Here is a 55,819-nt window from a genome sequence, read left to right as displayed (position 1 = left end):
TCCCTCGCCGCCGGACGCCTCACCGGCGCCGACCACCTCTGGGGCTACCCCTGCGTCCGGGTCGGCCGCGCCGCCACCCGTCGCCCCGGCTGGGCCGTCAAGCGGACCCTGGACGTCACCGCCGCCGCGACCGGACTGCTGCTGCTCGCCCCCGTGCTCGCCCTCTGCGCGCTCGCCGTCCGCTTCGACACCGGCCCCGGCGTCCTCTTCCGCCAGCAGCGCACCGGCCTCGACGGCCGGGTCTTCACCGTCCTCAAGTTCCGCACCCTGCGGCCCAGCAACGAGCACGAGTCCGCGACCCGCTGGAACATCTCCCAGGACCACCGGATGGGCGCCGTCGGCCGGCTGATGCGCCGCAGCTCCCTCGACGAACTCCCGCAGCTGTGGAACGTGCTCCGCGGCGACATGAGCCTCGTCGGTCCCCGCCCCGAACGCCCCTACTTCGTCATGCGGTTCAGCCAGGCCTACCCCGAGTACGCGGACCGCCACCGCGTCCCCGTCGGCCTCACCGGCCTCGCCCAGGTCAACGGCCTGCGCGGGGACACCTCGATCGAGGACCGGGCCCGCTTCGACAACCGCTACATCGAGAGCTGGAGCCTCTGGCAGGACGTCAAGATCCTGTGCCGCACCGCGGCCCTCATGCTCCACCCGGACGGGAGCTGAAAAACGCCGTGGCCCTGCCCCTCGCCGCACCACCGCACCCCGCCCGGCTGTTACGGCGTGCGGGCGGCGTCCTCCAGGAACGCCCCGGCCTGCTGGCCGCCGCCACCGTGCTGCTGGTCTGCGTCCCCACCGGGGAGAAGGACGTCGCCGCCGCCGTCCACATCACCGCCGCCGACCTCGCCTCCCTCGCCCTGGTCGCCCTCACCGCCGTCAACCTGCTGCGCGGCCGCACCCCGGCCCTCGGCCGCGCCGACGCCGTCCGCTTCGGCGCCATCGTCACCGCCGCCGCCGTCGCCACCGTCGGCTCCATCGACCCGTCGACCAGCCTCACCGGCTTCGTCCGCCTCACCCAGGTGTTCGTGCTCGTCCCCGCCGCCGTGCTCTGCTCCCTGCGCGACCGTACCGACCAGCGCCTCGTCCTCGGCTCCTTCGTCGCCGCCGCGCTGATCCAGGGCGTCGTCGGCGTCCACCAGTTCCTCACCGGCACCGGCGCCTCCTACACCGGCCGCCCGATCCGCGCCGTCGGCACCTTCGGCGCCCTCGACATCATGGCGATGTCCACCGTCGTCGCCTACGGCCTGCTCGCCGCCCTCGCCCTCGCCCTCGGCGAACGCGGACCCGACGGCGACCCCCGCCTGCGCCGGGCCATGTTCGCCGCCGCCGCCTTCCTCGCCCTCCCGCTCGCCGTCTCCTTCAGCCGCGGCAGCTGGATCGCCACCGCCGCGGCCGCCACCGTCCTGCTGCTGCGCGCCGACGCCAGACTCGCCGTCCGCGGCGCCCTGCTCGGCGCGGCCGCCGCCGTCGTCCTCGTCGGCGGACTCGGCCTCGGCGGCTCCGGCGTCACCGACCGGCTCAGCTCCATCGGCTCCGTCTCCGCCGCCCCCGACCAGTCGGTCTCCGACCGCTACGACCTGTGGGCCACCGCCGGCCGGATCTGGCAGGACCACCCCGTCACCGGCGCCGGCCCCAAAGCCTTCCAGCAACTGCGCGACAGCCACGCCCCGCTCCGGCTCTCCTCCGGCAGCGACGCCGCCGACGCCACCATCGGCTTCCAGCGCGAACCCCTGCTCTCCCCGCACAACATGTACTTCCTGGTCCTCAGCGAACAGGGCCTGATCGGCATCGTCGCCTACGGCCTGCTCTTCCTCGGCCTCCTGCTCGGCTGCCTGCGCCACGCCCGCGGCCGCGGCCCCGCCCTCGCCGCCCTCGCCCTGCTCACCTGGGTCCTGATCGACTTCCTCTACGCCGACATCGGCGGCACCACCACCGTGCTCACCTCGATCGTCCTCGGCCTCGCCGCCCGCGCCGCCCGACCCCCGGCGGGCACGCCATGACGACGGACCAACCGACGGTCGTGCCCACCACCCTGCCGGCCCCCCGACCCGCCCCGCCCGGACCGGGACCCGCCGCCGCCCCCCGCAGCCGCTTCCTCGCCAGGGCCTTCGGCGTCACCGCCGTCCTCAGCGCCGCCGGCTCCGCCCTCGGACTGCTGCGCGACCTCCTGCTCGCCCGCTACTTCGGCGCCAACCAGGGCACCGACGCCTTCCTGGTCGCCTGGACCGTCCCCGAGACCGCCGCACCCCTGCTGATCGAGGACGCCATGTCCTTCCTCATGGTGCCCGCCTTCGCCCTCGCCCTGGTCCTGCGCGAGGAACGCCCCGACGGCCCCGACCCGGTCCGCCAGGTCGTCCGCGCCACCCTGCCCTGGCTGCTGCTCGCCCTCACCACCCTCTCCCTCGGCGCCGCCCTCGGCGCCCCCCAACTCGTCGACCTGCTCGCCCCCGGCCTCGCCGACCCCCGGCTCGCCGTCACCTGCACCCGGATCACCGCGATCACCGTGCTGCCGTTCGGCGTCGCCGGCTACCTCGCCGCCGCCCTGCGCGCCCACCACCGCTTCACCGCCCCGGCCGGCATCTACGTCGCCTACAACCTCGGCATCCTGGTCGTCCTGCTCAGCTGCCACGCCCTGTGGGGCGTGCGCTCCGCCGCGATCGGCGTCGCCCTCGGCAGCCTCCTCATGGCCGGCCTGCTGATCGGCCCGTTCCTGCGCGCCCTGCGCACCGGCCCCGGCCGCGCCGCCCGCGCCCGCCGCTCCCGCAACGCCCTCGTCCTGATCCCGCTCGCCCTGCTCCCCGTCGGCGCGTTCACCCTCACCCGCCAGGCCCAGGTCTTCATCGAGCGCTACCTCGGCTCCGCACTGCCGCCCGGCACCATCTCCCACCTCAACTACGCCGCCAAGGTCTCCCAGCTCGCCATGACCGCCGGGATCCTGATCTGCACCGTCACCTTCCCGCTGGTCGCCCGCGCCCTCGCCGCCGGAGACCTCACCGCCGCCCGCGACCGGGTCGAGAAGGACCTCGGCCAGGCCGCCGCCGTCGTGCTGCTCGGCACCGCCTTCCTGATGGCCTGCGCCCCCTCCGTGGTCGCCCTGCTCTTCGAACGCGGCGCCTTCGGCCCCAAGGACACCTCCGCCACCGCCGCCGTGATCCGCGTCTACAGCTTCGGCCTGCTCGCCCAGGCACTGATCGGCGTCATGATCCGCCCCTACTTCTCGCTGCGCCCGGTGGTCCGCCGGGCCGGCGACCCCAGCCCCGACGACGGCGGCCGCCGACTGCTCGACTGGTACCCGGCCGCCGCGATGGCCCTCGGCCTCGTCGTCACCGTCACCGTCGGCCTGCTCGCCACCCCCCGCTTCGGCGCCCTCGGCCTGGCCGCCGGCAACGCCGCCGGCATCACCACCGCCGCCGCGCTGCTGCTCCGCGGCCTCGTCCTGCGCGGCATCCCGCTGCGCCTGCGGCGCGTCCTCGGCGGCCAGGCCCGGCTGCTCGCCGCCGCGGCGGGCGCCGCCGCCCTCGGCATGCCGGTGGCCGGCCTCGCCGCCGACCCGCTGCTCTCCACCGTCCTCGGCGGCCTCACCGTCGCGCTGGCCTTCGCCACCCTGGGCACCGTCCTCGGCGCCCACGAGGTGCGCGGCCCGGTCCGCGCCGCCGTCCGGGTCCTGGGACCGGTCCCCGACCCGTCACCTGTCGCCGATGAAGGGAACCCTCCTCATGGACGCTGAACGGGGAACCGTCCGGTCGGCCCCGCCGGGCGCACGCCGCCCGGCCGCGCCGACGGCCGACGGCCGACGCACCGAAGCGCCGCGCACCGAGACCCCGCGCGCCGACGCGCCGCGCACCGAAGCCCCGCGCGCCGACGCGCCGCGCGCCGACCCGCCGCACCCCGGCACCCGTCGACCACCGGCACGGCTGCCCAGGAGCCGGCGCCCGCTCGCCGACCCTCCCACCGCCGAGACCACCTCGCCGTGGATCCTGATGTACCACTCGGTGGCCGTCGAGAAGGAGGACCCCTACCGGCTCACGGTCAGCCCCGAACGCTTCGCCGAGCAGATCGCCTGGCTCCACCGGCGCGGCAAGCGCGGCGTCTCCGTCCGCGAACTGATGCGGGCCCGGGCCGCCGGACGGGCCGACCGGCTGGTCGGCCTGAGCTTCGACGACGGCTACGCCGACTTCGCCCGCCACGCCGTCCCTATCCTCCAGGCCTACGGCTTCACCGCCACCGCCTACGTCGTCGCCGACCTGCTCGGCCGCGCCAACGACTGGGACACCGAAGGCCCCCGCAAGACCCTGCTCACCGTGCAGGAGGTCACCGACCTCGCCGCCGCCGGCTGGGAGATCGGCTCGCACGGCCTCGGCCACCAGGCCCTGCCCGGACTGCCCGCCGACGTCCTGACCGCCCAGACCCGCGACAGCCGGCGCCTCCTGGAAGAGGTCGTCGGCGGCCCCGTCACCGGCTTCTGCTACCCCTACGGAGCCGTCGACCTGGCCGCCACCCTCGCCGTCCGCGACGCCGGCTACGACTACGCCTGCGCCATCGCGCACTCCCCGCTCACCGGCCGCTACGCGCTGCCCCGCTGCTACGTCGGCGACCGCGACGGCGCCTGGCGGCTGCGCGCCAAACGCGGCCGCCACCGCCTGCGCGACACCGTCACCGAACTCCGCCGCCAGCGCCTCGCCGCCCGCGCCGGACGCCTCCGGAGGGTGCCGTGAGGATCCTGCACATCGTCACCGGCCTCGCCTCCGGCGGCGCCGAACGCCAGCTCCACCTGCTGCTCCGCCACCTGCCGGCCCACCAGCAGTGCGAGGTCCTCGCGCTGACCAACCCCGGCACCGTGGCCGCCGCGCTGCGCGCCGACGGCGTCACCGTCCACCACCTCGGCATGCGCGGCAACCGCGACCTCGGCGCACTGCCCCGACTGGCCCGCCTGGTCCGGGCCGGCCGCTACGACGTGGTGCACACCCACCTCTACCGGGCCGGACTGTACGGACGGCTCGCCGCCCGGCTCGCCGGCGTCCGGGCCGTGGTCGCCACCGAGCACTCGCTGCACGCCGGAGTGATCGAGGGCCGCCCGGTCACCCGCGGCGTCAAGGGCCTCTACCTGGCCGCCGAACGCCTCGGCACCACCACCGTCGCGGTCTCCCGGCAGGTCGCCCAGACCCTGCACGCCTGGGGCGTGCCGCCGGCCAGGGTCGAACTGATCCCCAACGGCATCGACGCCGCCCGCTACCACCACCCGCCCGCCGACCGGGCCGGCACCCGCGCCCGGCTGCGCGCCGAACTCGGCCTCCCGCCGGACGCCTGGGTGATCGGCGGGATCGGCCGGCTCGTCCCCGGCAAGCGCTTCGCCGTCCTGCTGGAGGCACTCGCCGCCCTCGACGCCGCCGCCCGCCTGGTGCTGATCGGCGAAGGCCCCGAACGCGCCGCCCTGGAACGCCGGGCCGACGAACTCGGCGTCCGCGACCGCCTGGTGCTGACCGGCGAACGCGACGACGTCCCCGAACTGCTCACCGCACTCGACGTGCTCGCCGCCCCCTCCACCGAGGAGACCTTCGGCCTCGGCGTGCTGGAGGGGCTCGCGGCCGGCCTGCCGGTGCGCCACAGCGCCTGCCCGGCCCTGGACGAACTGCCGCCCAGCGCCGCCCCGCAGGCCCGCCGGATCCCCTCCGAGGCGGCCGCCTACACGGCCGCGCTGCGCGACCTGCGCCACCTCGACGACCTCGGCACCGACCCGCTGCCCAGGCCGCCCGCGGTCGGCCACTACGACATCGTCCGGGTCGCCGCCGACCTCGGTGCGCTCTACGACCGGCTGGCCCGGGCTTGAGCCGGCCGCACCCCCGCAGACACCGGGCCGCCGGCCGGGCGGCCCTCATACCCAAGGAGTCCCCATGAGCGAATCGCGCCGTAGCGCCCGTCGGCTCGTCGGCCGATGGTGGCCGATGGCCCTAGCGGTGCCGCTGGGCGCCGCCGCCGGCGCCGGGTACGCCGTCGTCGCCCACCCCTCGTACGCCGCCAACTCCTATGTGATCGTGGTGCCGGACGCCCAGGGCCAGGCCGCCACCGCGGTCAACTTCGCCCAGGCGTACGGGCGGCTGGCCGGCCAGCCGCAGGTGCTCGCGGCGGCCGCCGCCGAGACCGGGCACAGCCGCGGCGAGCTGGAGAGCCTGGTGCACGGCACCACCTCGCCGGACGCCCCGATGATCGAGATCACCGGCACCGGCGCCGAGCCCGGGGAGGCCGTCCGGGCGGCGGACGCGGTCGCCCGCTCGCTGGTGGCGTTCGCCAACAACAGCAGCAAGGAGACCGGCGTCCGCCTGGTCCCGCTGGCCGGCGCCGCCGAGCCCGACAAGCCGACCACGCCCTCCGGCAAGCTGGACGTCGCGGTGGGCGGCGCGGCCGGGGTGCTGATCGGCGCGCTGGTGATGATGACCCGCCGCCGGGGCACCGGGAGCGGCGCCGAGGAGGCGCCCGCCGCGACGGGGCCGGCGACCACCCCGCGCCCGCGCGCCGCCGAGCCGGAGCCCGACCCCGCCGACCCGGCCGGGCCGGCGAAGGCCGGGGCCGCGCAGGCCGGGGCGGTCGAGTCCGGGGCCGCGAAGGCGGGCTCCGCGAAGCCCGCGGCCGAGAAGGGCGACCCGGCGAAGCCCGAAGCCGCGAAGCCCGAAGCCGCGAGGTCCGCGACGGCGAAGGCCGGGCCCGCCGGGGCGAAGAGCGGCCCCCGGAGCGACACGCGGGCCGAGGCGTCGGCGGGGGGCGGCCGATGAGCACCGAGGCCGTCACCCCCACCGCCGGCCTCCCCGCCCAGGCCCGCTCGCCCCGCTGGACCACCGAACTGCGCCGCGAGGACGACACCCTCGACACCCTCGCCGAGGAGTGGGACGACCTGGCCGCCCGCTGCCGCACGGCCACCACCTTCCAGACCTCGGCCTGGCAGCGCTCCTGGTGGCGCCACTACGGCCGCCCCGGCGCCCTGGTGGTGCTGCTGGTGCGCCGCGAGGGACTGCTCGTCGGCGCGGGCGCGTTCCGCCGCCGCGGCGGCCCGCTCGGCGGACTGACCGGCCTCGGCGCCGGACTGGTCGACTTCACCGACATCCTGCTCGACGACGCCTGCGCCGACCGGGCCGCCGCCGAGTTCGCCGCCGCCCTCCCGCTCACCCGCCCCTGGCACAGCCTGGAGCTGCGCGAGGTCCACCCGGAGGCGGCCGTCCAGCGGGTCTTCGAGCAGTGGCGCGGCCGGCGCCACCGCTTCGCCGACTCGCTCTGCCAGTACCTGCCCGCCGTCCCGATGGAGCAGCTGCTCAAGCGGCTGCCGGGGAAGACCGCCCAGCGCAGCCGGGTCAAGCAGCGCAAGATCGCCGAATCCGGCGTCGAGGTGCGGTCGACCAGCCCGGAGGAGGTCCCGGAGGCGCTGGAGGCGCTGCTGCGGCTGCACTACGTCCAGTGGGAGGAGCGCGGGGTGACGCCGGAGCACCGCACCGAGCGCTTCTCCCGGCACCTCAGCGAGTCCACCGCGGCACTGGTCGCCTCCGGCGGCGCGGCCGTGCACCGGTTCTGGCTGGACGGCGAGCTGCTGGCGGTCAACCTGGTGCTGCTCTGCCCCGCCTACAGCGGCCTCTACCTGTACGGCGCGCACCCCAAGCTGCGGGAGCGGCTGGACATCGCCGGCCTGCTGTTCGGCGCCGCGCTGGACGAGACGCTGGCGGCGGGGATCCCGGTGATAAGCCTGCTGCGCGGCCAGGAGCCGTACAAGCAGCGCTGGCGCCCGGACCGACTGCCGAACCAGCGGCTGCTGTTCGGCCCGCGCGGTGCGGCCCCGGCGGCCGCCGCCCGGGGCGGCGCGGTCCGCGCCCGGCGGGCGACGGTGCACCTGCTCACCACCCGGATGCCGCGGCTCAAGGAGGCGCTGGCCGCCCGCCGCCGCAGCTGACCGCCCGCCCCGCCGCCACTACCACCAGGGCCACCAGTGCCACCCCGGCCGGGCGGTCGGCGCGGGGGAGGGCACCGCGGACGGTGACGCCGGAGCCGCCGGGGCGGTCGGACTCGCCGGGGCCGTCGGGGCCGCCGACGGCGACGGCTCGCCCGGCCCCCCGGGGCTCGGCGGCGCCGTCGGAGTGGCGGACGGCGAGGCCGGCGCGGTCGGCGCACCGGGCGGCGTCGGCTGCGCCGGGACACCCGGCGCCACCGGTACGACCGGTGCCGGCGGCGGCGTCGGCGCGGCCGGGGCCCCCTTGGAGCCCGTCATCAGCTGCTTGAACCGGGCACCGGCCCGCGGGTTCCGGTCGCACTGCCAGAACCCGTGCGGGCAGTAGTCGGTGACGGTCTGGTACGCGGTGTCGTGGGTGCGGATCCACTCCACCATCCGCTGCACGAACTCCGGGTTGTCCCCGTTCCGGAACAGCCCCCACTCCGGGTACGAGACCGGCTTGCCGCGCTTGGCCGCGAACTCCACCTGGTCCTGCAGCCCGTACGGCTCCCGCACGTAGTCGTCGAAGGTGCCGCCGGCCGGCTGGTCGTAGCTGTCCATGCCCAGGATGTCGACCACGTCGTCCCCCGGGTAGCACTTCGTCCACGGGATCGCGTCCAGCCCCCGGTTCGGCGTGAAGTCGAAACGGAAGCGCTGCCCCGGCACCGAGCGCATCACCGTGACGATCCGCCGCCAGTACGTCTTCCAGGCGGCCGGGTCGGGCTTGCAGCGGTGCGTGTAGGTGACGCCGTTCATCTCCCAGCCGAGGGTGAGCACGGTGTCCGCACCGCCGAGCGCGACCAGACGCCGGGCCAGCTTCAGGAAGTGCCGGTCGAAGTCGCCGCGCGCGCCCTGGGCCAGCAGCCGGGCCACCTCGCCGTCCGGCACGTTGGCCTCGTTCGGCACCAGCATCGGCACACCGAGGATCAGCATCCGCGACGGGTCCGCCAGCCGCCACTGCGACCACATGCCGAGCACCACCGGCTCGCCCTCGACGTCCGCCCAGCCGTTGCCCGCCAGATAGGTGTGCCCGACCTGGAGGTTCGCGTTGCCCAGCCACTGCGAGTACCGCCCGATCTGCGGGATGTACTTGTCCCAGGAGCCGACGAAGGCCCCGAACGGCGGCTCGTGCGGCGGCCGCTGGACCACCGGACGCGGCGCGGCCCCGCGCGGCGAGATCCCGTCCGAGGAGAGCGCGTGCCGCTCGGTCTGGCTCAGCGGCGTCCCGGCGGGAACGCCGGCCGTGGTGAGCAGCAGCAGGGTGGCGGCGGCCAGCGCCAGGCGGCCGAATCGCATGGTCTCTCCTCGGGCGGTTCCCCGGTCGGTGCCACGCGCGGGGCGGAGCAGGCTGGGCGGAGGCGGGCAGGGGCACGCACAGTGGTGTCCCGATTGCCGACAGTAGGGCCGCCCGGCCGGGGAAAAGCCGAATGTCACCCTAAAGTGGGCGATATTCGAACGCCGTCCGGCGGTGTGCCGTGTATCACCTCCGTAACAGTCCTGACCGCCCCGGAGGCCCTACCGCACGGCCCCGCCCGGGGCCCCGCCGGGCCCGACGGCGCAGGTCGCCGGGCGGGTGCCGGAGGGTACTGCTGGTCTTTGGGGGGGGCCCCCCCGCGCACCCAAAAAAGCCGGTCCCGTTCGGCGACCGGGTGGCCGCACGGAGCGCCGCCGACCCCAGCGCCGACGCCACCGCGACCCTCGACGCCGCCGACCTCGACCTGCGGGTCGGCCCCGGCCTGGAGGCCTACCACCGGGCCACCGGCGAGCACGCCTGGTCCTACCAGCGGGAGGGCGCCACCGCGCTCTACCTGTCGATGGCCGGCGAGAACGCCGTGGTCGTCTGGGACGACGGCCTGGTCACCTCGGTGCGCCCCGGCGACCAGCAGGTCCGCTGGCACCGCGCGGTACCCGGCCTCGCCGACTGGCTGCGCGGCGCGGGCGAGCCCGGCGCCGACAAGCGGACCGAGGAGCAGCGCAAGCAGCAGGCCACCGAGCGGGCCTCGGCCGCCCTGCGCACCGTCCAGCAGTCCACGCCCTGGGTGGCGGTGGTCACCCCCCAGCTCACCATGGGCTTCCGGGACGCCGACGGCGACCTGCGCTACAACTCCAAGCCCGCCGGCAACTGCGTCTACGACCCGGAGCGCACCGTCGCCACCGACTACGCGGTGCTGGTCCCGCGCAGCTGCGCCAACAGCACCGGGCAGCAGGTCTCCGGCGGCATCTCCGGCTACCGGCTGGACAGCACCGGCTGGCAGCTGAACTCCGGCCCCGGCGTCTCGATGAAGGCGCTGGACGGCCGCCGGGTGCTGATCTCCGACGGACCGATCGTCACCCCGCGGGTCTTCGACACCTGGGCCGCCGCCCCCGAGGCCGCCTGCGGCAGCGCGGCCGAGCCCTTCGCCGCCGTCCCCCCGGCCGGCGGCTGCACGGCGCCGGACGCGGACAGCCCGCAGGCCCGCTGAGGCGTCCCGTCCGGGCCCCCGGTGCCCCCGGCGGGCAGCTCTTACCGGGCCGCGCGCGCGGCCCGGTAGACTTGCCGCCATGGCTGTTCTCTCCGGGCACTAGCGGGTGCGCGGCACCGCCCCGGGCGGTCCGCCGAACCCCGTCGACGACGCCCCTTCCCGCCGCCCCGGCCCGAGCCCGTCCGGTCGCCCGCCCACGTCCCAGGAGTAGTGCCCAGCCATGATTTCCGTCAACGGCCTCGAACTGCGCGCCGGCGCCCGGATCCTGATCGAGTCCGCGAACTTCAAGGTCGCCGCCGGCGACCGGATCGGCCTGGTCGGGCGCAACGGCGCCGGCAAGACCACGCTGACCAAGGTGCTGGCCGGTGAGGGCATCCCCGCGGCCGGCAGCGTGATCCGCTCCGGCGAGGTCGGCTACCTGCCGCAGGACCCGCGCACCGGCGACCTCGACGTCCTCGCCAAGGACCGCATCCTCTCCGCCCGCGGCCTCGACACCGTGCTGAAGAAGATGCGCGAGAACGAGGACCGGATGGCGAACGGCAAGGGCGCCACCCAGGAGAACGCGATGAAGAAGTACGCGCGCCTGGAGACCGAGTTCCTCACCAAGGGCGGGTACGCCGCCGAGGCCGAGGCCGCGACCATCGCCGCCGCGCTGGGCCTGCCGGACCGCATCCTCAACCAGCCGCTGCACACCCTCTCCGGCGGCCAGCGCCGCCGCGTCGAGCTCGCCCGGATCCTGTTCTCCGACTCCGACGTGCTGCTCCTCGACGAGCCCACCAACCACCTCGACGCCGACTCGATCGTCTGGCTGCGGGACTTCCTGAAGACCTACAAGGGCGGCTTCATCGTCATCTCCCACGATGTCGAGCTGGTCGAGACGGTCGTCAACAAGGTCTTCTACCTGGACGCCAACCGCTCCGCGATCGACGTCTACAACATGGGCTGGAAGCAGTACCAGCAGCAGCGCGAGGACGACGAGAAGCGCCGCAAGCGCGAGCGGGCCAACGCCGAGAAGAAGGCCGCGACCCTCAACGCCCAGGCCGACAAGATGCGCGCCAAGGCCACCAAGACCGTCGCCGCGCAGAACATGGCCCGCCGCGCCGACAAGCTGCTCTCCGGCCTGGAGCAGGTCCGGATGAACGACAAGGTCGCCAAGCTGCGCTTCCCGGACCCGGCCCCGTGCGGCAAGACCCCGCTGACCGCCAGCGGGCTGTCCAAGTCCTACGGCTCGCTGGAGATCTTCACCGACGTCGACCTGGCCATCGACCGGGGCTCCCGGGTCGTCGTGCTGGGCTTCAACGGCGCCGGCAAGACCACCCTGCTGCGGATGCTCGCCGGGGTGGAGAAGCCGGACACCGGCGAGGTGATCCCGGGCCACGGCCTGAAGATCGGCTACTACGCCCAGGAGCACGAGACCCTGGACCCGGAGCGCACGGTGCTGGAGAACATGCGCTCCTCGGCCCCCGACACCGACCTGGTGCAGATCCGCAAGATCCTCGGCTCGTTCCTGTTCTCCGGCGACGACGTCGACAAGCCGGCCGGGGTGCTCTCCGGCGGCGAGAAGACTCGGCTCGCGCTGGCCTCGCTGGTGGTCTCCAGCGCCAATGTGCTGCTCCTCGACGAGCCGACCAACAACCTGGACCCGGCCAGCCGCGAGGAGATCCTCGGCGCGCTGCGCGAGTTCAGCGGCGCCGTCGTCCTGGTCACCCACGACGAGGGCGCGGTCGACGCGCTCCAGCCGGAGCGGATCATCCTGCTCCCCGACGGTGTCGAGGACCTCTGGAGCCCGGCCTACGCCGACCTGGTCTCGCTGGCCTGATTCCGCCACGTCAGGGCCCGGTCGTCCGTACGGACGACCGGGCCTTCGTGTTCCCGTCCGGCCGGCGGTAGACACCCCCTACATTTTCTGCGCGAGAAAAACTACTCCTTCCGGCGTGTCCGGGAATGAAGGGGTCGCGCATTCCGTTTGAGGAGCTTCCGTCAGCCCACCACTCGATCGTGGGCGGGCCCACGCTGCTGATCAGCCCATTCGCTCCGAACGGCGGTAGACCGACGGGGGCGTGCACTCAGCGTGAGCGCCCTTGTGCGCTCGGATCACCACCGCAGGACCGCCCATTCCAGACATGGACCTTGTCGAATGGGTGGCCAGGACGCGGTGGATGGGTGATCATGGGAATCTGACCGAGCAACGCTACGAGGAGGCACGGGTGGCCGAGACTCTGAAAAAGGGCAGCCGGGTAACCGGTGCCGCGCGTGAGAAGCTCGCGGCCGATCTCAAGAAGAAGTACGACTCCGGGGCGAGCATTCGTGCCCTCGCGGAGGAGACCGGTCGCTCGTACGGCTTCGTGCACCGAATGCTGAGCGAATCCGGGGTGATCCTCCGGGGCCGCGGCGGTGCCACGCGGGGCAAGAACAAAGCCGCAGCCGGGGCCGGTTCCTGACGCCCCGTCACTTCATCGGACGGATGACTCGGCGGCAGGGCGCCGACCGGGAAGGCGACCGTCGATCGCCCGCCCCCGGCCAGAGCGAACCGGCCGCCGATCGTCATGTCGCGGCCAGGCCGTGACCCGGTCACCGGTCGCCGCACGACGATCGTCGGTGGGCCCCTGCCGCTGCGCCGTCAGTTTTGTTACTCTCCGGTAGCCAAGCACCCTCGCCACCGGAGGTCCCCGCATGACCGCTCCCGCCACCGATCCGCAGACCCCGAGCCGGGAGCAGGACGGCGTTCGCCTGGAGCTCGACGGCGACCTCGCCGTCGTCACCCTCTGTCAGCCCGCGCGGCGCAACGCGCAGTCCCCCGCGATGTGGCGCGCCCTCGCCGCCTTCGGCCGCGAGCTGCCCGGGAACGTCCGGGTGGTACTGCTCCGCGCCGAGGGCGTCTCCTTCTCCGCCGGCCTGGACCGCGCGATGTTCAGCCCCGAGGGCATCCCCGGCGAGCCCAGCTTCCTCCAGCTGGCCGCCGCCGAGGACAAGGAGCTCGACGCGACCATCGCCGGGTACCAGGAGGCCTTCACCTGGTGGCGCCGCCCCGACCTGGTGACCCTCGCCGCCGTCCAGGGCCACGCCGTCGGCGCGGGCTTCCAGCTCGCCCTCGGCTGCGACCTGCGGGTGGTCGCCGAGGACGTCCAGTTCTCCATGAAGGAGACCTCGCTCGGCCTCGTCCCCGACCTCGGCGGCACCAAGCCGCTGACCGACCTGGTCGGCTACGCCCGGGCGCTGGAGATCTGCGCCACCGGCCGCTGGGTCGGCGCCGACGAGGCCACCTCGATCGGCCTGGCCAACCTCGCCGTCCCGGCCGCCGAGCTGGACGCCGCCGCGCGCGACCTCGCCGCCGCCCTGCTCGCCGCGCCGCGCAACGCCGTCATCGAGACCAAGGCCCTGCTCCAGGGCGCCGCCGCCCGCTCCTACGACGAGCAGCGCTCGGCCGAACGGGCGGCGCAGGCCCGCCGGCTCCGCGACCTGGCCGGCCTCGGCGACTGACCGGGGTGTTCCGGGTCCGGCCGCCCGGGTGACCGGGCGGCCGCGCGGCCGGACCGAGCAAGTGGGCAATCGGGCAATCGGGCGGCTGGGCGCCCGTGCGGGTGACCGGTGACTTTGCAAAGTGCGACTTTGCAAAGTCACCTCGGGGCCCGATCGGACTTTGCAAAGAGTCGCTCGAGGGGCCCGGGCCCGTGGGAACTCCCACGGGCCCGGGCTTTTTCGCGTTTCCGGCGGGTGGCCGACCTGCCGGGGGCGGGACTTTGCAAAGTCGCACTTTGCAAAGTCCCGCCGGATCCGGACGGGCCTGGCGAACGGCGACCGGAGAGGCCCGGCCCCGTGGGATGCCCCACGGGGCCGGGCTCTTCCGTGTCTCCGCCCATCTGCTCATCCGCTCATCCGCTCATCCGTCTGTCCGTCCGCAAGGTCCGCCCGTCCGGCTGCTCCGGGGGCGGGAACCGTGGCGAAATGCCAGAGTTGGAGCGATTTGCGATATAGCTGGAGCCGCACAACGGGAGATGAGCCATGCCTGACACTCCGACACCCGCCACCCTGCACAAGAACCCCTCGGCCGGTGCCGCCGCGTCCTCGACGGGCGCCGACGGCGCGACGTCGGTCGCCGAGCGCGGCCGCACCGCGCTGGCCGTCGGCGTGGTCGAGAAGATCGCCGGGATGGCCGCGCGCGAGGTCAGCGGCATCCACGCCCTCGGCTCCGGCCTCGCCCGCACCTTCGGGGCGATGCGGGACCGCGTCCCCGGCGGGCGCAGCAGCATCGGGCGCGGCATCAAGGCCGAGGTGGGGGAGAAGCAGACCGCCATCGACATCGCGCTGGTCGTCGAGTACGGCGTCGTCATCCCCGAACTCGCCCGCCAGGTGCGGGAGAACATCGTCGACGCGGTCGAGCGGATGACGGGTCTGGAGGTCGTCGAGGTGAACATCGCCGTCAACGACGTCCACCTGCCCGACGAGCCCGATGTCGTCGAGGAGGAAGAGGAGCCCCCCTCCTCCGGCCAGCGCCCCAAGCTGAAGTAGTGCCCGGCTGAAGTTGCCCCCGCGGAAGACGAGGTGGAACGCATGAACCTGGCCATCGTCGGCCTGGTGGTGGGAATGGCCCTGGGCTTCGCCGGATACTTCGGCGGGTTCGCGGCCTTCCTGCTGGTGGCCGCGCTGGGGGTGGTCGGATTCGTGGTCGGCCGTCTGCTGGAGGGCGACATCGAGCTCGGCGAGCTCGGCGACCTGCTGCGCAGTCGCGACCGGCGCCGCTGATGGCGGCCCTCGTCCCCGCGCCGACGCACGGGGAGCCCGGCACGCGTGGCCGGCTGCGGATCGCCGACCGGGTCTACGCCCGGATCGCCGCCAGGGCCGCCCGGGAGGCGCTCGCCGAGTCCTGGGAGGGCCGGACCGCCCGCGGCAGACCGCCCGCGGTCTCGGTGAACACCCCGTCCGCGCCGGGCGGCCCGGTCACCGTACGGGTCGCCGTCGACCTGCCCTTCCCCGCCGATCTCACCGCCCTGGCCCGCGCCGTCCGCGACCGGATCGTCTCCGACGTCCGCGCGCTGACCGCCACCCGGGTGGCCGAGGTCGTCGTGGTGGTCGAGCACCTGGTGCCGGAGGTGGCGGGATGAGCACCTGGCGGAGTGCCGGGGTGGGCCGACGCGAGGTCTGGGCCGCCGGCGGCGGCCGCTGCGGCGGCAGCACCGGACCGGGCTGGGGCCGGGGCCGGCCGGGGCACGGCGGCGGAGCGGCCTGCCACGGCGGCTGCTGGATGACCGGGCCCGCCGTGCGGCGGGCGGACCTCGTCGCGCGACGGCCCGGCCGTCAGGGCCCGGAGGGGCGGGCATGAGCGGAGGGGGCGGCGAGCCGTTGGCCGGGGACACCCCGGCGGACCCGGCCGCCGAACCGGCGCCGAAGGTGCCCCGACTGCGCGCGCCGCGCACCACGGCCGCCGTCGTGGTGGCCACCGTGCTGCTGATCCTGGCCGTGGCGCTGCTGTACGACGTGGTGGCCGTCCGGGCCGGGCAGCCGGCCCGGCAGTGGCGCACCGACCTCGCCGACGAACTGGCAGCCCGGCATCCGGACGATCTCGCGGTTCTGCTCGGCGCCGGGGCGGCGACGCTGCTCGGCGGCTGGCTGCTGTGGCTGGCGCTGGCCCCCGGCCTCGGCCGCTGGCTGCCGCTGCGCCCGCACGGGGACACCGCGGCGGCCATCGACCGGGCCGGGGTGGCCGCCCTGCTGGCCGACCGGGCGGCCGTGCTGCCGGGTGTCGAGCACCTCAAGGTGCGGATCAACCGGCGCCGGGTGCGGATCGCGCTGGTCGGGCCGGCCGATCCGGCCTCGGTGCAGCGGCAGCTGCGCGCGGAGCTCGCGGCGGTCACCCTGGCCGGGCCGCTGCGGCTGGACGTGCGGACGGCGGGCCGCGGACGGCGGGCCGGTGCCGCTCCGGTGTCGGAGGAGGAGTCGGTGCCGCAGGAGCAGCCGGTGCGGGAGGGCAGCGCGGCAAGAGGCAGTGCGGCAAAGGGCGGTGCGCCCGAGGGCACTGCGCCCGAGGGTCCGGCGCGGGGCGGTGGTGGCGAGTGAGCCGGACCGCGGTCAACCGGCTGCTGCTGGGGGTGGTGGGGGCGGTGCTGCTGGTGGCCGGGCTGCTGGTGCTGCTCGGCGGGCTCGATCTCTACCGGCGCCTCGGCCTGGACCCACCGTCCCGGTGGCCGCTCGCCTCGCCCGACCGGCCGGTGCTCGGCGTCCGCGCGCGCACCCGCTGGGAGGACCGGTCCTGGTGGTGGCCGGTGGTGATCGGGGGCCTCTCCCTGCTCGTCCTGGGCATCGGCTGGTGGCTGCTGGCGCAATTGCGCCGCAGCGGCCCGGCGACCGTCCTGCTGCCGACGCCGGGGGTGTCCGGGCTGCGGCTGCGGCTGCGGACCAGGGCCCTGGAGGAGGCGGTGGAGAGCGGCGCGGTCGTCCTGCCGGAGGTCGAGCGGGTGGGCGTCCGGCTGGTGCGCGGGCGGCGGCACCCCCGGCTGCGGGCGGCCGTGCGGATGACCCCGGGCGGTGATCCGGCCGCGCTCGCCGAGCACTTCGAGACCGGCCCGCGCACCGGGGCGCGGGCCAGTCTGGGGCTGCCGGAGCTGCCGGCGGAGCTGCGGATCCGGGTGGTCGCGGCCCGGCCGGAGGTCACCGGGCGTCAGCACCGGCGGAACAAGCGGCCGCGCGTGCTCTGACCGCCCGGGGACGTCCGCCGGGACATCCGCCGGGGACCGTCCGCCCGGCGGCGGCTCAGAGGCCGCGCAGGGCGCCGCCGTCGACCGGGACCATCACCCCGGTGAGGTAGGAGGCGGCGGGGGAGAGCAGGAACGCGGCGACCTTGCCGAACTCCTCCGGGGTGCCGTAGCGGCCGAGCGGGATCGCGGCGCTGTGGTGGGCGCGGGAGGCCTCCGGGTCGCCGCCGAGCGCGTCGAGCTCCCGGACCCGGTCGGTGTCGATCCGGGCCGGGAGCAGGCCCACCACCCGGATGCCGCGCGGCCCGAGCTCGTCGGCCAGCGACTTGGCGGCCATCGCCAGGCCCGGGCGCAGGCCGTTGGAGATGCCGAGGCCGGGAATGGGCTGGCGGACCGACCCGGAGAGCACGAAGCCGATCACCCCGCCCTCGCCCAGGGTCGCGGCGGCGGCGCGGGCGATCCGCAGGGCGCCGAGGAAGACCGACTCGAAGGCGTCCCGCCAGGCGTCCTCGGGGGCGGTGGCGACCGGTCCGGCCTGCGGTCCGCCGACGCTGATCAGGATGCCGTCGAGGCGGCCGAAGTGTTCGACGGCCGTGCTGACCAGCCGTTCGGCGGTGCCCGGGTCGGCGTTGTCGGCGACCAGTCCGTGCACCGCGTCCGGCCCGTCGCCGAGGGCGGCGAGCTCGGCCACGGCGGCGTCGACGGCGGCGGCGCCGCGACCGGTGACCAGCACCCGGGCGCCGTCGGCGGCGAGTTCGCGGGCGGTGGCCAGGCCCAGGCCCCGGGTCGCCCCGGTGACCACGTACACCTTGTGCTGCAGTCCAAGATCCATGGGGACATCCTGCCGGGTGGGCCCGGGCCGGAGGTAGCGGGCGCGGCGGGGTCGGCCACCGGCGCCCGCGCCGAGGCGGTCCGCCGACGCGGAGGCAGAGGCGGACGCGGACGCGGCCACTGGCGTTGACGTCGGCGTCAAGGTCTACCGTCGGTCCCGGCGGCGTTCGGACGGCTGCCGGAAGGGCAGGGTCCGGACATGCGGATCGGTGAACTGGCGAAGCGGGCGGGGACGACCACCCGGGCACTGCGGTACTACGAGCAGCTCGGGCTGCTCCCGGCCCGTCGGGCCGGCAACGGGTACCGCGCGTACGGGGAGGAGGACGTGCGGCTGCTCCGGCAGATCCGCACCCTCCAGGACTTCGGCTTCGGGCTGGAGGAGACCAGGCCGTTCGTCGAGTGCCTCCAGGCGGGGCATCCGCACGGCGACTCCTGCCCGGCCTCGCTGGAGGTCTACCGGAAGAAGCTGTCCGAGCTGGACGAGTGCATCGCCCGGCTGCAGGAGGTCCGCTCCCAGGTGTCCGAGCAGTTCGCCCGGGCGGAGCGGGAGCGCGACGCGCTGGCGGCCGGGGCCGCCGCGGAGCCGCCGCAGTGCGAGTGGGCCGCGTCCGCGGCCCCCGACCGGAACACAGGGGAGAGGTAGAGCATGATGCGGATCGCTGGAGTGACGGCGGTGACGGACGGGACCTTCGCCGCCGAGGTGCTGGCCGCCGAGGGGCCGGTGCTGGTGGACTTCACGGCGGACTGGTGCCCGCCGTGCCGCCAGATGGCGCCGGTCCTGGCGGACATCGCCCGGGAGGAGGCGCACCGGCTGACGGTGGTCAGTCTGGACGTGGACCACAATCCGGAGACCCAGGCGGCCTACGGGGTGCTGTCGATGCCGACGCTGATGGTGTTCCGCGGCGGCGAGCCGGTGAAGGCGGTGGTCGGCGCCCGGGCCAAGGCCCGGCTGCTGCGCGACCTGGAGGACGTGCTCTAGCAGCTGCGGGACAGGGACAGGGACAGGGACAGGCGCGGGCTCAGGCCGGGACGGGGACCGCCACGCCCTCGGCCTCGGCGGCCTCCTTGCGGCGGTCCTTGGCCTCGCGCCGGGCCATCACCACGAACCCGACCGGGATCAGCGCGGTGAACAGCCACCACTGGATCGCGTACGCCATGTGCGGCCCGATGTCGGAGTGGTTGGGCTCGGGCAGCAGCTCGGGCTGGTCCGCCGGGGCCGGCTGGGTGGCGGTGAGCTCCAGGTAGCCGCCGAGCAGGGCGGCGCCGGTGTCCTTGGCCTGCTGGGTGGAGCTGATCAGGTTGAACTGCCGGTCCGGCAGTCCGGCCCGGTCCTTGATGCTGCCGCCGGCGGCCTCGTCGGCGCGCAGCCGGCCGGTCAGGGTGACCTGGCCGGCCGGGGCGGCCGGCACGGCGGGGTACTCGATCGCGGAGTTGCCGGAGGCCACCCAGCCCCGGTTGACCAGCACGGTGCCCGCGCCGTCGGCGAGCACCAGCGGGGTGACCACGAAGTAGCCGATCTTGTCGCCGCTGGAGTCGGTCCGCTTGCGGACCACGAACTCGTGCGCCGGGTCGTACTGCCCGGTGGCCGTCACGGTCCGCCAGGTGAGGTCCTTGGGGACGGCGAAGCCGGGCGCCGCCGACAGGGTGTCGAACGGCACGGGCGGGTCGGTGAGGGACCGGGCGATCAGCTCGTTGCGGTCCACCCGCGCCTCGTGGCGGTGCAGCTGCCAGAACCCCAGCCGGACGGTCGTGGGGATCAGCAGCAGGGCGATCAGCAGGGTGATCAGCCAGCGCCGGGAGAGCAGAAAACGGTACACATGGGCACGGTACGCCCTGTTCACAACGGGCTCACGCACCGGGGTGCGGGGCGACCTCACGCAGCAGCTGGAGGAAGGCGTCCTCGCCGACGACGGGGGTGCCGAGCTCGCGGGCGCGGCGGGCCTTGCCGCTCCAGCTGCCCGGTTCGTTGGTCACCAGCAGGCTGGTGAGGCGGCTCACCGAGGTGGCGATGTGCAGGCCGGCCTCGACGGCGCGGTCCTCCAGCAGCTCCCGGTCGGTGGCGGTGTCGCCCGTGAAGGCCACCCGCATGCCCTGGACCAGCGGGCTGCCGTCCTCCCAGCGCCCCGGGTTGGGGTAGGGGCACGGCGGGCGCTTCTTGGCCTGGCGGTAGGCGGCGCCGGTCCAGGAGGCCCGGGAGGGGGAGGCGGGCGCGTCCTCGCCGAGGTCGGTGACGGCCACGCAGGACTGGAGCGGCAGCGGGACGCCCCCCGAGCGGGCCAGGTGCAGGCTGGGGCGGAAGGCCTCGGCGAGGACCCGGGCGTCGTCGAGGGCGTTGTGCGCCTGGCGCTGCTGGACGCCGAAGTACTCGGCGAGCGAGGAGAGCTTGCCGTTGGGCAGCGGCAGCCGCAGGTCGCGGGCGAGCACCATGGTGCACAGCCGGTGGTCGACCGGGGCGTGCAGGCCGGCCCGGGAGAACTCGCGGGAGATCATGTTCCAGTCGAAGAGCGCGTTGTGGGCGACCAGGACCCGGCCGCGCAGCCGTTCGGCGAACTCGCCGGCGATCTCCGGGAAGGTGGGGGCGTCGGCCAGCTGGTCGCCGGTGAGGCCGTGGATCCAGACCGGGCCGGGGTCGCGCTGGGGGTTGACCAGGGTGTACCAGTGGTCGGTGACCTCGCCCTCCTCGTCCAGCTGGTAGACGCCCGCCGAGATGACGCGGTCCGTGCGGCCGAGGCCGGTGGTCTCGACGTCCACCACCGCGAAGCCGGCGGCGGGCGCGGCGGACCGCTGTGCCGGGAGGGGGGCGGTCCGCGGAGCTGCGCCGGGGGTCTCGGGCTGGATCGCGTACATGGTGCAACAGAATACGGCCCGTCGGCGGTCGCGGAGGGCGCTCCGGGCAGGTCGGCCCCGGTCCGCCGCGGTCCGGAATGTTGCCCGGGACCGGCCGGAATAGAGTGGGCGGTGCAGTCGTCGTACATCTGGTCGATTGTTTTCCGGTCGTCCGCGCCACCCCTGCGGACACCTCTGCGAAGGACGAACCCTCATGCGCGCCACCGTCATCCACGGCCCCAATGACATCCGGATCGAGCAGGTGCCGGACCCGGTCGTCCAGCAGCCGACCGACGTCGTGGTGCGGGTGGTGAACGCCTGCATCTGCGGCAGCGACCTGTGGGCGTACCGCGGCGTCGCCTCGCGGGTGGCCGGGCAGCGGATCGGGCACGAGTTCCTCGGTGTGGTCGAGGAGGCCGGCGCCGAGGTCCGCGACTTCCGCCCGGGCGACCTGGTGGTGGCGCCGTTCGTCTGGTCGGACGGCACGTGCGACTTCTGCCGCGAGGGCCTGCAGACCTCCTGCCCGCACGGCGGCTTCTGGGGCGAGGTCGGCTCGGACGGCGGGCAGGGCGAGGCGGTGCGCGTCCCGTTCGCGGACGGCACCCTGGTGAAGCTGCCCAAGGAGGCGCTGGGCGACGAGAAGCTGCTGCCGGGCCTGCTGGCGCTGTCGGACGTGATGGCGACCGGTCACCACGCGGCGGTCTCGGCGCGGGTCCGGGAGGGCTCCACGGTGGCGGTGGTCGGGGACGGCGCGGTCGGCCTGTGCGGGGTGCTGGCCGCGCACCGGCTGGGCGCCGGGCGGATCATCGCGCTGGGCCGGCACACCGCCCGGACCGACCTGGCCCGCCGGTTCGGCGCGACCGACGTGGTCGCCGAGCGCGACGAGGCGGCGATCGAGGCGGTGCGGGAGCTGACCGGCGGGCAGGGCGCGCACGCCGTGCTGGAGGCGGTCGGCACCGAGGAGTCGATGCGCACCGCCGTGTCGATCGCCCGGGACGGCGGCGCGGTCGGTTACGTGGGTGTGCCGCACGGCGGCAGCGCGGGCGTGGACATCGGTCAGATGTTCGGCCGAAACGTTTCGCTCAACGGCGGCGTCGCGCCGGCCCGGGCCTACATCCCCGAGCTGCTCCCGGACGTGCTGTCCGGCGCCATCGAGCCGGGTCTGGTCTTCGACCGCACGGTCGACCTCGACGGCGTTCCGGACGGCTACCGGGCGATGACCGACCGCTCCGCGCTGAAGGTGCGGATCGCGTTCTGATCCCGGGCCCTCCGCGGGGGGCCTGTCGCGAAGAGGTCCTGACGGGAGGTCGGGGCGGCACCGAATGGCCGGTGCCGCCCCTTTCGTTTGCCCGGATACGGTGGTTTTCGGCCAATCGATTAGTGCAGAGGGGTGAACGTCTGGCTGGTCACGGTCAAACCCTTTCGGCTTACGCGCCACCCTCCTAGCATTGCGCGGCGCGCATCCGGACTGTGACGCCGCTCACGTCCGATCGTTCCACTGGTGCGACCACTACGCCGAACGAGTGAGGAGTCAGAGTGGAATCGCCGCCGATCGACACCACCGCCACCGAAACCCAACTCATTGAGGAGAGCGCGGAGTTCCGCGGCCTCCGGTCATCGTTCCGGAGCTTCGCGTTTCCGGTCACCATCGGTTTCGTGCTCTGGTACCTGCTCTACGTCCTGCTCTCCAGCTACGCCCCCGGCCTGATGGGCACCAAGGTCGTCGGGCACATCAATGTCGCCCTCGTCCTCGGACTGCTCCAGTTCGTCACCACCTTCGCCATCGCGGCCTGGTACGCGCGTTACGCCGCCCGGAGGCTGGACCCGCCCGCGGCCGCCATCCGTGAGGCGCGCGGCGCCGTCGTCCACGCCCCCCGGGAGGCCGCCGAATGAACCTGCTCGCCACATCCGCCACCGACCACCGCGGCCTCACGATGACCCTGTTCGGGATCTTCGTGCTCGCCACCCTCGGCATCACCGTCTGGGCCGGCCGCCAGACCAAGGACGCCGCCGACTTCTACGCCGGCGGCCGGGGCTTCTCCGGCTTCCAGAACGGCCTCGCCATCTCCGGCGACTACATGTCCGCGGCCTCGTTCCTCGGCATCGCCGGAGCCATCGCGCTGTTCGGCTACGACGGCTTCCTGTACTCGATCGGCTTCCTGGTCGCCTGGCTGGTCGCCCTGCTGCTGGTCGCCGAGCCGCTGCGCAACTCCGGCCGCTACACCATGGCCGACGTACTGGCCTTCCGGATGCGCCAGCGCCCGGTGCGCACCGCCGCCGGCATCTCCACCATCGTGGTGTCGATCTTCTACCTGCTCGCCCAGATGGTCGGCGCCGGCTCCCTGGTCGCCCTGCTCCTCGGGGTCAGCGGCGACGGCGCCAAGCGCTGGACCATCGTCGCGGTGGGCGCGCTGATGGTCCTCTACGTCGCCATAGGGGGCATGAAGGGCACCACCTGGGTGCAGATCGTCAAGGCCGTGCTGCTGATCGCCGGTACCGCGCTGATGACCTTCCTGGTGCTGGCCAAGTACCACTTCAACGTCTCCAGCCTGCTCGGCGCCGCCGCCGACGCCAGCGGCAAGGCCAACGCCTTCCTGGAGCCCGGGCTGAAGTACGGGGCCACCGGCACCAGCAAGCTCGACTTCCTCAGCCTCGGCCTCGCGCTGGTGCTGGGCACCGCCGGGCTGCCGCACATCCTGGTCCGCTTCTACACCGTGCCCACCGCCAAGGCGGCCCGGAAGTCCGTGCTCTGGGCGATCGGGATCATCGGCGGCTTCTACCTGATGACCCTGGCGCTCGGCTTCGGCGCCGCCGCACTGGTCGGCCCGAAGACCATCAAGGCCTCCAACGCGGCGGGCAACACCGCGGCCCCGCTGCTCGCCGAGAACCTGGGCGGCGGCGCGGGCACCACCGGCGGCGCCGTGCTGCTCGCGGTGATCTCCGCGGTCGCCTTCGCCACCATCCTCGCCGTGGTCGCCGGGCTCACCCTCGCCTCCTCGGCCTCCTTCGCCCACGACCTCTACGCCAACGTCATCCGGCGCGGCAAGGTCTCCGAGCGCCAGGAGGTGTACGTGGCCAAGTGGGCCGCCGCCGGCATCGGCGCGGTGGCGATCGCGCTCAGCCTGTTCGCCGACAAGCTCAACACCGCCGCCCTGGTCGCCCTGGCCTTCGCGGTCGCCGCCTCGGCGAACCTGCCCACCCTGCTCTACTCGCTCTTCTGGAAGCGCTTCAACACGGTCGGCGCGGTCAGCTCCGTCTACGCCGGACTGGTCACCTCGGTGGTGCTGGTGCTCTTCTCGCCGGTGGTCTCGGGCGGGAAGAACTCGCTCTTCCCGCACTCCGACTTCCACTGGTTCCCGCTGGAGAACCCCGGCCTGGTCTCGATCCCGGTCGGCTTCCTCGCGGGCTGGATCGGCACCGTGCTCTCGCGTGAGGAGGCCGACCCGGCGAAGTACGCTGAACTGGAGGTCCGCTCGCTGACCGGGCTGGGCGCCCACTGACGGACAGGCGACGATTAAGCTGGCCCGGCCCCGTCGTGACGGTGGCCGGGCCGGCCGCTCACCAGGCGGCACCTCACTCGGGAAGGGACCGCCGTGCTGCTCGACACCTTCGGCCGCCGCGCCGTCGACCTCCGGGTCTCCCTCACCGACCGGTGCAACCTGCGCTGCACCTACTGCATGCCGGAGCAGGGCCTCCAGTGGCTGGCCAAGCCCGACCTGCTCACCGACGAGGAGATCGTCCGGCTGGTGACGGTCGCGGTGCGCGACCTCGGCGTCCAGGAGGTCCGCTTCACCGGCGGCGAGCCGCTGCTGCGCCCCGGACTGGTCGGCATCGTCCAGGCCTGCGCCGCCCTCGACCCGCGCCCAGAGCTCTCCCTCACCACCAACGGCATCGGCCTCGCCCGCACCGCGGCGGCGCTGCGCGAGGCGGGCCTGGACCGGGTCAACGTCTCGCTCGACACCCTCGACCCGGACACCTTCCACACCCTCACCCGGCGCCACCGCCACCAGGACGTCCTGGACGGCCTGGCCGCCGCCGAGGCCGCCGGGCTCACCCCGGTCAAGCTCAACGCGGTGCTGATGCGCGGGGTCAACGAGGACGAGGCGCCCGCGCTGCTCGCCTGGTGCCTGGAGCGCGGCTACGAGCTGCGGTTCATCGAGCAGATGCCGCTGGACGCCCAGCACGGCTGGGACCGCTCCTCGATGATCACCGCCGAGGAGATCCTGGAGCGGCTGTCCGCCCGCTTCGACCTCACCCCCGAGCCCTCCGCGACCCGGGGCGCGGCTCCCGCCGAACGCTGGCTGGTGGACGGCGGGCCGGGCCGGGTCGGGGTGATCGCCTCGGTGACCCGCCCGTTCTGCCGCGCCTGCGACCGCACCCGGCTCACCGCCGACGGCCAGGTCCGCGACTGCCTCTTCGCCACCGGCGAGACCGATCTGCGCACCGCGCTGCGCTCCGGCGCCGACGACGCCGAACTGGCCGCCCGCTGGCGCACGGCGATGTGGGGCAAGAAGGCCGGCGCCGGGATCGACAGCCCGGAGTTCCACCAGCCCGACCGCCCGATGTCGGCGATCGGCGGCTAGCGTGCGGCGGAGGCTCAGCCCGCGTCGGGGGTCCACCCGGCGAAGGGGAGGACCTCCTTGAGGAAGCCGCGGACGCCCAGGAACTGGGAGAGGTGCTCGCGGTGCTCGTCGCAGGCGAGCCAGGTCTTGCGGCGGTCCGGGGTGTGCAGCTTGGGGTTGTTCCAGACCAGGACCCAGACGGCGTCCGCGCGGCAGCCCTTGGCGGAGCAGATCGGGGTCTGCGGCTGGGGGGCGTCGGGGAGCAGCATCGGAGTCGTCCTCGGGGCGGTCGGCGGCGGATCGGCAGCGGATCGGCGCGTGATCGCCGGGCGATCCGTGGGCGATCGGCGGGGGATGGTCACCGCCAGTCTGTCACGCTCCGGAGCCGTTCCTCGGGGCGGAGGACCGGAGGAGGGCGGGGGAGCCGGTCCGGGAGAACACATGGCGACGCCGGGCAGCCACGGGGGGAGCCGCCCGGCGTCGGTCCGTCGCTCCGACGGGGGATGCGGAGCGCGTACGCAGTATGTCACGGTAGGGACCGGGTATGGGGAGGTCTTGCATGATTAATCTGAGCTTCTTTTGAGCTTTCCGCTCAGGCAAACGAGGGAAAGTCGGGCAAAGCGGGCGCTCAGTTCCGGGACTGTGAAGGATCGGTGGGCACACGGCCCGCCCCATCAGTACCGTGAGTCACATTCGCCCCGCCGCCACCGGTGCCCCCTGGGCCCAGCATCAGCGGCGTCTCCGGCGGCACGTCGAAGGTGGACGGCAGCCCCGGCGCGCGCTCCCGGCCCGCGTTGGCGACCAGCACCGCGAAGTACGGCAGCAGCACCCCGCCCGCCAGCGCCACGAGCGCCAGCCACCGCTGCACGTCCCACAGCACCACCGCGAGCAGCACGCAGACCGTCCGCAGCAGCATCGACGCCACGTAGCGGCGCTGGCGGCCCCGGACGTCCTCGGTGAGGCTGCTGCGGGCCCCCGTGATCCGGTGGACCTGTCCGGCCCCGGTGCTCTTGCCCATGTCCCTACCGCCCTCGTCCACGCTCCCGCGCGCCTCGCCGCACGGCCACCTCACGGTACGCCCGGAGGGGTCCGGCGACGAGACCGGGTCGGCGGACACGCCTCAAAGACGCCGGGAGAGGTACTCCGGCGGGACCTCGTCCGTCAGCCAGACCCCGTTGGCGCTCACCCGGAACTCGTGGCCCGCGGCGGCCATCGCGGCCGCGTCCACCAGCAGCACCACCGGGCGGCCGTGCCGGGAGCCCACCCGGGTCGCGGTCTCGGAGTCCGCGGACAGGTGGACGTCCTGCCGGGCCATCGGGCGCAGCCCCTCCCGGAGGATCGCGTCCAGGCTCCGGGTCGCGGTGCCGTGGAACAGCACCGGCGGGGGCTCGGTGGCGGCCAGACCGAGGTCGACCGCCACCGTGTGCCCCTGGCTGGCCCGGATCGAGAGGCCGTCCGGCGAGTAGGCGAAGCGGCGCTTGTTGTTGGTCGCCACCACGTGGTCCAGCTCGGCCCTGGTCAGCCGGGTGCCCCTGGCCGCCAGCGCGGCCAGCAGGACGTCCACCCGCACCCAGCCGGCCGGGTCCAGGGCGACCCCGACCCGCTCCGGCTCGTGCCGCAGGATCCGCGACAGCATCTTGCTCGTCCTGACCGTGCGCTTCTCGTCCATCCCCATCGATCCCCCCCAACGGCCGCCCGGCTACGAGGCCTGGCTGACCGAACTCATGTTGAATCCCGTGACCCGGACCGGCGGCATCGCCGTCCGGGTGAACCAGTCGCTCCACTCGCGCGGCAGGCAGCGCTCGGTCCGGCCCACCTCGGTGATCCGGCCGAGCAGGTCCACCGGCGACTCGTTGAAGCGGAAGTTGTTGACCGCCCCGACCACCTCGCCGTTCTCCACCAGGTAGACGCCGTCCCGGGTCAGACCGGTCAGCAGCAGCGTCGCCGGGTCCACCTCGCGGATGTACCAGAGGCAGGTGAGCAGCAGGCCGCGCTCGGTGCCGGCGATCATCTCCTCCAGGGTCGGCGCGGACTCCTGCCCGGCCGCCTCCAGGACGAGGTTGTCGACCGCGGGGCGCGCCGGCAGGCCGCCCAGCGCGGCCGAGTGACGGCTGGTGACCAGCGAGGCCAGCTCGCCGTCGCGGATCCAGTCGGTGGCGGTCAGCGGCAGGCCGTTGTCGAACACCGAGGACTCGTCCTCGCTGGCGTGCGTGAGGACGAACGGCGCGCACTCCAGGCCCGGTTCGGCCGGGTCGGAGCGCAGCGTCAGCGGCAGCGCGGCCAGCTTGTCGCCGATCCGGGTGCCTCCGCCGGGCCGGGAGAACACCGTCCGGCCCTCGACGGCGTCCCGGCCGCCGGACGACCAGTTGAGGTGGATCATCAGGTCGGCGACGGCCGACGGCGGCAGCAGCGTCTCGTACCGGCCGGCCGGCAGGTCGATCCGCCGGGCACCCCAGCCGAGCCGCCGGGTCGCCTCGGCGTGCAGCGCCGTGACGTCCACGTCGGCGAAGTCCCGGGTGGCGGCGCCGACCCAGGCCGAGTCGGACAGGTCGGCGGCCTTGGCGTTCAGCTCGACCATGCCGGTCGGCTGGTCGTGCCGCAGCCGCAGGCCGGTGGAGGTGCCCAGGTAGCTGGTGACCAGCTCGTGCCGGGCGAAGCCGTACAGCAGCTCGCCCCGCCCGGCGGCCTCGGCGAAGGCCCGGCCGAGGGCGGGCGCGAACTGCGCGAACACCTCGATCGAGGTCTCCGCCGGTGGCGCGGTGAAGTCCGGCGAGGGCGTCTGCTCGGCGGCGGTGACCAGCGGCCGGGCGTCCTCGGCCGGCCCGGCGGCGCGGGCGGCCTCCTCGGCGGCCAGGACCAGCGCGGCCACCTCCTCCGGGACGACGGCCTCGCGGGAGACCGCGCCGGAGGCGGTGCCCTCGGCGCCGTCCACCGTGGCGATCACGGTGAGCCGCCGGCCCCGGGTGACGCCGTTGGTGGTGAGGGCGTTGCCGGCCCAGCGCAGATTGGCGGTCGACTCCTCGTCGGCGATCACCACGCAGCCGTCGGCGCGGGAGAGGCCGAGCGCGAGCTCGACGAGTTCGTGGGGCTGCGTCGCGGCCATCAGTGACCCGCCTCCTGCTGGGTGTTGAGCACATTGACGTTCCGGAACAGCGCCGACGGGCAGCCGTGGCTGACGGCGGCGACCTGGCCGGGCTGCGCCTTGCCGCAGTTGAAGGCGCCGCCCAGCACATAGGTCTGCGGGCCGCCGACGGCCGTCATCGAGCCCCAGAAGTCGGTGGTGGTCGCCTGGTAGGCGAAGTCCTTGACCTGGCCCGCGAGTTCGCCGTTGCGGATGGCGTAGGCGCGCTGGCCGGTGAACTGGAAGTTGTACCGCTGCATGTCGATCGACCAGGAGCGGTCACCGACGATGTACAGGCCGTTCTCGACGTCCGCGAACAGGCCCTCGGTGGACGGGCCGTCGGCGGCGGGCTGCAGCGAGACGTTCGCCATCCGCTGCACCGGCACGTGCGCGGGGGAGTCGGCGAAGGCGCAGCCGTTGGAGCGTCCGAGGCCCTTGAGCGCGGCCATCGCCCGGTCGAGCTGGTAGCCGACCAGCACCCCGTCCTTGACCAGGTCCCAGGACTGCGCGGCCACCCCCTCGTCGTCGTAGCCGACGGTGGACAGGCCGTGCTCGGCGGTGCGGTCGCCGGTGACGTGCATCAGCTCGGAGCCGTACCGCAGCGAGCCGAGCTTGTCGAAGGTGGCGAAGGAGGTGCCGGCGTAGGCGGCCTCGTAGCCGAGCGCGCGGTCCAGTTCGGTGGCGTGGCCGATCGACTCGTGGATGGTCAGCCACAGGTTGGACGGGTCGATCACCAGGTCGTAGCGGCCCGCCTCGACGCTCGGCGCCCGCATCTTCTCGGCCAGCAGGACGGGCAGCTCGGCGAGTTCGGCCTCCCAGTCCCAGCCGGTGCCGGTGAGGTACTCGAAGCCGCGGCCGACCGGCGGCGCGAGGGTGCGCATCGACTCGAAGGCACCGGTGCGCCCGTCCACCGAGGTGGCCTCCAGCTCCGGGTGCAGCCGGATCCGCTGCTGGGTGGTGACGGTGCCGGCGGTGTCCGCGTAGAACTTGTTCTCCTGCACGGTCAGCAGGGTCGCCTGCACGTGCGAGACGCCCTCGGCGGCCAGCAGCCGCGAGCTCCACCCGGCGAGCAGCGCCGTCTTCTCGGCGTCCGGCACCTCGAAGGGGTTCACGTCGTACGCGGACACCCAGGTGACGTCCGGGTGCACCGGCTCCGCGGCCAGTTCCACCCGCTCCTTCGAGCCCGCCGCGCGGCTGATCCCGCCGGACAGCCGGGCCACCGCGACGGCCTGCTCGGCCACCCGCGCCGCCGCGTCCGGGGTGAGGTCCACCCCGGCGGCGAAGCCCCAGGCGCCGTCCAGCAGCACCCGGACGGCGAAGCCGAGCTGGACGCTGTCGGAGGTGCCGGCCGGGCGGGCGTCGCGCAGCCGCCAGGAGGCGCTGCGCACCCGCTCCAGGCGGAAGTCGGCGTGGTCGACGCCGAGTTCACGGGCCCGGGTGAGGGCGGCGTCGGCCAGGGCGCGCAGCGGCAGGCCGAGGAAGAGCGGGTCGACGGTGCGCGGGGCGGCGCCGCCGGGGGCCGGGGGCGTGCTGGTCGGGGGCAGCGGAGGCAATCGGGCTCCCTGGTCGGGGGGACGGTGGTGCAGGACCCCCGGGTGAACGGGGGTACCCGCACGGCATCATGGCCCGTCGCAGGGGTTTCGGCCAGCGCATTCCTTCCGGCGTGGCCCGCAGTGCGGCCCCGCGGGCGCGGGCCCGGCGCGCCCCGGTCCCGTCCGGCTCAGGCGACGCCCTCCCACCAGCCGTCCGGCTCCGGCGGGTTGTCGATGTCGACCCGCTCGCCCGGGCGCGGCACCGCCAGCGGCACGCCGTGCTCCTTGGCCGCCACCAGCAGCCGCTCGATCGGCTCGGCCCACGGGTGCAGGCCCAGGTTGAAGGTGCACCAGTGCACCGGGACCAGCAGCCCGGCGTCCAGCTCGCGGTGCGCGAGGACGGCGTCCTCCGGCGTCATGTGGATGTCGGCCCACGCCGGGTCGTACGCGCCGACCTGCACCAGCGCGGCGTCGAACGGGCCGTGCTGGGCGCCGATCCGCGCATAGCCCTCGAAGTAGCCGGAGTCACCGGTGTAGTAGACCCGGCGGTTCGGGCCGGCGATCACCCAGGAGCCCCACAGCGTGGTGTTGCGGGTCAGGCCCCGGCCGGAGAAGTGGTGGGCGGCGGTCAGGGTGACCGTGAGCTCGCCCAGCGTGCAGGTCTCGTTCCAGTCCAGCTCGATGATCCGGTGCTCGGGCACGCCCCAGCGGCGCAGGTGGGCGCCGATGCCGAGCGGCACCGCGAACGGCGCGGACTGGCTGCGCACCAGCCGCCGGACGGTCGCCATGTCCAGGTGGTCGTAGTGGTCGTGCGAGATCAGCACCGCGTCCACCTGCGGCAGCTCCTCCAGCTCCACCGGCACCGGGTGCAGCCGACGCGGGCCGACCTGCGCGGCGGGGGAGCACCGCTCGCTCCAGATCGGGTCGAGCAGCACCCGCGCGCCCTCGACCTCGACCAGCGCCGAGGCGTGCCCGTACCAGGTGACCGCCACGCCCTCGGCGGCCGGCCCGGCGCCCTCGGCGGGGCGGACGGTCGGCACCGGGTGGCTCGGCGTGCGGCCGTCGCGCTGGAACAGCGCCCGGCGCACCGTCTCCACGTCGATGCCCGCCTGGGCGGTCGGCCGGGCCAGCTCGGAGGGCGCGTTGTGGAAGACGCCGTCGCGGTACTGCGGGGAGTTGCGCAGCCGCTCCTCCCGCTCGCCGTCCGGCCGCCGGCCGAACGCCGCCGGCAGGTCGCGCAGCGCCCAGGCGACCGCTCCCGCGCCGGCCGCCAGTGCGGCCAGGGCCGCCAGTCGTCCGCGCCGGTGGGTCGTCCCGGCCTGTGCCTCGCTCATTCCGCGCTCCGCATCGTCGTCGCCGGGGCCCGTGTCCGGCCGTGGGGCCCGGGTCGGCCCCGGTGCGGCGGCCCCGGCTCGTGCCGCACCAGGGGGCACAACGGGCGTGCCCCGCCGCCGGGTTCCCGGACGTGCGGCTCAGTGGACACGACAATACGGCCCCGCCACGTGGGGGAACGGCGGGAATTCCGCCCCGGGCCGGATTGTCGGATACCGACAGTTCCACCGGTGCTGCGCTGTGGGAGCCCGATTCGTCGCCGCGCCGGGCCGACCGATAGCGTCGCACCGCGTACATCGTTTCGACGTGCGCGGACATCATCACGGAGTGGTACGCGGACACACGGCGTGCGCACACAACGGAGAGAGGTGGATCGTTGAGCCGCTCGGTTCTCGTCACCGGAGGCAACCGGGGCATCGGCCTCGCGATCGCCCTGGCCTTCGCCGAGGCGGGCGACAAGGTCGCCATCACCAGCCGCTCGGGTGAGGTCCCCGAGGCACTGGCCAAGTACGACGTGCTCGCGGTGCGCTGCGACATCACCGACAGTGCCCAGGTCGACGCCGCGCTGACCGAGATCGAGGCCGCGCACGGCGGCGCGGTCGAGGTGCTGGTCGCCAACGCCGGCATCACCAACGACACCCTGCTGCTGCGGATGTCCGAGGAGGCCTTCACCTCCGTCCTGGACACCAACCTCACCGGCACCTTCCGGGTCGTGAAGCGCGCGTCCAAGCTGATGATGCGCGCCCGCAAGGGCCGGATCGTGCTGATCTCCTCGGTCGTCGGCCTCTCCGGCTCGCCGGGCCAGGCCAACTACGCCGCGTCCAAGGCCGGCCTGGTCGGCTTCGCCCGTTCGCTGGCGCGCGAGCTGGGCCCGCGCAACATCACCGTCAACGTGGTCGCCCCCGGCTTCGTGGACACCGACATGACCGCGGTGCTCACCGACGAGCGCCGCGCGGAGATCGTCGCCGGCGTGCCCCTGGGCCGCTACGCGGCGCCCGCCGAGGTCGCTTCCACCGTGCGGTTCCTCGGTTCGGACGAGGCCGCGTACATCACCGGAGCCGTCATTCCCGTGGACGGCGGATTGGGCATGGGTCACTGAGTCATGAGCGGAATCCTTGAGGGAAAGCGCATTCTGATCACGGGTGTGCTGATGGAGTCCTCCATCGCCTTCCACACCGCCAAGCTGGCCCAGGAGCAGGGTGCCGAGATCATCCTCACCGCCTTCCCGCGGCCGAGCCTGACCGAGCGCATCGCCAAGAAGCTGCCGAACCCGGTCAAGGTGCTGGAGCTCGACGTCTCCAGCCCTGAGCAGCTGGCCGGCATCGCCGACCAGGTGCGCGAGCACCTGCCGACCCTGGACGGCATCGTCCACTCGATCGGCTTCGCCCCGCAGGACGCCCTGGGCGGCAACTTCCTGAACACGCCGTGGGAGTCCGTGGCCACCGCCATGCACGTCTCGGCGTACTCGCTGAAGTCGCTCACCACGGCGCTGCTGCCGCTGATGCAGGACGGCGGCGCGGTCGTCGGCCTCACCTTCGACGCCCAGTACGCCTGGCCGCAGTACGACTGGATGGGCCCGGCCAAGGCCGCCCTGGAGTCGACCAACCGCTACCTGGCGCGCTACCTGGGCGAGCGGAACATCCGCTGCAACCTGGTCTCGGCGGGCCCGATCGGCTCGATGGCCGCCAAGTCCATCCCGGGCTTCGGCGACCTGGCCGCCACCTGGGAGGACCGCTCCCCGCTGAAGTGGGACCTGAGCGACCCGGAGCCGGCCGGCCGCGGCGTCGTCGCCCTGCTGTCGGACTGGTTCCCGAAGACCACCGGCGAGATCGTCCACGTCGACGGCGGCCTGCACGCCATCGGCGCCTGACGCCTCCGGTAGGTACGAACGCCGCTGCCCGGCACCCCTCTTCTCGTGGGAGGGGTGCCGGGCAGCGGCGTTTCGGTGTTACTTGGGGGCGACCGGCTCGCAGCCGCGCTGCGCGGCCACGGCGTTCGCCCAGGAGGCGAACAGCGGAGTGCTGAAGGCGCTGGGTTCGGGGGCGACGAGGTCGGACCGTCCGGACAGGTGGAGGAAGAGGTCGTCCTTTCCGCACTGCGCGTGGACCGCGCGGTCCGTGCCCGCACCTCGCCAACCGGTCGGCAGCGGGGTGTCCAGACTCTTCCTGGTGGCGACGAAGGTCGGATAGCGGGTGTCGGTGGTGACGGTGAAGCGGAGCGCGGGTTCGGACATGATCTGGCTGTAGACCCAGCAGGACTGGAGCGGCGCGGCCGGATCGCTGACCCGCTGGGCCAGCTCCGGCAGGTTCCGGCCGGTCCCGACGCCCGGCAGGCCGCAGAGCTGCCCGTCGGTCGCGGGCGTGACGGCCGGGCCGGGGGCGGTGAGGTGCATGTCCGGCACGTCGGCGGAGCCGCAGCCGGACGACTTGGCCAGGGCCGCGCCGAAGTCCGCGGCGAGCCGGGCGAGGGCGGCGCGAGCCTCCTGGTCGGGAGTCTCCTTGGACGGGTCGTCCTGCCACATGAGCTCGTGCTTGCCGCGATGGCGCACGTCCGCGGCGAGGATGTCGGCGTCCCGGTCCGGGAAATCCTCCGTGCTGCCAGTGGTGGCCCTCCGGCAGCCCGCCGGGAGCACCAGCCAGCCGGTGTCGTTGGCGAAGGCACCGAGCGGCCCCCGGTCCGGCTGGGACATCGCGGGATCGACAAAGCTGCGCTTGTCGGCACGTTCGACACCGTGGCTCTGGAGGGTGAGGTCGGCGCCGCCCCTTACCTGGATCACGCAACGGCCTGCCGGCTCGGCGAGGTCCTTCGGCAGGCGGCTCTGCACGACCTCGATCCTGCCGTCGCCCAGGACCTGCTGGACGTCCTTCGCGGCGACGGCGCCGTCGCAGAGGCGGTCCGGCAGGAACAGGTTGGTGTACTGCCACGTCGCGAAGCCGCCCGCGCCGAGGGCGAGGACCAGCACGCCCACGACGACGGCCCAGGTCCGTCGGGAGATGGTCACTTCTGGCCGTTCCGTCCGAGGGCGCTCATGGCGTTCGCATGACCGGTGGTGTGGCCGGTGCCCAGTTCCTGCGAGACCACGCTGGTCGTCTTCGGGTCCGCGTGGTGCGCGTCGCCCCAGCCTGCGGCCATGGCCTTGCCCTGGGTGAGCGCGGCGTAGTGGGCATCGGCCGACTTGGAGTTGCCCGCGTTCTGGGCGTCCTCCTTGATGTGGTCGCTCCACTCGGAGATGCCGAGATCGACGAGGCCGCCCGCGATGTCACCGACCTCCGGGATGAACCCGGTCACGCTGCCGTTCACCGTGGAGGCGAACTCGCCCGTCTTCTCGGCCCACTCCATCCGGTCGTCCTTCTCGTCCAGGATGACGGAGGTCCGGATCGCGTCGTAGGCACCGAGTGCCGTGCCGACCTGCCGAGCCGGGATGTCCCGGTCCTCCGGGGCGTGCTGAGGATCGGGCGGGAGGACGGCCAGGGCGTCGGCGGCTTTGGCCCGCTCGGCGGCGTACAGCGTGGCGTAGGCCTCCGGGTCGTCGGCGACGCCGCGCATCACCCGGACGAGGTGGTCGGAGCTTCCGCCGAGGTGGCCCTCGCCGTTCTTCTCCCAGGCGCCGTTGTGCTGAACGTTGCTGACGTCCTCGCTCAGGATCAGGTGCGTGTCGTCCACGTAGTCCGACAGCGCGTTGGCGATCGGCATCTTGAGATCGTCGTGGATCTCGCTGCCCTTGCCCCCGCCGTCCAGGGCGTCGATGGCGCCCTGCATCACCCGGGCCTGGGCCGGGGTGTGGGGGCCGCCGTTGTGGCTTCCCTCGCCGGGGACGTCGCCGGTGGCGGCGGCTTCCAGGGCGGCGGCCAGGCCGTCCTGGTGGGTGCCCTTGTCGTTCATCGGCGGACCGAAGAGGGTGTTGGTGTACGTGGTGGGCCACTCGCGGTCGCGCAGCAGGTACTTGAGGCGGTCCTCGGCGCCGGGCGACTTCGGGTCCAGGAACATGGTGGCGGCGTCCGGGTTCTGGCCCATCAGCTTGAGCACGCCGTCCACGGGGTCGTACACCAGGTCCGGGCGCGGGCCGTTGAACTGGTGCGCGGACCAGCGGTTCTTGTCGGCGCGCTCGGCGGCGAGGACGTCGGTGCCGAGGTCGTTCAGGAACTCCTTGCCGTACCCGGCGTTGCCGTGCTGGAGCAGGGTGGCGAGGGTCTGGTAGCCGTAGATCGGTTCGGTCTTGCCGCCGAAGTGGCGGGCGTTGATGTTCTTGACGCCGGCTTCCTGGAGGCCCTTGCGGAAGTCCTGGTAGAACTTCGTGTTCGGGTCCCTGGTGGCGCCGGCGATGGTGTTGGCGAGGTTGGTCTGGAGCTCGCCGTACTCGCCCTTGAGCTTGCCGTCGCGGTCGTTGAGCCGGAGCTCCAGCTCGTCGGCGAGCAGCAGGGTGCCCTCGGGGCCGAGCGTGTTGAGCAGCGTCTGGCCGTAGACGGGGCTGCCGGAGTTGGCCTTCATCAGGTTGTTGAGCTCGGCGAGCTCCTCCGGGCTGAGGGTCTTGCCGTCCTTGAGCCGGGCCGCGAGTTCGGCGGCGCGCCGGCCGTCGGCCTCGTCGCCGCCGCCGACCGCCTGGCCGTTGAACTGGTCGAGCGGGTCGCCGACCTTGGCGGCGCGGCGCAGTTGGAGGGCGGCCCGCTGGTCGGCGGCGGTCGCCTCCTCCAGGAAGATCGTGATCTTCCGCGACCACTGGCCGGCGGCCTCGTGCCGGGACTGCTGGTAGTCCGGGTCGTGGTGGTAGTAGTCGCGCTCCTCCTTGGAGAGGGCGCCGACGTCGAACAGGACGTTTCCGGTGCCGGTCACCTTCATGCCGTCGGCCTGGGCGTCGGCGACGGTCTGCTTGAGCTTCTTCTGCGCCGACTCGAAGTCGCCCTGGGCGTCCTTGATGATCGAGGCGACGGCCTTGGCCTCGGTCTGCGCGTCGACGCTCTGCTGCCGGGTCATGCTGATGTGCAGGTTGGCCGCGGAGGCGGTCGAGCCGAACCACAGGTTCTGGCCGCCGGTGACCGGGAGCACCTCGGTCTCCAGCCGCTGCTGGACGCCCTGGTACTTGCGGGCCATCTCGGTCCAGTCGGCGACGGCCTTGGCCATCGCCGACGGGTCCGCCTTCATGACGTCCTCGAAACCGAGCAGGCTCATCCGCCCGCACCGTTCCCGGCGAACGGCGTGCCGTTCCCGCCGAACGACGAGGCGATGCCGTGCTCGACGTTCAGGTAGTTGGTGTGGGTCTGCCGCATCATCCCGGCCTCCTGGTTGAGGCGGCCGTTGAGCTGCGACACCTGCTCGTGCCACTCCTTGACCGCGCCGCGCAGGGCGGCGGCGGTGTCCCAGCCGCTCAGCTTGCCGGCGGCGGCCTCGGTCGACTCGTCGGCGGTCTTCCCGGCCGCGGTGCTGTCGGTCGCGATGCCGTCGAGCGCGGTGGCCGCCTTGTCCAGCGCGCCGGTCGACACCTTGGTGGGCCCCCCGCCCGGTCCCTGGCCCAGCTTCAGGTCCGGATCCGCCATCACTTCTCCCCGTTGTGGTCCACATCCGGCCGGAGACCGGCCGTTCGCGAATTTTCACGGGACGTTAGCACGCCAAAAGCGGGCTCCCGCAAGGCGCGTGCCCGCGTCGGTGCACCCGCGGGCGCCGGTGCGGGTGCTGGCGCGAGCGCCCGCGGGCCGCCCCCCGGTCAGCCCTCCCGGTCGCAGGCGCCGATGGCGCGGCCGGCCTCGTGCGAGGCGCGCTGGGCGTCGCGGGCGCGGATGGCGTCGATGATGTCGTCGTGGCCGAGGTAGCGCTCGGGGACGATCTCGGGGCCGACGTCGTGGCGCAGCAGGGCCCGGGTGACCTCGCCGAGGTCGGCGTAGAGGGCGGAGAGCACGTCGTTGTGGGCGGCGGCGACCACGGTCTGGTGGAAGGCGGCGTCGGCCTGGACGAAGTCCTCGGCGTTGCCGGAGTGCCAGGCGTCCTCGCGGCGGGCGAGGGCGGAGTCCATGAGGTCGAGGTCGCGGTCGGTGCGGCGGGCGGCGGCGAGGCCGGCGGCGGCGGTCTCCAGGGTGGTGCGCAGTTCGGCGACCTGGGCCCGGTCGGCGTCGGCGAAGCGGCGGTGCATGACGCCGGCGAGTTCGCTGGCGGCGAGGACGTAGGTGCCGGAGCCCTGGCGGATGTCGAGCAGTCCGTTGTGGGCGAGGGCGCGGACGGCTTCGCGGACGGTGTTGCGGGCCACGCCCAGCTGTTCGACCAGGGCGGCCTCGGTGGGGATGCGCGAGCCGACGGGCCACTCCCCGGAGGTGATCTGCGCGCGCAGTTGGGCGATCACCTGGTCGGACAGCGGGGTGCGCCTCGGCGAGGACAGCGCCACGGGGGACTCCTTGGGTCGGGTGGGTCGGGCCATCATGCCAATTCGAGGATGCGCTAATTCATCCCATCATTCTATGATGGCCCGCATGTCGTCCGCAGCAGACACCGCAGATCCCGTCACCGCTTCCACCCGGGTCGACCCCCGGGGTGCCGACCGGCCGCAGACCGAGCGGCCGGCCCCGCCCAGAAGTCGCCACCTCGGCTGGCTGTTCGCCCTCGCGATCGCCGCCGCCGCGTTCAACCTCCGCCCGGTGGTCACCAGCCTCGGGCCGCTGCTTGACCAGGTCCGCACCGACCTCGGGATGAGCCCGACCGTCGCCGGCCTGCTCACCGCCGTCCCCTCGCTCTGCTTCGCCCTGTTCGGCTTCGCCGCGCCCGGGCTGGCCCGGCGGCTCGGCCCGGTCGCGGTGGTCACCGCGGGCATGGGCGCGATCACCGCGGGCGTGCTGGCCCGCTCCTTCGCCGGCGGCACGGCGGTCTTCCTGCTGCTCACCGCGCTCGCGCTGGCCGGTGTGGCGGTCTCCAACGTGCTGATCCCGGTGGTCATCAAGCGGTACTTCCCGGAGAAGGTCGGGCCGATGATCGGCCTCTACTCGATGGCGCTCTCGGCGGGCACCGCGCTGGCCGCCGCCGTCACCGTCCCGCTGACCAAGGGGCTCGGCGGCGACTGGCGGCTCGGCCTCGGGGTCTGGGCCGGGCTCGGCGCCGTCGCCCTGCTGCTCTGGATCCCGGTGCTGGTGGGCCGGCGGCGGGACTCCGCCGGACCGGCGGCCGGCGCGGCGGACACCGTGCGGCTGCCGATCACCCGCAGCCGCACCGCCTGGGCGCTGGCGATCTTCTTCGGCTTCCAGGCCACCGGCGCGTACGTGGTGATGGGCTGGCTGCCGACGATCTTCCAGGACGCCGGGGTCTCCTCGGGCACCTCGGGCGTGCTGCTGGCGCTGACCATGGTGATCGGTGTGCCGGTCTCCTTCGTGCTGCCCAACCTGGCCGCCCGGCGCGGCGACCAGCGGCTCTTCGTGGTGGTCCTGGCGGCCTTCGGCATCGCCGGCTACACCGGGCTGGCGCTGGCCCCGGCCGGTGCGCCGTGGCTGTGGGCGGTCCTGGTGGGCCTGTCCAACTGCGCCTTCCCGCTGGTGCTGACCATGATCGGCCTGCGCGCCCGGACGGCCGGCGGGGTGGCCCAGCTGTCCGCCTTCGCCCAGGGCGTCGGCTACCTGATCTCGATCCCCGGCCCGATCCTGATCGGCCGGCTCTACCAGGCCACCGGCGAGTGGTACCTGCCGCTCGGCTTCCTGGCGGTGCTGCTGGTGCCGCAGATGCTGTTCGGCCTGCGGGCGGCCCGGGCCCGGCACATCGAGGACGAGGCGGTGGCGACGGCCTCCGGGGCCGTCGCGGCCTGACCGGTCCCGGTCGGGGGAGAACGGGTCCCGGTGGGGGACGGGCGTGTCCGGGGTGGGAGAATCCGGGCATGCCCGTTCTCGAACCGAACCCCACCGACGGCCACAAGAAGCTCGGCCAGCTCGCCGCGATCATCGTCGGCATCGTCGTCCTGCTGGTGATCGTCGCGATCGTCGCCCGGAACATCGGCTGACCCCGGGGGGACGCCCGGTGAACCCCGCATGATGGCACTCCCCGACGCCGGGGGTGGCGCCATCGGGCAGCATCGCGCCCGCGGCCGGCTTTTCTGCCAAGCTTGCTGGGTATGAGCGCCGACACGCCCCGCAGGATCATCGTTCTCCGCCATGCCAAGGCCGACTGGCCGGACGGCGTCGACGACCACGAGCGGCCGCTGGCCGACCGGGGCCGCCACCAGGCCCCGGAATCCGGCCGCTGGCTCGCCGATTCCGGCATCAACCCCGACTACGTGCTCTGCTCCACCGCGCTGCGCACCCGGGAGACCTGGAAGCTCGCCGCGCACGAGCTGCCGAAGCGGGTGCGGCGGACCGTCTACGAGGACCGGGTCTACGACGCCAGCCCCGGCGAGATCATCACCGTCCTCCAGGAGACCCCGGAGGAGTACGCGGACGTGGTCCTGGTGGGCCACAACCCGGGGGTGCTGGGCCTGACCCAGGTGCTGGCCGGCGACGAGGGCGACCGGGACGCGCTGGAGCGGCTGCGGCTGGGCGGCTTCCCGACCGCGGCCGTCGCGGTGCTCAGCTTTTCGGGCTCGTGGAAGGGCGTCGAGCCGGGTGTGGCGCAGTTGGTCTCGTACTTCACGCCGCAGGACTGAGCGGCGGCAGCGTACCGGACCGACGACGAGGGGCGCGAGGACCATGTCCGCGCGCCCCTCGGTGCGTCCGGTCGGTCCCGCGCGCCGGTTCCGCGCCGTCGGTCCCGCGCGCCGCTCCCGGGCCCGTCAGGCCCGGGCGCCGGCCTCCGGGTGGTCCAGGACGTCCACCACGTCGGCCGCCTCGACCTCCTCGCGGGTGATCCCGAGCAGGTACAGCACGGTGTCCAGGAACGGCACGTTCACCGCGGTGTCCGCCGCCTCCCGCACCACCGGCTTGGCGTTGAACGCCACGCCCAGCCCGGCCGCGTTCAGCATGTCCAGGTCGTTGGCGCCGTCGCCGATCGCCACCGTCTGCTCCAGCGGCACCTTGGCCTGCTCGGCGAACCGCTTCAGCCAGCGCGCCTTGCCCGCCCGGTCGACGATCTCGCCGACCACCCGGCCGGTGAACTTCCCGTCCACCACCTCCAGGGTGTTCGCCGCCGCGTAGTCCAGGCCCAGCTGCTCCACCAGGTGGTCGGTGACCTGGGTGAAACCGCCGGACACCACCGCGACCTGGAAGCCCAGCCGCTGCAGGGTGCGGATCAGGGTGCGGGCGCCCGGGGTGAACCGGACCTCCGCGCGCACCTTCTCGGTCACCGCGGCGTCCAGCCCGGCCAGCAGCGCCACCCGGGCGCGCAGCGACTCCGCGAAGTCCAGCTCGCCGCGCATCGCGGCGGCCGTCACCTCGGCGACCTCCTGCTCGCAGCCCGCGTGGGCGGCGAACAGCTCGATCACCTCGTCCTGGATCAGCGTCGAGTCGACGTCCATGACGATCAGCCGCTTGGCCCGCCGCTCCAGCCCGGCCGCCACCACCGCGACGTCCACCCGCTGGGTGGCCGCCTCCTGGGCCAGCTCGGCCCGCAGCCGGTCGGTGGCCACACCCGAGACGGCCAGCTCGACGGCGGTCACCGGGTACTTGGCGAGCCGGAAGACCCGGTCGATGTTGCCGTCCGCGGCCGTGATCCGCGCGGTGAGCGCGGCGACGGCGGAGGCGGTCAGCGGGTGGCCCAGCACGGTGACGTGGGAGCGGCCCTCGCGGCGCGGCCGGTTGTCGCCGATGCCGGAGATGATCTCGGCCTGGAGCTTCTGCTCCTCGGCCCAGCGGTGCACCACGGCCCGCAGGTCGCCCTCGGCGCCCCGTACGGCGGGGGCGGAGACCAGGGCGCACAGCGTTATCCGGCCACGGGTGACCACCTGCTCGATGTCGACGACCTCGACGCCGAACCCGGCCAGGGTGGCGAAGAGCCCGGCGGTGATGCCGGGGCGGTCCTTGCCGAACACCTTGACGAGCAGGGTGCGCCCGTCCTCGGTCCGGGGCTGCGGGGCGGGGAACGGCTCGGCGGCCAAGGGCGATGCGTTCATGGTGCGTCCCACGCTACCCGGAGCCGGACACCGCGACGGCACCCGTCCGGTTCGTGGACGAGCCCGCCGCCCGCGCCGGACGACGGGCCCGCCGTCCGGCCGGACCGGGCCGTACCAGGTCGTACAAGGGCGGTCCGCGAATCGTTGCCGCCTGGTCACAGTCCGCGGGGGCGGCTTTCACCCACGGCCGACGGGCTGGAATGATTCCCCCGTCAGATTCACGATCATTTCGCCCCACCTGGCCGGGGCGCACCATCGGGGGAACCGAGAGAGCGGGGCAGGCGAGAGTGCCGCAACTCGTCATCGAGATCAACGGACAGCAGCGGGTCCTGGAACCCGGGCGGTCCTACACCATCGGTCGCAATCCGCAGTCGGACTTCCAGTTCGACGACGCGCGGGTGTCCTGGCAGCACGCCACCATCTCCTTCAACGGGGCGGGTTGGCAGCTGGACGACCACGGCAGCACCAACGGCACCTACACGGGCGGTGCCCGCACCATGCAGGCCCAGCTGTTCCCGGGCGCCGTGGTCAACCTCGGCAACGCCGAGAACGGCCCCAGGCTCGCGTTCTCCGCGCCGGCCGCCGCCCAGCAGGCCGCCCAGCCGGCCTGGCACGAGGCCGCGACCAGCCGGAGCGCCGCCCCGCAGCAGCAGTGGCAGCCCCCGGCGGCGCAGCAGCCCTACCCGCCGCAGCAGCAGTGGCAGCCGGAGCCGCAGGTCCAGCCGCAGCCGCAGGCCCAGCCGCAGCACTTCCCGCAGCAGCAGGGCTTCCCGGGGCAGCACGCCCCGCAGGGGTTCCCGCAGCAGGCGCCCGCCCCGCACGACGGCGGCCCGCAGCCGACGGTCATCCGCAACCTGACCGCCGGCATGAACACCATGCGGATCGGTCGTGCGCTGGACAACGACATCGTCGTCTCCGACCTCCAGGTCTCCCGCCACCACGCCGAGCTGCGCCAGCTGCCCGACGGCCGGTACGAGATCGTCGACCTCGGCAGCCACAACGGCATCTTCCTCAACGGCCTGCGGGTCGAGCGCCAGCTGATCGGCCCGCAGGACCGGCTGACGGTCGGCCACTCCAGCTTCGTGCTGGTCGGCGACCAGCTGCAGGAGTTCGTCGACACCGGCGCCGTCTCCTTCTCCGCCCGCCACCTGACCGTCGAGGTCGACTTCAAGGGCGGCAAGAAGGTCCTGCTCAACGACGTCAGCTTCGGCGTCCCGGAGAAGTCCCTGGTCGCCGTCATCGGCCCGTCGGGCTCCGGCAAGTCGACCCTGCTGCGCGCCCTCACCGGCTACCGCCCGGCCGACCGCGGCGACGTCCTCTACGACGGCCGCAACCTCTACAAGCAGTTCGCCGAGCTGCGCTCGCGCATCGGCCTGGTGCCGCAGTCGGAGATCCTGCACAAGGAACTGACCGTCCGCACCGGCCTCAAGTACGCGGCCCGGCTGCGCTTCCCCGGCGACACCGAGCCGCGCGAGCGCGAGGCGCGGATCGACGAGGTGCTCTACGAGCTGCGGCTCGACAAGCGCGCGGACAACCGGATCACCGCCCTCTCCGGCGGCCAGCAGAAGCGTGTCTCGGTCGCGCTGGAGCTGCTCACCAAGCCCTCGCTGATCTTCCTGGACGAGCCCACCTCGGGCCTCGACCCGGGCATGGACCGCGAGGTCATGCAGATGCTGCGCGGCCTCGCCGACGACGGCCGCACGATCCTGGTCGTCACCCACTCGGTGGCCGAACTCGCGCTCTGCGACCGGCTGCTGGTGATGGCGCCGGGCGGTTCGGTGGCCTACTTCGGTCCGCCGGACGAGGCGCTGCACTTCTTCGGGTACGAGACCTGGGCCGATGTCTTCCAGGCCTTCGAGAACTACCCGGACCACGACTGGGCCGGCCGCTACCGCAGCTCGGTGCACCACCAGCAGTACTCGGCGGACGTGGAGTCCGGCGCCGTGCAGTCCGCGCAGATCGTCCAGGAGGCGGTCCGCCCGCCGAAGCCGCAGAGCTGGGGCTCGCAGCTGTGGACGCTGATCCGCCGCTACGCCTCGGTGCTCGCCTCCGACCGGGGCTTCCTGGCGCTGTCGGTGCTGCTCCCGGCGGTGCTCGGCGCGGTCAGTGTGCTGATCCCCAACGAACCGGGGCTGGCGCCGAACCCCAAGTCGCAGCTCGGCCTCAACAGCGGCGCCGCGACGATCATGCTGATCCTGGCGATCGGCGCCTGTTTCTCCGGCGCGGCGAACTCGGTCCGCGAGCTGATCAAGGAACGGGCGATCTACGAACGGGAACGGGCCACCGGCCTGTCCCGGTCGGCGTACATGATGTCCAAGATCATCGTGCTGGGCTTCTTCAGCGTGATCCAGGGCGCGATCATCTCCGCGGTCGGCTTCCTGCCGCGCAAGCTGCCCGCGCACGGCCTGGTGATCAAGGACCTGCCGATCCTGGAGATGAGCTTCGGCCTGATCCTGCTGAGCTTCGCCTCGATGATGTTCGGCCTGGCGATCTCCGCACTGGTGAAGACCGCCGAGAAGACCATGCCGCTGCTGGTGATGTTCGCGATCATCCAGGTCGTCTTCACCGGCTGCCTGTTCCAGATCTTCTCCAAGCCCGGCCTGGAGCAGTTCGCCTGGCTGATGCCGGCCCGCTGGGGCACCGGCATGGTCGCCACCACGCTCGACCTGTCGCACCTGCTCGGACCCTGGAACAAGGACTTCCAGAACCCCGAGTACGACGCGCTCTGGGGCCACAACTCGGGCCAGTTCTGGTTCGACGCCGGCGTGCTGATCCTGATGTCCGTCCTCATCGGCGTCATCGTCACCCGCCTCCAGCGCCGTCACGAGCCCGAGGTCATGCAGAAGGGCTGACGCCCGGCACCGCCGCCAGCACGGGGGCGGCCCACCCCGACCGGGGCGGGCCGCCCCCGCGGCGTTCCCGGGCCCGCCCAGGGGCCCCGTCCGGCGCTCCGGAACGGCGAGGTCCGCAGGGCACGACCTAGGTCGCTGGACCTGCGTCCCGCCCGGCCGGGGACCGACGCGCGCGCCCCGCGGACGGCGGTAGGTTGGCGTCATGCCCACCGTGCCAAGCGACCACCGGCACGCCGGACTGCTGCCCGCCGACCGGATCCCGGTCGGCCCGCCGTCGGACGGCACCCTGCCCGCCTGCGAACCCTGCCTGGCCGGCATCGAGGCCGTCAGCCAGGCCCTGCTCGGGATGAGCCGCCACCTGGAGGTCCGCGAGGTCCTGCGCCGGATCACCGCCTCCGCCCGCCGGCTGCTCGGCGCCGAGTACGCCGCCCTCGGGGTCCCCGACGACCACGGCGGCTTCGCCCAGTTCGTCGTCGACGGCGTCACCGACGAGCAGTGGCGCGCGATCGGACCGCTGCCCCGCCAGCACGGCGTGCTCGCCGCGATGCTCCACGAGACCGGCCCGATCCGGCTCGACGACGTCCGCCGCGCCCCCGCCTTCGGCGGCTGGCCCGAGGCCCACCCCGAACTCGGCGCCTTCCTCGGCATGCCCATCGTCGACGCCGACCACGACGAGGACGGGGACGGCGACGAGGACGGACCCGAGGTGCTCGGCGTCATCTACCTCGCCAACAAGCGCGGCGGCGGCGGCTTCACCGACCACGACGAGGAACTGCTGCGGATACTGGCCGCGCACGCCGCGCTGGCCCTGACCAACGCCCGCCTCTACGAGCGCAGCCGCGAACTCACCCTGGCCGGCGAGCGCGCCCGGATCGCCCACGACCTGCACGACGCCGTCTCGCAGAAGCTGTTCTCGCTGCGCCTCACCGCCAAGGCCGCCGCCAAGCTCGTCGACCGCGACCCGGCCCGCGCCCGCGCCGAACTCGCCGAGGTGGCCCGGCTCGCCGCCGAGGCCGCCGACGAACTGCGCGCCGTCGTCGTCGAACTGCGCCCCGCCGCGCTGGAGGAGGACGGCCTGAGCGCCACCCTGGCCTCCCAGGTGCAGGTCCTCGACCGCGCCCACAACGCCGACATCGCCTTCGCCGCCGACCGCGTCCGCGCCCTCCCGCAGGCCCAGGAGGCCGCCCTGCTGCGGGTCGCCCAGGAGGCCCTGCACAACGCGCTGCGCCACTCCGGCGCCGGCCGCGTCACCGTCACCCTGGCCGGCACGCCCGAACGCGGCGCCGTGCTGCGGGTCAGCGACAACGGCCGGGGCTTCGACCCCGGGGCCGTCCGACGGGCCGGCCGCCACCTCGGCCTGGCCTCGATGCGCGACCGCGCCGCCGCCGTCGGCGGCCGGCTCACCCTGGACTCGTCCCCCGGAACGGGCACGATCGTCGAGATGGAGGTCCCCGGTGCCTGACACCCTGACCGCGATCCGCGTCCTGCTGGTCGACGACCACCAGGTCGTCCGCCGCGGCCTGCGCACCTTCCTGGAGGTGCAGGACGACATCGAGGTGGTCGGCGAGGCCGCCGACGGCGCCGAGGGCGTCGCCCGGGCCCGCGCGCTCGACCCCGACGTGGTCCTGATGGACCTCAAGATGCCCGGCGTCGACGGCATCGAGGCGCTGCGCACGCTCAAGGAGGAGGGCAGCCGGGCCCGGATCCTCATCGTCACCAGCTTCACCGAGCACCGCACCATGGTCCCCGCGCTGCGGGCCGGCGCCGCCGGGTACGTCTACAAGGACGTCGACCCGGAGGCACTGGCCGGCGCGATCCGCTCGGTCCACGCCGGCCATGTGCTGCTCCAGCCGGAGCTGGCCGAGGCACTGCTCGCCGACGACGGCCCGCGCCCGCCGCAGGGCCGCGGCGGCACCCTCACCGAGCGCGAGCGCGAGGTTCTCGGCCACATCTCCGACGGCCGCTCCAACCGGGAGATCGCGCGCAGCCTGCACCTGTCCGAGAAGACGGTGAAGACCCACGTCTCCAACATCCTGATGAAGCTGGACCTCGCCGACCGCACCCAGGCCGCGCTCTGGGCCGTCCGGCACGGCGAGACCCGTTAGGGCCTGGTCCGGACCCACGGCTCCCGCCGCCTACGGCTCCCGCTCGTCCACCAGCGCGTTGTACGCCGCCACCTGGGCCCGGCGGGCCGTGCGCCACAGCGGCGCCAGCGCCTCCTGCCGGGCCGCCATCTCGGAGGCGCTCACCGCCGCGCCGTGGCCGTCGGAGGCGATCGACAGCAGCGCCGCCACCTGCCGGGCCGACTCCAGCACCCGCACCGCGCGCGGCGGGTACCCGGGCGCCAGCAGCTCGGCGTGCCCGCGCCGCCGGTACGCCTCCAGCGCCCGCAGCGCCTCCGGACCGGCCCCGGCCACGTCCAGCCGGGTCAGCAGCACGGTGGCCCGGCGAAGCCCGTCCGCCAGCTCGAACTCGGCCTCGTGCAGCGAGGGCACGTCGGCCGGCGGCGCGTCGTTCACCTCGGCGCAGCGCCACAGCACGGTCGCCGACCGGTCCCCGGGCGGGCCGAACACCTCCACCTCGGGCACCAGCCCCAGCGGCACCCCGACCGCCAGCACGGCCTCCCCGGCCGCCAGCGCGCGGGCGTTGAACGGCGCCGGGCCGGTCAGGCCCAGCGGGTGCCCGGCCGAGGGCAGGGCCAGCCGCAGGCCCTTCACCCCGAGCACCCGCAGCCGTCCCAGCGCCCAGGTGAGCCCGTGCCGCTCGTCCGGGGCGTCCCCGGGCAGACCGGTCACCCGGTGGCTCTCGTCGGCCCCCAGGACCGCCGCGGCGGCGTTGTCGGGCGGCACCAGTCCGGCCAGCAGAGCGTTGCCCCAGGCGGCCAGCCGCCCCGAACGGGGCTCTTCGTACGGATTGTCGGCAGGTGTGGCGAGCATCCGGCCAGCCTACGGAATCGGCGGACACCCGGGTGGCGTAGGTTTGCCCATGCGCGTGCGGCGCACCCATTCCCGTGCCCACCGGCCGCCGGGACGGGACGCCGCTCGCACCGACGGCCGTATATCTGTTTTTGGGGAAGGCATAGGCATGAGCGACGTGCTGGAGCTGGTGGACGTTTCCGTGGTCCGGGAGGGGCGCGCGCTGGTCGACCAGGTCTCGTGGTCCATCTCCGAGGGCGAGCGCTGGGTCATCCTCGGCCCGAACGGCGCCGGCAAGACCACCCTGCTGCAGATCGCCTCCTCGTACCTGTTCCCGACCTCCGGCAAGGTCAGCGTCCTCGGCGAGAAGCTCGGCGAGATCGACGTCTTCGAGCTCCGCTCGCGGATCGGCCTGGCCGGCGCGGCCATGTTCGACAAGCTGCCCGCCGAGCAGACCGTGCTGCAGACGGTGCTCACCGCCGCGTACGGCATGACCGTCACCTGGCAGGAGTCCTACGAGCAGTTCGACGAGTCCCGCGCGCTCGCCCTGCTCGACCGCCTCGGCATGGCCGGCATGACCGACCGCCGCTTCGGCACCCTCTCCGAGGGCGAGCGCAAGCGCACCCTGATCGCCCGCGCCCTGATGACCGACCCCGAGCTGCTGCTGCTCGACGAGCCCGCCGCCGGGCTGGACCTCGGCGGCCGCGAGGACCTCGTCCGCCGCCTCGGCGCCCTGGCCCAGGACGAGTTCGCGCCGGCCATGGCGATGGTCACCCACCACGTCGAGGAGATCGCCCCCGGCTTCACCCACGTCCTGATGATCCGCCAGGGCAAGGTGCTCACCGCCGGACCGATCGACACCGAGCTCACCGCCCGCAACCTCTCCAAGTGCTTCGGCCTCCCGCTGACCCTGGAGCGCCACGGCGACCGCTGGTCCGCCCAGGGCCTGCCGCTCGGCTGAACCGCCCCGGTCGGCGCCGGTCGGCGCCGACCCGGGCGGGTCCTTCCGCGGCCCGACCGGGCCCCGGCCGGACGCCACTGAACTCCGCTGAACTCGGCCGAACCGGAACCGGTCGCACGTGCGACCGGTTTCCGCCCCTCCACCTGCGGGAACTGACCGCGTCATAGGCCCTTCCCTCCCTAGGATGGACACGTGGACAGCTGGATCTGGTGGCTCCTGGTCGCCGTCGGCCTCGGCATACCGTTGGTGATCACCACGATGCCGGAGCTCGCGATGTTCGCCGTCGGCGCGCTCTTCGCGGCCGGCGTCGCCGGTCTGGGCGCCGACGTGGTGTGGCAGGTGCTGACCTTCGTCGCGGTCTCGGTCGCGCAACTGGTCGTCGTCCGCCCGATCGCCTACCGGGCACTGCGGAAGGGCCCGCAGATCAGAATGGGCATCGAGGCGCTCAAGGGCGCCACCGCGGTCGTCGCGGAGAAAGTCGACGGGGAGGGCGGTCGGATCAAGCTCAACGGTGAGATCTGGTCGGCCCGCGCGCTCCACCCCGAGCAGGTGTACCAGCCGGGTGAGCAGGTCGACGTCGTCGAAATCCAGGGCGCGACCGCCCTGGTCGTCTAGGGGAGAGTCCGTGGAACCCGTCCTTATCGTCCTGGTCGTCCTGGTCGTGGTGGCCTTCATCGCGCTGATCAAGACGATTCAGGTCATCCCGCAGGCCAGCGCCGCGATCGTGGAGCGCTTCGGCCGCTACACCCGGACGCTCAACGCCGGCCTGAACATCGTGGTCCCGTTCATCGACCGGGTCCGCAACCGGATCGACCTGCGCGAGCAGGTCGTGCCGTTCCCGCCGCAGCCGGTGATCACCCAGGACAACCTGGTGGTCAACATCGACACGGTGATCTACTACCAGGTCACCGACGCGCGGGCGGCCACCTACGAGGTCGCCAGCTACATCCAGGCGATCGAGCAGCTCACCGTCACCACGCTGCGCAACATCATCGGCTCGATGGACCTCGAGTCGACCCTGACCTCGCGCGAGGTCATCAACGCCGGCCTGCGCGGCGTCCTGGACGAGGCCACCGGCAAGTGGGGCATCCGGGTCAACCGGGTCGAGCTGAAGGCCATCGAGCCGCCGACCTCGATCCAGGACTCGATGGAGAAGCAGATGCGCGCCGAGCGGGACAAGCGCGCCGCGATCCTCACCGCCGAGGGCAACCGGCAGTCCCAGATCCTGCGCGCCGAGGGCGAGAAGCAGGCCGAGGTCCTCAAGGCCGAGGGTGAGGCCCAGGCCGCCGTGCTCCGCGCCGACGGTGAGGCCGCCGCCATCCGGACCGTCTTCGAGGCGATCCACGAGGGCGACGCGGACCAGAAGCTGCTGGCCTACCAGTACCTGCAGACCCTGCCCGAGCTGGCCAAGGGCGACTCCAACAAGCTCTGGATCATCCCGAGCGAGGTCGGCGACGCGCTCAAGGGCCTGGGCGGCGCCTTCACCGGTCTGACCGGCGGCGCCAACGGCAGCGCGATGGCCGCCCCCACCGCGGCCCCGGCCGCCCCGCCCGCCGCCACCCAGGTGCCGATCGACCCGGCCGCCGGCCCGCGCCCGCTGGACACCGACACCAAGGGTTCCGCCCGCCCCCGGATCGACCCGCTCCGGGAGTACCGCAAGAACGACCCCGAGCAGTAACCCGCGCGTTCGTCCACCGAGGGCCCGCCTCCCGTACCGCACGGGGGCGGGCCTTCGGGTCTGTTCGCGCCCGGTGTGTCCTACGTCCCGAATCCTGGGCGAGGCTGGTACCGGCGCCCGTCCGTCCGGCATGATCACGGCGGCAGGACCCCAACGGGAGGTGGCTCATGACGGTCTGGGAGGCGATCGCCGTCCTGGTGGCGGGCGTCGGCGCGGGGATGATCAATGTGATCGTCGGCTCCGGCACCCTCATCACGTTCCCGGTGCTGCTCGCCGTCGGACTCCCGCCGGTCACCGCCAACGTCTCCAACTCCTTCGGCCTGGTGCCCGGTTCGGCCAGCGGCGTGCTCGGCTACCGGCGCGAGCTGGTCGGCCAGGGCGCGCGGCTCGCCCGCTTCGGCACCGCCTCCCTGCTCGGCGGCGTCCTCGGCGCCTACCTGCTGATCGAGCTGCCCAGCGCCGCCTTCGACGCGATCGTCCCGGTGCTGATCCTGCTCGCCCTGGTCCTCGTGGTGCTGCAGCCCCGGGTCGCCAGGGCGGTCGCGGCCCGCCGCCGCCCCGACGGCGACCCGCACGGCGGCCCGCTGCTGCTCGTCGGCATCTTCCTCACCGGCGTCTACGGCGGCTACTTCGGCGCGGCGCAGGGCGTGCTGCTGCTGGCCCTGATGGGCATGATGCTCCAGGAGGACCTGCAGCGGATCAACGGGGTGAAGAACGCCCTCGCGATGATCGTCAACGGGGTCGCGGCACTGTTCTTCCTCTTCACCTCGACCGTGAACTGGACCGCCGCCGGACTGATCGCGGTCGGCTCGCTGGTCGGCGGCATGGTCGGCGCCAAGGTGGGCCGCCGCCTCCCGCCGCAGGCGCTGCGCGCCGTCATCGTCGTCGTCGGCCTGGCGGCGATCGTCAAGCTGCTCGCCACCTGATCCGGAGGGACCCCGGCATGGCCCTGGAAATGCGCCCGATCTGCGAGCGCTGCGAGGTGTCGCTGACCCCGGACGGCCCGGCCTCTATATGTTCCTACGAGTGCACGTTCTGCGGGCCGTGCACCGAGGAGATGGCCGGCGCCTGCCCGAACTGCGGCGGCGAGCTGGTCGCCCGTCCCCGACGGACGGGCTGACGACCGACCGGCCCCCGGCGACAGGACAGGAGAGCCGATGAGCCGCGAACGGCTGACCGAGGACGCGATCACCGCCGGACTGGCAGGCCTGCCGCACTGGACCCGCGAGGGCGACAGCATCGTCCGGACCGCCGACGCCCCCGACTTCCCGGCCGGGATCCGGGTCGTGGCGGCGGTGGCCGAGACGGCCGAGGCGATGGACCACCACCCGGACATCGACATCCGCTGGCGCACCCTGCGCTTCGTCCTCTCCACCCACAGCGCGGGGGGTCTCACCGCCCTCGACCTCGACCTCGCCGCCCGGATCGACGCCGCGCTCGCCGCCGAGTCCGCCCGGTAGGTCGGAATCACGGTGCGGTCGGGCCCCGTCCGACCGCACCGGAACCGTCCGCTCCGCCCCGCTCCGGGGCCGTGAGATGCTGACTGCCGCATCGCAGGCGGTCGGGAGGGACGGAACGGATGGCTCAGGATCCCCTCGGCGACGGCCACCCGCAGCAGTGGTACCCGCAGCAGGCGTCCCAGGAGTGGCCCGCCGGACACCCGGAGCACCCGGAGCACCTGGAGCCCGCCGAGTACCCGGCGCAGCAGGCGTGGCCGGGGGAGTACGGGCAGCAGGCCTACGGAACGCAGGCCTACGGGCAACAGGGGTACGTGGAGCAGGGGTACGGACAGCAGGGCTACGCCGCCCACGACCCCCACACCCCCCAGGCCGGGTACGGCCACATCCCTCAGCAGCCCTGGCCCCACGGGGCCGTCGACGCACCGGACCAGCAGCAGTACGCGCCCTACGTCGTCGTCCCGCAGCAGCCGAGCGGCGGGGAGCTGTACGCCCCCGCCGGGGCCGAGTACTCCGCCGACGGCTATCTGCGACTGGAGCCGGAAGCCGAGCCGGAGCCCGTCACCGAACCCGAGCCGAGGCCGGAGCCGGAACCCGAGGCCGAGCGCGTGGCACCCTCCTCGCGGCGGGCGGACCGCACCGCGGGCCGGACCGGTCTCGCCGCCAGGGCCAGGGCCGCCGCGGACGCCGTCGTCTCCGCCGAGCACACCCCCGGCCGCCGGGCGCTGCTGGTGCGCACCGGCGCGGGCGTCGCCGCGCTCGGCGTCCTGGTCGCGGCCGGCCTCGTGGTCGGCCTGGAGGGCGGCGGCTCCGCCGACAACGCCGGCGGCGGCGAGCCGGGCTTCACCGTCGCGCACACCCGCACCTGGGCCGCCGGTGCCACCACCCCGACCGGCGGTGACGACACCCTGGTCGGCAGCTGGCTGCTGGCCGGCGCCGTGGTCCGCGCCGACGCCACCGGCGTTCGCGCCTACGACCTCACGGACGGCCGTCAGACCTGGTCGATGGAGCCGCCCGCCGCCGGCGCCGTGCCCTGCGGCCTCTCCCCGACCGTCAACCTGACCGGCCTCGGCGCCGCACTGTTCCGGCCCCGGGCCGACCCCAAGAGCCCGTGCTCCCTGGTCGCGGCCGTCGACAGCGGCACCGGCCGGACGGCCTGGACCAAGTCGCTCTCCGACGCCAAGGGCGCCTACGGCGCGAGCGTCGGGGTCACCGACGACAAGGTGATAGCGGTAGGCGACAGCCATGCCGTCGCCTGGGAGGCCACCGGCGGCAACGACCTCTGGCAGTACACCGGGCAGGGGAAGTTCTGCACCCTCTCCGGCGGGGCGTCCGGCGGCACCGTCCTGGTCGCCAGCTCCTGCGCCGACTCCACCCCCGTGGACCAGGCCGTCGCGCTGAACGCCGTCGACGGCAAGGTCACCTGGTCGCGCCCCCTGAACAACCGGCCGAAGACGGCGACGGTGCTCTCCGTGGAACCTCCGGTCGTCCTCACCACCGGCGAGAAGCCCGAGGACGACCGGGTCCTCGCCTGGGGCGCCAACGGCGACCCGGCCACCGAGATCCCGGTCGCCGGCTCCGGAGGGCGGCTCGACGTCGCCCACGGGATGTTCTCGGCCACTCCCGGGGCGTTCTTCCAGGACCGCACGATGATCACCACGGTCGCCCCGGCGAACGCCGCCGGCGGCTCCGTCGCGGTGGTCGGCTACGACCTCGACAGCGGCAAGCAGCGCTGGCGGACCACCGCGCGGGAGAAGGGCGCGGCCCGTGCGGTCGCGGTGGACCGCGGCGCGCTGGTGCTCGCGGTCGACGAGCGCCTCGACCAGCCGGCCCACCTCAGCCGCTTCGCCCTGGCCGACGGGCGCCAGACGGTCGGCGGCAACTTCCCGCCCGGCACCGGCTCGCTGCTGGTCTCCGGACGGGTGCTGCTCGGCGGCGGCCGGGTCGTCGCCGTCCCCGAGCACTCGACCAACTTCGGCACCGCGACCGGTTACCGGGCCCAGGAGTAGGGCCTGCCTGCGGCTTGCCCCTGCCCGGCCGCGCACCGACTTCCCCCCGTCGATGCGCGGCCGAGCCTCCCCCGGGTCCCCCCTGGTTCCCCTGGTCCCCCTGGTCCCTCTGGTCCGGATGCCGCCTCAGGCGGCGGCCGACGCGGCCGACGCGACCACCTGGGCCGGCAGCCAGGCGGCCAGCTCCCGGACGTCCGCGCCGCGCAGGCCCAGCGCCATCATCAGGGTGGCCTGCGGCGTCGGCACGAACGGCCGGCGGAGCAGCTTCATCCCCGCCTGCTCCGGCGTCCGGTCGGCCTTGCGCTGGTTGTCCTCGGAACAGGCGGCCACCGTGTTCATCCAGGTGTCCGTACCCCCGCGCGACCTGGGCTGCAGGTGGTCCACCGTGGTGGCCCGCCGCCCGCAGTAGGCGCACAGGTGCTGGTCCCGGACGAGCACCCCGCGGCGTGACCACGGAGCCTGTTGTCGGAACGGCACCCGGACGTATCGCTGGAGTCTGATCACCCGCGGCACCGGTACGGTCACCCCCGTCCCGCGCACGGTGCGCAGTGGGTGGGCCTGCTCGACCACGGCCTTGTCCTGGAGTACCAGGACCACGGCACGCTGGAGCGACACCGTCGTCAGCGGCTCGTAGCTTGCGTTCAGAACCAGCGTGCTGCGCACCTCGGCCACCCTTCCGCGGGCGTGCCACGGCGGCACGACCGTCTCCACACACGTCACTGCCGCCGCGCGGCGGTGGGACCACTCTGAAGGGGCACGGGGCCGTCGAACAACGGAATTTCCGGTGTCGCCGAGGGGCACGGCCGCGACGGGACGCACGGGAACCGGATCCGGCCGGAATCGGACCCTCCCGGATTCCGCCCCGCCCGGCGCGTCCATGCCAGTCCGGAGAAAACTCGTTGGCCGGGACCGCGTAGGCTCTACAAAGCTGGAGTCGTCCCGCACCCGGGCCCGGAAAGAACCGGGCCCGCACCGGGCGGGCGCCCGATCGAAGGAGAAGCGTGACCGTGACGGACATCGTCGACGAGCTGCGGTGGCGTGGGCTGATCGCCCTGTCCACCGACGAGGACGCACTGCGCAAGGCGTTCGCGGACGGCCCGGTCACGTTCTATTGCGGCTTCGACCCGACGGCGCCCAGCCTGCACCTCGGCAACCTGGTCCAGATCCTCACCATGCGCCGGATCCAGCAGGCGGGGAACCTCCCGCTCGGCCTGGTCGGCGGCGCCACCGGTCTGATCGGCGACCCGAAGCCCACCGCCGAGCGCGTGCTCAACGACCCCGAGACGGTGGCCGGCTGGGTCGAGCGCCTGCGCGGCCAGATCTCGCGGTTCCTCGACTTCGAGGGCCCGTACGCGGCGCGCATGGTCAACAACCTGGACTGGACCTCCGGGATGTCCGCGATCAGCCTGCTGCGCGACGTGGGCAAGTACTTCCGCGTCAACAACATGATCGCCAAGGAGGCCGTCGCCCGACGGCTGAACTCCGACGCGGGCATCAGCTACACCGAGTTCAGCTACCAGATCCTCCAGGGCATGGACTACCTGGAGCTGAACCGCCGCTACGGCTGCGCGCTGCAGACCGGCGGCAGCGACCAGTGGGGCAACCTCACGGCCGGCACGGACCTGATCCGCAAGGCCGACGGCAAGTCCGTGCACGCGCTGGCCACGCCGCTGATCGTCAAGGCGGACGGCACCAAGTTCGGCAAGACGGAGTCCGGCACGGTCTGGCTCGACCCCGAGCTGACCACCCCGTACGCCTTCTACCAGTTCTGGCTGAACGCGGACGACCGGGACGTTCCCAACTTCCTGCGGATCTTCAGCTTCCGCTCGCAGGCGGAGGTCGAGGAGCTGGAGCGCGAGACCACCGAGCGCCCGGCCGCCCGCCTCGCCCAGCGCGCGCTGGCCGAGGAACTGACCACCCTGGTGCACGGCGCCGAGCAGTACGAGCGCGCGGTCGCCGCGTCCAAGGCGCTGTTCGGCCAGGGCGACCTCGCCGATCTGGAGGCCCCGACCCTGGCGGCGGCACTGGCCGAGGTCCCCAAGGCCGAGGTCATCGAGCTCCAGCCGATCGTCGACCTGCTGGTCGCCGTCGGTCTCTCCCCGAGCCGTTCGGCCGCGCGCCGGACGATCAAGGAGGGTGGCGCCTACCTCAACAACGTCAAGGTGACGGACGAGGAGGCGGTGCCGGCCGAGGCCGATCTGCTGCACGGCCGCTGGCTGGTCCTGCGTCGCGGCAAGCGGAACCTGGCCGCCGCCGAGTTGATCAAGTGACCGAAACCCGACGCCGCTGACCTGCGGCTTCGACTCTCAGGGGCGGGATCCAGCCGGATCCCGCCCCTGATGTTTGACGGTGTCCTCCAGGTGGACTAGTGTTGAACGAGTCGCTGAAACGGCCATCCCATCGAGTGCTTGACGCTCGGAGCATGAATTTCGAGTAACTCTCGGAATGCGCTAATGTGGAGGACGTCGCAAGAAAGCGACCCCGGCCAGTTCGGGAAATCCGATGAATGAAACTCCGGAAAACGGAGCGGAAAACATCTGATAAGCTGGAAACACGAAAGAACGAAGCGCCCGGAGGGCCGGTGTGAAAGCCGCCTGAAGGAAGTGTCCGTTCCTTGAGAACTCAA

General features: G+C 73.8%; 56 protein-coding genes (1 of these 56 cut by a window edge). 39 read left to right on the top strand and 17 right to left on the bottom strand.

Annotation, left to right across the window (positions count from 1 at the left end):
• The 7 genes from IF01_RS0138450 to IF01_RS47935 all read left to right on the top strand — a co-directional run.
• A protein-coding gene (locus IF01_RS0138450; protein ID WP_030398289.1) for an exopolysaccharide biosynthesis polyprenyl glycosylphosphotransferase crosses the window boundary here: on the top strand, positions 1–663 show its final stretch. It extends 861 nt beyond the left edge of the window; only the last 663 of its 1,524 coding nucleotides appear in the window; its start codon lies off the left edge, out of view; its stop codon occupies positions 661–663.
• Between the two features lie 8 nt (positions 664–671).
• The gene (locus tag IF01_RS0138445; RefSeq protein ID WP_051757051.1) at positions 672–1,997 is read left to right on the top strand and encodes an O-antigen ligase family protein; all 1,326 of its coding nucleotides are present in this window, start codon (positions 672–674) and stop codon (positions 1,995–1,997) included.
• Positions 1,994–3,724 carry a lipid II flippase MurJ gene (locus IF01_RS0138440; RefSeq protein ID WP_063764413.1) on the top strand — a complete coding sequence of 577 codons (1,731 nt, stop codon included), beginning with the start codon at positions 1,994–1,996 and terminating at the stop codon, positions 3,722–3,724. The genes IF01_RS0138445 and IF01_RS0138440 overlap by 4 nt, the downstream gene beginning before the upstream one ends.
• A complete protein-coding gene (locus tag IF01_RS0138435) occupies positions 3,714–4,712 on the top strand; it encodes a polysaccharide deacetylase family protein (RefSeq protein ID WP_078880698.1) in 999 nt (332 codons plus the stop codon). The genes IF01_RS0138440 and IF01_RS0138435 overlap by 11 nt, the downstream gene beginning before the upstream one ends.
• Entirely contained in the window at positions 4,709–5,824 is a 1,116-nt protein-coding gene (locus IF01_RS0138430; protein WP_030398285.1) for a glycosyltransferase, read from the top strand. Before IF01_RS0138435 ends, IF01_RS0138430 begins: the two co-directional genes overlap by 4 nt.
• Before the next feature lie 64 nt (positions 5,825–5,888).
• Entirely contained in the window at positions 5,889–6,764 is an 876-nt protein-coding gene (locus IF01_RS47940) for a YveK family protein (RefSeq protein WP_157855468.1), read from the top strand.
• Positions 6,761–7,927 carry a GNAT family N-acetyltransferase gene (locus tag IF01_RS47935; protein ID WP_051757047.1) on the top strand — a complete coding sequence of 389 codons (1,167 nt, stop codon included), beginning with the start codon at positions 6,761–6,763 and terminating at the stop codon, positions 7,925–7,927. Before IF01_RS47940 ends, IF01_RS47935 begins: the two co-directional genes overlap by 4 nt.
• Positions 7,928–7,945: 18 nt before the next feature.
• Here the strand turns inward: IF01_RS47935 and IF01_RS43030 are convergent, their stop codons facing one another.
• Complete coding sequence (locus IF01_RS43030; protein WP_106981265.1) at positions 7,946–9,259, bottom strand: glycoside hydrolase family 26 protein; 1,314 nt, start codon at positions 9,257–9,259, stop codon at positions 7,946–7,948.
• Positions 9,260–9,612: 353 nt separating this feature from the next.
• Here IF01_RS43030 and IF01_RS0138410 point away from each other — a divergent pair, with 353 nt between their 5' ends.
• The 10 genes from IF01_RS0138410 to IF01_RS0138365 all read left to right on the top strand — a co-directional run bounded on the left by IF01_RS0138410 (position 9,613) and on the right by IF01_RS0138365 (position 17,117).
• Entirely contained in the window at positions 9,613–10,425 is an 813-nt protein-coding gene (locus IF01_RS0138410) for a hypothetical protein (protein WP_030398281.1), read from the top strand.
• Positions 10,426–10,645: 220 nt separating this feature from the next.
• Positions 10,646–12,244: an ABC-F family ATP-binding cassette domain-containing protein gene (locus tag IF01_RS0138405; RefSeq protein WP_030398280.1), complete on the top strand. Its 1,599-nt coding sequence runs from the start codon at positions 10,646–10,648 to the stop codon at positions 12,242–12,244.
• Positions 12,245–12,632: 388 nt separating this feature from the next.
• Positions 12,633–12,866: a helix-turn-helix domain-containing protein gene (locus tag IF01_RS0138400; RefSeq protein ID WP_030398279.1), complete on the top strand. Its 234-nt coding sequence runs from the start codon at positions 12,633–12,635 to the stop codon at positions 12,864–12,866.
• A 232-nt stretch (positions 12,867–13,098) separates the two neighbouring features.
• Positions 13,099–13,905, top strand: coding sequence for an enoyl-CoA hydratase/isomerase family protein (locus IF01_RS0138395; protein ID WP_030398278.1), 807 nt, complete (start codon positions 13,099–13,101; stop codon positions 13,903–13,905).
• A gap of 522 nt (positions 13,906–14,427) precedes the next feature.
• Positions 14,428–14,934 carry an Asp23/Gls24 family envelope stress response protein gene (locus IF01_RS0138390; RefSeq protein WP_030398277.1) on the top strand — a complete coding sequence of 169 codons (507 nt, stop codon included), beginning with the start codon at positions 14,428–14,430 and terminating at the stop codon, positions 14,932–14,934.
• A gap of 42 nt (positions 14,935–14,976) precedes the next feature.
• On the top strand, positions 14,977–15,168 hold the full coding sequence (locus tag IF01_RS0138385) for a hypothetical protein (RefSeq protein WP_030398276.1): 192 nt from the start codon (positions 14,977–14,979) through the stop codon (positions 15,166–15,168).
• Positions 15,168–15,527, top strand: coding sequence for a hypothetical protein (locus tag IF01_RS0138380; RefSeq protein ID WP_030398275.1), 360 nt, complete (start codon positions 15,168–15,170; stop codon positions 15,525–15,527). Before IF01_RS0138385 ends, IF01_RS0138380 begins: the two co-directional genes overlap by 1 nt.
• Positions 15,524–15,745, top strand: coding sequence for a hypothetical protein (locus IF01_RS0138375; RefSeq protein WP_030398274.1), 222 nt, complete (start codon positions 15,524–15,526; stop codon positions 15,743–15,745). Before IF01_RS0138380 ends, IF01_RS0138375 begins: the two co-directional genes overlap by 4 nt.
• Positions 15,742–16,479, top strand: coding sequence for a DUF6286 domain-containing protein (locus IF01_RS44700; protein WP_157855467.1), 738 nt, complete (start codon positions 15,742–15,744; stop codon positions 16,477–16,479). The genes IF01_RS0138375 and IF01_RS44700 overlap by 4 nt, the downstream gene beginning before the upstream one ends.
• Complete coding sequence (locus IF01_RS0138365; protein ID WP_051757043.1) at positions 16,476–17,117, top strand: hypothetical protein; 642 nt, start codon at positions 16,476–16,478, stop codon at positions 17,115–17,117. The genes IF01_RS44700 and IF01_RS0138365 overlap by 4 nt, the downstream gene beginning before the upstream one ends.
• A 55-nt stretch (positions 17,118–17,172) precedes the next feature.
• Here IF01_RS0138365 and IF01_RS0138360 read toward each other — a convergent pair whose 3' ends face one another.
• Positions 17,173–17,946 (bottom strand): SDR family oxidoreductase, encoded by a 774-nt coding sequence (locus IF01_RS0138360; protein ID WP_030398271.1) that lies wholly within the window; start codon positions 17,944–17,946, stop codon positions 17,173–17,175.
• Positions 17,947–18,144: 198 nt separating this feature from the next.
• Here IF01_RS0138360 and IF01_RS0138355 point away from each other — a divergent pair, with 198 nt between their 5' ends.
• Together IF01_RS0138355 and trxA are read left to right on the top strand one after the other, a co-directional pair.
• Positions 18,145–18,588 carry a MerR family transcriptional regulator gene (locus IF01_RS0138355; RefSeq protein ID WP_045940049.1) on the top strand — a complete coding sequence of 148 codons (444 nt, stop codon included), beginning with the start codon at positions 18,145–18,147 and terminating at the stop codon, positions 18,586–18,588.
• A 3-nt stretch (positions 18,589–18,591) separates the two neighbouring features.
• Positions 18,592–18,924: a thioredoxin gene (trxA, locus tag IF01_RS0138350; protein ID WP_030398269.1), complete on the top strand. Its 333-nt coding sequence runs from the start codon at positions 18,592–18,594 to the stop codon at positions 18,922–18,924.
• 40 nt (positions 18,925–18,964) lie between these two features.
• Here the strand turns inward: trxA and IF01_RS0138345 are convergent, their stop codons facing one another.
• Both IF01_RS0138345 and IF01_RS0138340 read right to left on the bottom strand, forming a co-directional pair.
• Positions 18,965–19,762, bottom strand: a complete 798-nt coding sequence (locus IF01_RS0138345) for an SURF1 family cytochrome oxidase biogenesis protein (RefSeq protein ID WP_030398268.1) — start codon at positions 19,760–19,762, stop codon at positions 18,965–18,967.
• Positions 19,763–19,793: 31 nt separating this feature from the next.
• Entirely contained in the window at positions 19,794–20,792 is a 999-nt protein-coding gene (locus tag IF01_RS0138340; protein WP_030398267.1) for a DEDDh family exonuclease, read from the bottom strand.
• A gap of 193 nt (positions 20,793–20,985) precedes the next feature.
• Here IF01_RS0138340 and IF01_RS0138335 point away from each other — a divergent pair, with 193 nt between their 5' ends.
• The 4 genes from IF01_RS0138335 to moaA all read left to right on the top strand — a co-directional run bounded on the left by IF01_RS0138335 (position 20,986) and on the right by moaA (position 25,354).
• Positions 20,986–22,029, top strand: coding sequence for a zinc-dependent alcohol dehydrogenase family protein (locus IF01_RS0138335; RefSeq protein ID WP_030398266.1), 1,044 nt, complete (start codon positions 20,986–20,988; stop codon positions 22,027–22,029).
• A gap of 278 nt (positions 22,030–22,307) precedes the next feature.
• The gene (locus IF01_RS0138330) at positions 22,308–22,664 is read left to right on the top strand and encodes a DUF485 domain-containing protein (RefSeq protein WP_045940051.1); all 357 of its coding nucleotides are present in this window, start codon (positions 22,308–22,310) and stop codon (positions 22,662–22,664) included.
• A complete protein-coding gene (locus tag IF01_RS0138325) occupies positions 22,661–24,271 on the top strand; it encodes a monocarboxylic acid transporter (protein ID WP_030398264.1) in 1,611 nt (536 codons plus the stop codon). Before IF01_RS0138330 ends, IF01_RS0138325 begins: the two co-directional genes overlap by 4 nt.
• Positions 24,272–24,364: 93 nt before the next feature.
• Positions 24,365–25,354: a GTP 3',8-cyclase MoaA gene (gene moaA / locus IF01_RS0138320; protein ID WP_030398263.1), complete on the top strand. Its 990-nt coding sequence runs from the start codon at positions 24,365–24,367 to the stop codon at positions 25,352–25,354.
• A 14-nt stretch (positions 25,355–25,368) separates the two neighbouring features.
• Here moaA and IF01_RS0138315 read toward each other — a convergent pair whose 3' ends face one another.
• From IF01_RS0138315 to IF01_RS0138290, 6 genes are all read right to left on the bottom strand, one after another.
• The gene (locus IF01_RS0138315; protein WP_030398262.1) at positions 25,369–25,602 is read right to left on the bottom strand and encodes a hypothetical protein; all 234 of its coding nucleotides are present in this window, start codon (positions 25,600–25,602) and stop codon (positions 25,369–25,371) included.
• 359 nt (positions 25,603–25,961) lie between these two features.
• Positions 25,962–26,351, bottom strand: a complete 390-nt coding sequence (locus IF01_RS43020; RefSeq protein WP_037782792.1) for a DUF3099 domain-containing protein — start codon at positions 26,349–26,351, stop codon at positions 25,962–25,964.
• A 102-nt stretch (positions 26,352–26,453) separates the two neighbouring features.
• Complete coding sequence (locus IF01_RS0138305; protein ID WP_030398260.1) at positions 26,454–27,002, bottom strand: RNA 2'-phosphotransferase; 549 nt, start codon at positions 27,000–27,002, stop codon at positions 26,454–26,456.
• Between the two features lie 30 nt (positions 27,003–27,032).
• A complete protein-coding gene (locus tag IF01_RS0138300; protein ID WP_030398259.1) occupies positions 27,033–28,436 on the bottom strand; it encodes a metallopeptidase TldD-related protein in 1,404 nt (467 codons plus the stop codon).
• Positions 28,436–29,998, bottom strand: coding sequence for a TldD/PmbA family protein (locus tag IF01_RS0138295; RefSeq protein WP_051757056.1), 1,563 nt, complete (start codon positions 29,996–29,998; stop codon positions 28,436–28,438). The genes IF01_RS0138300 and IF01_RS0138295 overlap by 1 nt, the downstream gene beginning before the upstream one ends.
• Before the next feature lie 176 nt (positions 29,999–30,174).
• Positions 30,175–31,320: an MBL fold metallo-hydrolase gene (locus IF01_RS0138290; RefSeq protein ID WP_030398257.1), complete on the bottom strand. Its 1,146-nt coding sequence runs from the start codon at positions 31,318–31,320 to the stop codon at positions 30,175–30,177.
• A gap of 374 nt (positions 31,321–31,694) precedes the next feature.
• Here IF01_RS0138290 and fabG point away from each other — a divergent pair, with 374 nt between their 5' ends.
• Positions 31,695–32,417: a 3-oxoacyl-[acyl-carrier-protein] reductase gene (gene fabG / locus IF01_RS0138285; protein ID WP_030398256.1), complete on the top strand. Its 723-nt coding sequence runs from the start codon at positions 31,695–31,697 to the stop codon at positions 32,415–32,417.
• Between the two features lie 3 nt (positions 32,418–32,420).
• Complete coding sequence (gene fabI, locus IF01_RS0138280; RefSeq protein ID WP_030398255.1) at positions 32,421–33,188, top strand: enoyl-ACP reductase FabI; 768 nt, start codon at positions 32,421–32,423, stop codon at positions 33,186–33,188.
• Between the two features lie 78 nt (positions 33,189–33,266).
• Here the strand turns inward: fabI and IF01_RS0138275 are convergent, their stop codons facing one another.
• From IF01_RS0138275 to IF01_RS0138260, 4 genes are all read right to left on the bottom strand, one after another.
• Positions 33,267–34,319, bottom strand: a complete 1,053-nt coding sequence (locus IF01_RS0138275) for a hypothetical protein (protein WP_030398254.1) — start codon at positions 34,317–34,319, stop codon at positions 33,267–33,269.
• Positions 34,316–36,484 carry a DUF6571 family protein gene (locus IF01_RS0138270; RefSeq protein WP_030398253.1) on the bottom strand — a complete coding sequence of 723 codons (2,169 nt, stop codon included), beginning with the start codon at positions 36,482–36,484 and terminating at the stop codon, positions 34,316–34,318. Before IF01_RS0138270 ends, IF01_RS0138275 begins: the two co-directional genes overlap by 4 nt.
• Positions 36,481–36,849, bottom strand: coding sequence for a WXG100 family type VII secretion target (locus IF01_RS44695; RefSeq protein WP_051743051.1), 369 nt, complete (start codon positions 36,847–36,849; stop codon positions 36,481–36,483). The genes IF01_RS0138270 and IF01_RS44695 overlap by 4 nt, the downstream gene beginning before the upstream one ends.
• 167 nt (positions 36,850–37,016) lie before the next feature.
• Positions 37,017–37,688, bottom strand: coding sequence for a FadR/GntR family transcriptional regulator (locus IF01_RS0138260; RefSeq protein WP_030398251.1), 672 nt, complete (start codon positions 37,686–37,688; stop codon positions 37,017–37,019).
• A 76-nt stretch (positions 37,689–37,764) separates the two neighbouring features.
• Here IF01_RS0138260 and IF01_RS0138255 point away from each other — a divergent pair, with 76 nt between their 5' ends.
• The 3 genes from IF01_RS0138255 to IF01_RS0138245 all read left to right on the top strand — a co-directional run bounded on the left by IF01_RS0138255 (position 37,765) and on the right by IF01_RS0138245 (position 39,920).
• Entirely contained in the window at positions 37,765–39,090 is a 1,326-nt protein-coding gene (locus IF01_RS0138255; protein ID WP_030398250.1) for a CynX/NimT family MFS transporter, read from the top strand.
• Positions 39,091–39,158: 68 nt separating this feature from the next.
• Positions 39,159–39,281: an SGM_5486 family transporter-associated protein gene (locus IF01_RS51280; protein WP_279617295.1), complete on the top strand. Its 123-nt coding sequence runs from the start codon at positions 39,159–39,161 to the stop codon at positions 39,279–39,281.
• A gap of 111 nt (positions 39,282–39,392) precedes the next feature.
• Entirely contained in the window at positions 39,393–39,920 is a 528-nt protein-coding gene (locus IF01_RS0138245) for a SixA phosphatase family protein (RefSeq protein WP_030398249.1), read from the top strand.
• Between the two features lie 126 nt (positions 39,921–40,046).
• Here the strand turns inward: IF01_RS0138245 and serB are convergent, their stop codons facing one another.
• Positions 40,047–41,321, bottom strand: a complete 1,275-nt coding sequence (gene serB, locus IF01_RS0138240) for a phosphoserine phosphatase SerB (RefSeq protein ID WP_051757041.1) — start codon at positions 41,319–41,321, stop codon at positions 40,047–40,049.
• 287 nt (positions 41,322–41,608) lie between these two features.
• On the opposite strand from serB, the gene IF01_RS0138235 reads away from it, so the two are divergent.
• The 3 genes from IF01_RS0138235 to IF01_RS0138225 all read left to right on the top strand — a co-directional run bounded on the left by IF01_RS0138235 (position 41,609) and on the right by IF01_RS0138225 (position 46,278).
• Positions 41,609–44,173 (top strand): FHA domain-containing protein, encoded by a 2,565-nt coding sequence (locus IF01_RS0138235; protein ID WP_030398247.1) that lies wholly within the window; start codon positions 41,609–41,611, stop codon positions 44,171–44,173.
• A 346-nt stretch (positions 44,174–44,519) separates the two neighbouring features.
• Positions 44,520–45,635 (top strand): GAF domain-containing sensor histidine kinase, encoded by a 1,116-nt coding sequence (locus IF01_RS0138230; RefSeq protein ID WP_051743058.1) that lies wholly within the window; start codon positions 44,520–44,522, stop codon positions 45,633–45,635.
• Positions 45,628–46,278, top strand: a complete 651-nt coding sequence (locus tag IF01_RS0138225; RefSeq protein ID WP_030398245.1) for a response regulator — start codon at positions 45,628–45,630, stop codon at positions 46,276–46,278. Before IF01_RS0138230 ends, IF01_RS0138225 begins: the two co-directional genes overlap by 8 nt.
• A 30-nt stretch (positions 46,279–46,308) precedes the next feature.
• Here the strand turns inward: IF01_RS0138225 and IF01_RS0138220 are convergent, their stop codons facing one another.
• On the bottom strand, positions 46,309–47,109 hold the full coding sequence (locus tag IF01_RS0138220) for an Rv1486c family protein (protein WP_030398244.1): 801 nt from the start codon (positions 47,107–47,109) through the stop codon (positions 46,309–46,311).
• A 148-nt stretch (positions 47,110–47,257) separates the two neighbouring features.
• Here IF01_RS0138220 and IF01_RS0138215 point away from each other — a divergent pair, with 148 nt between their 5' ends.
• From IF01_RS0138215 to IF01_RS51275, 7 genes are all read left to right on the top strand, one after another.
• Complete coding sequence (locus IF01_RS0138215) at positions 47,258–48,049, top strand: ABC transporter ATP-binding protein (protein WP_030398243.1); 792 nt, start codon at positions 47,258–47,260, stop codon at positions 48,047–48,049.
• A 192-nt stretch (positions 48,050–48,241) separates the two neighbouring features.
• A complete protein-coding gene (locus tag IF01_RS0138210) occupies positions 48,242–48,664 on the top strand; it encodes an NfeD family protein (protein WP_030398242.1) in 423 nt (140 codons plus the stop codon).
• A gap of 10 nt (positions 48,665–48,674) precedes the next feature.
• Positions 48,675–49,727, top strand: a complete 1,053-nt coding sequence (locus IF01_RS0138205) for an SPFH domain-containing protein (protein WP_030398241.1) — start codon at positions 48,675–48,677, stop codon at positions 49,725–49,727.
• Between the two features lie 167 nt (positions 49,728–49,894).
• Positions 49,895–50,653, top strand: a complete 759-nt coding sequence (locus tag IF01_RS0138200; protein ID WP_030398240.1) for a sulfite exporter TauE/SafE family protein — start codon at positions 49,895–49,897, stop codon at positions 50,651–50,653.
• Between the two features lie 17 nt (positions 50,654–50,670).
• Positions 50,671–50,847, top strand: coding sequence for a DUF1272 domain-containing protein (locus IF01_RS0138195; protein ID WP_030398239.1), 177 nt, complete (start codon positions 50,671–50,673; stop codon positions 50,845–50,847).
• A 37-nt stretch (positions 50,848–50,884) separates the two neighbouring features.
• The gene (locus IF01_RS0138190; protein ID WP_030398238.1) at positions 50,885–51,187 is read left to right on the top strand and encodes a 4a-hydroxytetrahydrobiopterin dehydratase; all 303 of its coding nucleotides are present in this window, start codon (positions 50,885–50,887) and stop codon (positions 51,185–51,187) included.
• Between the two features lie 119 nt (positions 51,188–51,306).
• Positions 51,307–53,193, top strand: a complete 1,887-nt coding sequence (locus tag IF01_RS51275) for an outer membrane protein assembly factor BamB family protein (RefSeq protein WP_030398237.1) — start codon at positions 51,307–51,309, stop codon at positions 53,191–53,193.
• A gap of 126 nt (positions 53,194–53,319) precedes the next feature.
• On the opposite strand, the gene IF01_RS0138180 is transcribed toward IF01_RS51275, so the two are convergent.
• On the bottom strand, positions 53,320–53,856 hold the full coding sequence (locus IF01_RS0138180; protein WP_030398236.1) for an HNH endonuclease: 537 nt from the start codon (positions 53,854–53,856) through the stop codon (positions 53,320–53,322).
• A 344-nt stretch (positions 53,857–54,200) separates the two neighbouring features.
• Here IF01_RS0138180 and tyrS point away from each other — a divergent pair, with 344 nt between their 5' ends.
• Positions 54,201–55,463 carry a tyrosine--tRNA ligase gene (tyrS, locus tag IF01_RS0138175; RefSeq protein WP_030398235.1) on the top strand — a complete coding sequence of 421 codons (1,263 nt, stop codon included), beginning with the start codon at positions 54,201–54,203 and terminating at the stop codon, positions 55,461–55,463.
• The last annotated feature ends 356 nt before the right edge of the window (positions 55,464–55,819 follow it).

It is taken from the genome of Kitasatospora purpeofusca (assembly GCF_000718025.1).
Lineage (GTDB): Bacteria > Actinomycetota > Actinomycetes > Streptomycetales > Streptomycetaceae > Kitasatospora > Kitasatospora purpeofusca.
The sequence above is the reverse complement of the archived record's forward strand: the minus strand, read 5'-3'. Positions and strand labels throughout refer to the sequence as shown.

Bases quoted from the DNA above. Each gene is read 5' to 3' on its own strand.
- IF01_RS0138215 (WP_030398243.1), top strand. From the start codon at position 47,258: ATGAGCGACGTGCTGGAGCTGGTGGACGTTTCCGTGGTCCGGGAGGGG.
- IF01_RS0138300 (WP_030398259.1), bottom strand. From the start codon at position 28,436: ATGGCCGCGACGCAGCCCCACGAACTCGTCGAGCTCGCGCTCGGCCTC.
- IF01_RS47940 (WP_157855468.1), top strand. From the start codon at position 5,889: ATGAGCGAATCGCGCCGTAGCGCCCGTCGGCTCGTCGGCCGATGGTGG.
- IF01_RS0138290 (WP_030398257.1), bottom strand. From the start codon at position 31,320: ATGAGCGAGGCACAGGCCGGGACGACCCACCGGCGCGGACGACTGGCG.
- IF01_RS0138435 (WP_078880698.1), top strand. From the start codon at position 3,714: ATGGACGCTGAACGGGGAACCGTCCGGTCGGCCCCGCCGGGCGCACGC.
- IF01_RS0138190 (WP_030398238.1), top strand. From the start codon at position 50,885: ATGAGCCGCGAACGGCTGACCGAGGACGCGATCACCGCCGGACTGGCA.
- IF01_RS0138230 (WP_051743058.1), top strand. From the start codon at position 44,520: ATGAGCCGCCACCTGGAGGTCCGCGAGGTCCTGCGCCGGATCACCGCC.
- IF01_RS0138270 (WP_030398253.1), bottom strand. From the start codon at position 36,484: ATGAGCCTGCTCGGTTTCGAGGACGTCATGAAGGCGGACCCGTCGGCG.
- IF01_RS0138340 (WP_030398267.1), bottom strand. From the start codon at position 20,792: ATGTACGCGATCCAGCCCGAGACCCCCGGCGCAGCTCCGCGGACCGCC.
- IF01_RS0138440 (WP_063764413.1), top strand. From the start codon at position 1,994: ATGACGACGGACCAACCGACGGTCGTGCCCACCACCCTGCCGGCCCCC.
- IF01_RS43030 (WP_106981265.1), bottom strand. From the start codon at position 9,259: ATGCGATTCGGCCGCCTGGCGCTGGCCGCCGCCACCCTGCTGCTGCTC.
- IF01_RS0138390 (WP_030398277.1), top strand. From the start codon at position 14,428: ATGCCTGACACTCCGACACCCGCCACCCTGCACAAGAACCCCTCGGCC.
- IF01_RS0138385 (WP_030398276.1), top strand. From the start codon at position 14,977: ATGAACCTGGCCATCGTCGGCCTGGTGGTGGGAATGGCCCTGGGCTTC.
- IF01_RS0138335 (WP_030398266.1), top strand. From the start codon at position 20,986: ATGCGCGCCACCGTCATCCACGGCCCCAATGACATCCGGATCGAGCAG.
- IF01_RS44700 (WP_157855467.1), top strand. From the start codon at position 15,742: ATGAGCGGAGGGGGCGGCGAGCCGTTGGCCGGGGACACCCCGGCGGAC.
- IF01_RS0138315 (WP_030398262.1), bottom strand. From the start codon at position 25,602: ATGCTGCTCCCCGACGCCCCCCAGCCGCAGACCCCGATCTGCTCCGCC.
- IF01_RS0138200 (WP_030398240.1), top strand. From the start codon at position 49,895: ATGACGGTCTGGGAGGCGATCGCCGTCCTGGTGGCGGGCGTCGGCGCG.
- IF01_RS47935 (WP_051757047.1), top strand. From the start codon at position 6,761: ATGAGCACCGAGGCCGTCACCCCCACCGCCGGCCTCCCCGCCCAGGCC.
- IF01_RS0138245 (WP_030398249.1), top strand. From the start codon at position 39,393: ATGAGCGCCGACACGCCCCGCAGGATCATCGTTCTCCGCCATGCCAAG.
- IF01_RS0138255 (WP_030398250.1), top strand. From the start codon at position 37,765: ATGGCCCGCATGTCGTCCGCAGCAGACACCGCAGATCCCGTCACCGCT.
- IF01_RS0138195 (WP_030398239.1), top strand. From the start codon at position 50,671: ATGGCCCTGGAAATGCGCCCGATCTGCGAGCGCTGCGAGGTGTCGCTG.
- serB (WP_051757041.1), bottom strand. From the start codon at position 41,321: ATGAACGCATCGCCCTTGGCCGCCGAGCCGTTCCCCGCCCCGCAGCCC.
- IF01_RS51280 (WP_279617295.1), top strand. From the start codon at position 39,159: ATGCCCGTTCTCGAACCGAACCCCACCGACGGCCACAAGAAGCTCGGC.
- fabI (WP_030398255.1), top strand. From the start codon at position 32,421: ATGAGCGGAATCCTTGAGGGAAAGCGCATTCTGATCACGGGTGTGCTG.
- IF01_RS51275 (WP_030398237.1), top strand. From the start codon at position 51,307: ATGGCTCAGGATCCCCTCGGCGACGGCCACCCGCAGCAGTGGTACCCG.
- IF01_RS0138405 (WP_030398280.1), top strand. From the start codon at position 10,646: ATGATTTCCGTCAACGGCCTCGAACTGCGCGCCGGCGCCCGGATCCTG.
- IF01_RS44695 (WP_051743051.1), bottom strand. From the start codon at position 36,849: ATGGCGGATCCGGACCTGAAGCTGGGCCAGGGACCGGGCGGGGGGCCC.
- IF01_RS0138375 (WP_030398274.1), top strand. From the start codon at position 15,524: ATGAGCACCTGGCGGAGTGCCGGGGTGGGCCGACGCGAGGTCTGGGCC.
- IF01_RS0138305 (WP_030398260.1), bottom strand. From the start codon at position 27,002: ATGGACGAGAAGCGCACGGTCAGGACGAGCAAGATGCTGTCGCGGATC.
- trxA (WP_030398269.1), top strand. From the start codon at position 18,592: ATGATGCGGATCGCTGGAGTGACGGCGGTGACGGACGGGACCTTCGCC.
- IF01_RS0138355 (WP_045940049.1), top strand. From the start codon at position 18,145: ATGCGGATCGGTGAACTGGCGAAGCGGGCGGGGACGACCACCCGGGCA.
- IF01_RS0138395 (WP_030398278.1), top strand. From the start codon at position 13,099: ATGACCGCTCCCGCCACCGATCCGCAGACCCCGAGCCGGGAGCAGGAC.
- IF01_RS0138220 (WP_030398244.1), bottom strand. From the start codon at position 47,109: ATGCTCGCCACACCTGCCGACAATCCGTACGAAGAGCCCCGTTCGGGG.
- IF01_RS0138380 (WP_030398275.1), top strand. From the start codon at position 15,168: ATGGCGGCCCTCGTCCCCGCGCCGACGCACGGGGAGCCCGGCACGCGT.
- IF01_RS43020 (WP_037782792.1), bottom strand. From the start codon at position 26,351: ATGGGCAAGAGCACCGGGGCCGGACAGGTCCACCGGATCACGGGGGCC.
- IF01_RS0138360 (WP_030398271.1), bottom strand. From the start codon at position 17,946: ATGGATCTTGGACTGCAGCACAAGGTGTACGTGGTCACCGGGGCGACC.
- IF01_RS0138325 (WP_030398264.1), top strand. From the start codon at position 22,661: ATGAACCTGCTCGCCACATCCGCCACCGACCACCGCGGCCTCACGATG.